48 protein-coding genes and 1 pseudogene (1 of these 49 running past the window's edge) are annotated in these 57,671 nt (G+C 72.3%); 34 read left to right on the top strand and 15 right to left on the bottom strand.

All coding sequences use genetic code 11. From position 1 onward, the window contains the following. The 16 genes in view from asnB to ACJ6WD_RS16960 are tightly spaced (at most 29 nt apart) and all read left to right on the top strand, a layout consistent with a single transcriptional unit that may run on beyond the window. Positions 1-1,907: the 3' portion of an asparagine synthase (glutamine-hydrolyzing) gene (gene asnB / locus ACJ6WD_RS17035; RefSeq protein ID WP_407616075.1), read on the top strand. It extends 28 nt beyond the left edge of the window; 1,907 of the gene's 1,935 nt are visible here — the last part of the coding sequence; the start codon falls outside the window, past its left edge; its stop codon occupies positions 1,905-1,907. A gap of 29 nt (positions 1,908-1,936) precedes the next feature. Beyond that, positions 1,937-4,114: a bi-domain-containing oxidoreductase gene (locus ACJ6WD_RS17030; RefSeq protein ID WP_331249293.1), complete on the top strand. Its 2,178-nt coding sequence runs from the start codon at positions 1,937-1,939 to the stop codon at positions 4,112-4,114. Continuing rightward, positions 4,111-6,066: an alginate lyase family protein gene (locus ACJ6WD_RS17025; protein ID WP_407616074.1), complete on the top strand. Its 1,956-nt coding sequence runs from the start codon at positions 4,111-4,113 to the stop codon at positions 6,064-6,066. The genes ACJ6WD_RS17030 and ACJ6WD_RS17025 overlap by 4 nt, the downstream gene beginning before the upstream one ends. Positions 6,067-6,074: 8 nt before the next feature. After that, complete coding sequence (locus ACJ6WD_RS17020) at positions 6,075-7,613, top strand: right-handed parallel beta-helix repeat-containing protein (RefSeq protein ID WP_407616073.1); 1,539 nt, start codon at positions 6,075-6,077, stop codon at positions 7,611-7,613. Between the two features lies 1 nt (position 7,614). Next, positions 7,615-8,919, top strand: coding sequence for an O-antigen ligase domain-containing protein (locus tag ACJ6WD_RS17015; protein WP_407616072.1), 1,305 nt, complete (start codon positions 7,615-7,617; stop codon positions 8,917-8,919). 2 nt (positions 8,920-8,921) lie between these two features. Beyond that, complete coding sequence (locus ACJ6WD_RS17010) at positions 8,922-10,163, top strand: glycosyltransferase (protein WP_407616071.1); 1,242 nt, start codon at positions 8,922-8,924, stop codon at positions 10,161-10,163. Beyond that, positions 10,160-11,395, top strand: coding sequence for a class I SAM-dependent methyltransferase (locus ACJ6WD_RS17005; RefSeq protein WP_331249298.1), 1,236 nt, complete (start codon positions 10,160-10,162; stop codon positions 11,393-11,395). The genes ACJ6WD_RS17010 and ACJ6WD_RS17005 overlap by 4 nt, the downstream gene beginning before the upstream one ends. A gap of 13 nt (positions 11,396-11,408) precedes the next feature. Then, a complete protein-coding gene (locus tag ACJ6WD_RS17000) occupies positions 11,409-12,236 on the top strand; it encodes a glucose-1-phosphate cytidylyltransferase (RefSeq protein WP_233659978.1) in 828 nt (275 codons plus the stop codon). Then, complete coding sequence (locus ACJ6WD_RS16995; protein WP_233659979.1) at positions 12,233-12,880, top strand: PIG-L deacetylase family protein; 648 nt, start codon at positions 12,233-12,235, stop codon at positions 12,878-12,880. Before ACJ6WD_RS17000 ends, ACJ6WD_RS16995 begins: the two co-directional genes overlap by 4 nt. Before the next feature lie 3 nt (positions 12,881-12,883). Next, positions 12,884-13,909: an NAD-dependent epimerase/dehydratase family protein gene (locus tag ACJ6WD_RS16990; RefSeq protein WP_407616070.1), complete on the top strand. Its 1,026-nt coding sequence runs from the start codon at positions 12,884-12,886 to the stop codon at positions 13,907-13,909. Continuing rightward, on the top strand, positions 13,906-15,180 hold the full coding sequence (locus ACJ6WD_RS16985; protein ID WP_407616069.1) for a DUF4910 domain-containing protein: 1,275 nt from the start codon (positions 13,906-13,908) through the stop codon (positions 15,178-15,180). The genes ACJ6WD_RS16990 and ACJ6WD_RS16985 overlap by 4 nt, the downstream gene beginning before the upstream one ends. 5 nt (positions 15,181-15,185) lie before the next feature. Continuing rightward, positions 15,186-16,496, top strand: a complete 1,311-nt coding sequence (locus ACJ6WD_RS16980) for a hypothetical protein (RefSeq protein WP_407616156.1) — start codon at positions 15,186-15,188, stop codon at positions 16,494-16,496. Beyond that, on the top strand, positions 16,493-17,440 hold the full coding sequence (locus ACJ6WD_RS16975; RefSeq protein ID WP_407616068.1) for a glycosyltransferase family 2 protein: 948 nt from the start codon (positions 16,493-16,495) through the stop codon (positions 17,438-17,440). Before ACJ6WD_RS16980 ends, ACJ6WD_RS16975 begins: the two co-directional genes overlap by 4 nt. After that, complete coding sequence (locus ACJ6WD_RS16970) at positions 17,437-18,669, top strand: polysaccharide pyruvyl transferase family protein (protein ID WP_331249300.1); 1,233 nt, start codon at positions 17,437-17,439, stop codon at positions 18,667-18,669. The genes ACJ6WD_RS16975 and ACJ6WD_RS16970 overlap by 4 nt, the downstream gene beginning before the upstream one ends. 11 nt (positions 18,670-18,680) lie before the next feature. After that, positions 18,681-19,232 carry a dTDP-4-dehydrorhamnose 3,5-epimerase family protein gene (locus tag ACJ6WD_RS16965; protein WP_331249301.1) on the top strand — a complete coding sequence of 184 codons (552 nt, stop codon included), beginning with the start codon at positions 18,681-18,683 and terminating at the stop codon, positions 19,230-19,232. Positions 19,233-19,239: 7 nt separating this feature from the next. After that, positions 19,240-20,613, top strand: a complete 1,374-nt coding sequence (locus ACJ6WD_RS16960) for a glutamate-1-semialdehyde 2,1-aminomutase (protein ID WP_407616067.1) — start codon at positions 19,240-19,242, stop codon at positions 20,611-20,613. 37 nt (positions 20,614-20,650) lie between these two features. Here ACJ6WD_RS16960 and ACJ6WD_RS16955 read toward each other — a convergent pair whose 3' ends face one another. After that, on the bottom strand, positions 20,651-21,331 hold the full coding sequence (locus tag ACJ6WD_RS16955; RefSeq protein WP_407616066.1) for a phosphatase PAP2 family protein: 681 nt from the start codon (positions 21,329-21,331) through the stop codon (positions 20,651-20,653). Between the two features lie 690 nt (positions 21,332-22,021). Here ACJ6WD_RS16955 and ACJ6WD_RS16950 point away from each other — a divergent pair. From ACJ6WD_RS16950 to ACJ6WD_RS16935, 4 genes are all read left to right on the top strand, one after another. Continuing rightward, on the top strand, positions 22,022-22,828 hold the full coding sequence (locus ACJ6WD_RS16950; protein ID WP_407616065.1) for a response regulator transcription factor: 807 nt from the start codon (positions 22,022-22,024) through the stop codon (positions 22,826-22,828). 172 nt (positions 22,829-23,000) lie between these two features. Next, on the top strand, positions 23,001-23,210 hold the full coding sequence (locus tag ACJ6WD_RS16945; RefSeq protein WP_233659988.1) for a hypothetical protein: 210 nt from the start codon (positions 23,001-23,003) through the stop codon (positions 23,208-23,210). A 90-nt stretch (positions 23,211-23,300) separates the two neighbouring features. Continuing rightward, positions 23,301-24,077, top strand: a complete 777-nt coding sequence (locus ACJ6WD_RS16940) for a methyltransferase domain-containing protein (protein ID WP_331249306.1) — start codon at positions 23,301-23,303, stop codon at positions 24,075-24,077. 18 nt (positions 24,078-24,095) lie between these two features. After that, entirely contained in the window at positions 24,096-24,800 is a 705-nt protein-coding gene (locus tag ACJ6WD_RS16935) for a M24 family metallopeptidase (RefSeq protein ID WP_407616064.1), read from the top strand. A 196-nt stretch (positions 24,801-24,996) separates the two neighbouring features. Here ACJ6WD_RS16935 and ACJ6WD_RS16930 read toward each other — a convergent pair whose 3' ends face one another. After that, positions 24,997-25,845, bottom strand: coding sequence for an FAD-dependent monooxygenase (locus ACJ6WD_RS16930; RefSeq protein WP_407616063.1), 849 nt, complete (start codon positions 25,843-25,845; stop codon positions 24,997-24,999). Between the two features lie 63 nt (positions 25,846-25,908). Between ACJ6WD_RS16930 and ACJ6WD_RS16925 the strand changes: the two are divergent. Next, positions 25,909-26,070, top strand: a pseudogene (locus tag ACJ6WD_RS16925) (IS5/IS1182 family transposase); the annotation flags it as partial. A 307-nt stretch (positions 26,071-26,377) separates the two neighbouring features. Here the strand turns inward: ACJ6WD_RS16925 and ACJ6WD_RS16920 are convergent. From ACJ6WD_RS16920 to ACJ6WD_RS16905, 4 genes are all read right to left on the bottom strand, one after another. Next, positions 26,378-26,626 (bottom strand): metal-sensitive transcriptional regulator, encoded by a 249-nt coding sequence (locus ACJ6WD_RS16920; protein ID WP_267953150.1) that lies wholly within the window; start codon positions 26,624-26,626, stop codon positions 26,378-26,380. Positions 26,627-26,707: 81 nt separating this feature from the next. Beyond that, entirely contained in the window at positions 26,708-27,571 is an 864-nt protein-coding gene (locus tag ACJ6WD_RS16915) for a sulfite exporter TauE/SafE family protein (RefSeq protein WP_407616062.1), read from the bottom strand. After that, on the bottom strand, positions 27,568-28,152 hold the full coding sequence (locus ACJ6WD_RS16910; RefSeq protein WP_376445778.1) for a rhodanese-like domain-containing protein: 585 nt from the start codon (positions 28,150-28,152) through the stop codon (positions 27,568-27,570). The genes ACJ6WD_RS16915 and ACJ6WD_RS16910 overlap by 4 nt, the downstream gene beginning before the upstream one ends. 135 nt (positions 28,153-28,287) lie before the next feature. Continuing rightward, positions 28,288-29,670 (bottom strand): rhodanese-like domain-containing protein, encoded by a 1,383-nt coding sequence (locus tag ACJ6WD_RS16905; RefSeq protein ID WP_407616061.1) that lies wholly within the window; start codon positions 29,668-29,670, stop codon positions 28,288-28,290. 378 nt (positions 29,671-30,048) lie between these two features. On the opposite strand from ACJ6WD_RS16905, the gene ACJ6WD_RS16900 reads away from it, so the two are divergent. Then, positions 30,049-30,342 carry a GyrI-like domain-containing protein gene (locus ACJ6WD_RS16900; RefSeq protein ID WP_376553521.1) on the top strand — a complete coding sequence of 98 codons (294 nt, stop codon included), beginning with the start codon at positions 30,049-30,051 and terminating at the stop codon, positions 30,340-30,342. A gap of 69 nt (positions 30,343-30,411) precedes the next feature. Here the strand turns inward: ACJ6WD_RS16900 and ACJ6WD_RS16895 are convergent, their stop codons facing one another. The 8 genes from ACJ6WD_RS16895 to ACJ6WD_RS16860 all read right to left on the bottom strand — a co-directional run bounded on the left by ACJ6WD_RS16895 (position 30,412) and on the right by ACJ6WD_RS16860 (position 39,899). After that, positions 30,412-31,287, bottom strand: a complete 876-nt coding sequence (locus ACJ6WD_RS16895; protein ID WP_331249313.1) for a class I SAM-dependent methyltransferase — start codon at positions 31,285-31,287, stop codon at positions 30,412-30,414. 236 nt (positions 31,288-31,523) lie between these two features. After that, the gene (locus tag ACJ6WD_RS16890; RefSeq protein WP_376553515.1) at positions 31,524-32,531 is read right to left on the bottom strand and encodes a lysylphosphatidylglycerol synthase transmembrane domain-containing protein; all 1,008 of its coding nucleotides are present in this window, start codon (positions 32,529-32,531) and stop codon (positions 31,524-31,526) included. Continuing rightward, on the bottom strand, positions 32,528-33,136 hold the full coding sequence (locus tag ACJ6WD_RS16885) for a hypothetical protein (protein ID WP_233659999.1): 609 nt from the start codon (positions 33,134-33,136) through the stop codon (positions 32,528-32,530). Before ACJ6WD_RS16885 ends, ACJ6WD_RS16890 begins: the two co-directional genes overlap by 4 nt. Before the next feature lie 13 nt (positions 33,137-33,149). Beyond that, the gene (locus tag ACJ6WD_RS16880) at positions 33,150-35,768 is read right to left on the bottom strand and encodes a PEP/pyruvate-binding domain-containing protein (protein ID WP_407616060.1); all 2,619 of its coding nucleotides are present in this window, start codon (positions 35,766-35,768) and stop codon (positions 33,150-33,152) included. Continuing rightward, positions 35,761-36,789: a Rieske 2Fe-2S domain-containing protein gene (locus ACJ6WD_RS16875; RefSeq protein ID WP_407616059.1), complete on the bottom strand. Its 1,029-nt coding sequence runs from the start codon at positions 36,787-36,789 to the stop codon at positions 35,761-35,763. The genes ACJ6WD_RS16880 and ACJ6WD_RS16875 overlap by 8 nt, the downstream gene beginning before the upstream one ends. Positions 36,790-36,806: 17 nt before the next feature. After that, positions 36,807-37,868: a Rieske 2Fe-2S domain-containing protein gene (locus tag ACJ6WD_RS16870; RefSeq protein ID WP_407616058.1), complete on the bottom strand. Its 1,062-nt coding sequence runs from the start codon at positions 37,866-37,868 to the stop codon at positions 36,807-36,809. Beyond that, on the bottom strand, positions 37,865-38,959 hold the full coding sequence (locus ACJ6WD_RS16865; RefSeq protein ID WP_331247338.1) for a Rieske 2Fe-2S domain-containing protein: 1,095 nt from the start codon (positions 38,957-38,959) through the stop codon (positions 37,865-37,867). Before ACJ6WD_RS16865 ends, ACJ6WD_RS16870 begins: the two co-directional genes overlap by 4 nt. 4 nt (positions 38,960-38,963) lie before the next feature. Beyond that, a complete protein-coding gene (locus ACJ6WD_RS16860) occupies positions 38,964-39,899 on the bottom strand; it encodes a polyprenyl synthetase family protein (protein WP_267953127.1) in 936 nt (311 codons plus the stop codon). Positions 39,900-40,265: 366 nt separating this feature from the next. Here ACJ6WD_RS16860 and ACJ6WD_RS16855 point away from each other — a divergent pair, with 366 nt between their 5' ends. The 12 genes from ACJ6WD_RS16855 (at position 40,266) to ACJ6WD_RS16800 (ending at position 54,406) form a co-directional block, all read left to right on the top strand. After that, positions 40,266-41,117, top strand: a complete 852-nt coding sequence (locus ACJ6WD_RS16855; RefSeq protein WP_407616057.1) for a hypothetical protein — start codon at positions 40,266-40,268, stop codon at positions 41,115-41,117. Further along, positions 41,114-41,842 (top strand): hypothetical protein, encoded by a 729-nt coding sequence (locus tag ACJ6WD_RS16850; protein WP_331247337.1) that lies wholly within the window; start codon positions 41,114-41,116, stop codon positions 41,840-41,842. Before ACJ6WD_RS16855 ends, ACJ6WD_RS16850 begins: the two co-directional genes overlap by 4 nt. A gap of 35 nt (positions 41,843-41,877) precedes the next feature. Then, positions 41,878-43,107: a cytochrome P450 gene (locus ACJ6WD_RS16845; protein ID WP_407616056.1), complete on the top strand. Its 1,230-nt coding sequence runs from the start codon at positions 41,878-41,880 to the stop codon at positions 43,105-43,107. Positions 43,108-43,272: 165 nt separating this feature from the next. Continuing rightward, a complete protein-coding gene (locus ACJ6WD_RS16840; RefSeq protein ID WP_233660008.1) occupies positions 43,273-43,698 on the top strand; it encodes a protein-tyrosine phosphatase family protein in 426 nt (141 codons plus the stop codon). Between the two features lie 393 nt (positions 43,699-44,091). Further along, complete coding sequence (locus ACJ6WD_RS16835; RefSeq protein WP_376553497.1) at positions 44,092-44,940, top strand: oxidoreductase; 849 nt, start codon at positions 44,092-44,094, stop codon at positions 44,938-44,940. Next, positions 44,940-45,554, top strand: a complete 615-nt coding sequence (locus ACJ6WD_RS16830) for a TetR/AcrR family transcriptional regulator (protein ID WP_407616055.1) — start codon at positions 44,940-44,942, stop codon at positions 45,552-45,554. The genes ACJ6WD_RS16835 and ACJ6WD_RS16830 overlap by 1 nt, the downstream gene beginning before the upstream one ends. Positions 45,555-45,720: 166 nt before the next feature. Beyond that, positions 45,721-46,410 (top strand): ATP-binding protein, encoded by a 690-nt coding sequence (locus ACJ6WD_RS16825; RefSeq protein WP_233660011.1) that lies wholly within the window; start codon positions 45,721-45,723, stop codon positions 46,408-46,410. Between the two features lie 287 nt (positions 46,411-46,697). Next, positions 46,698-47,852, top strand: coding sequence for an ABC transporter substrate-binding protein (locus ACJ6WD_RS16820; RefSeq protein ID WP_376553494.1), 1,155 nt, complete (start codon positions 46,698-46,700; stop codon positions 47,850-47,852). Between the two features lie 243 nt (positions 47,853-48,095). Further along, positions 48,096-49,640 carry an FMN-binding glutamate synthase family protein gene (locus ACJ6WD_RS16815; protein WP_376553491.1) on the top strand — a complete coding sequence of 515 codons (1,545 nt, stop codon included), beginning with the start codon at positions 48,096-48,098 and terminating at the stop codon, positions 49,638-49,640. 130 nt (positions 49,641-49,770) lie between these two features. Next, positions 49,771-50,544 carry a S9 family peptidase gene (locus ACJ6WD_RS16810; protein ID WP_233660014.1) on the top strand — a complete coding sequence of 258 codons (774 nt, stop codon included), beginning with the start codon at positions 49,771-49,773 and terminating at the stop codon, positions 50,542-50,544. 119 nt (positions 50,545-50,663) lie between these two features. Next, positions 50,664-51,230, top strand: a complete 567-nt coding sequence (locus ACJ6WD_RS16805; RefSeq protein WP_407616054.1) for a flavoprotein — start codon at positions 50,664-50,666, stop codon at positions 51,228-51,230. A gap of 167 nt (positions 51,231-51,397) precedes the next feature. Beyond that, entirely contained in the window at positions 51,398-54,406 is a 3,009-nt protein-coding gene (locus ACJ6WD_RS16800; protein WP_407616053.1) for a BTAD domain-containing putative transcriptional regulator, read from the top strand. Between the two features lie 86 nt (positions 54,407-54,492). On the opposite strand, the gene ACJ6WD_RS16795 is transcribed toward ACJ6WD_RS16800, so the two are convergent. Continuing rightward, positions 54,493-57,671 (bottom strand): non-ribosomal peptide synthetase (locus ACJ6WD_RS16795; protein ID WP_407616052.1); only part of this gene is annotated, 3,179 nt, incomplete at its 5' end.

The raw sequence follows: 57,671 nt of genomic DNA, 5'->3' as shown, positions 1-57,671 counted from the left end.
GGCCGGACGGGAAGGTCGTCACCGACCGGCTCACCGACACCCTCGCCCACCGCGGTCCGGACGGGGCGGGCCGGTATGACCACCCGGTCGGTGACGGCGAAGTGTCCCTCGGACACCGCCGGTTGGCGATCATCGACCTGTCCGGGACCGGCGCCCAGCCGATGGTCTCGGGCGGCCTCGCCCTGACGTACAACGGCGAGTTGTACAACGCGCCCGAGCTGCGTGCCGAGCTGGCGTCCGCCGGGGTGCGCTTCCGCGGCACCTCCGACACCGAGGTGCTGTTGGAAGCCTGGCGGCGCTGGGGCACCGACTGTCTGCCCCGGCTGCGCGGCATGTTCGCGTTCGGGATCTTCGACGAGTGGACCGGTGAACTGGTGCTCGCCCGGGACCAGTTGGGCATCAAGCCGCTGTTCCTGCTGCGGCGCGGTGCGGGCCTGGCGTTCGCCTCCGAGCTCAAGGCGCTCGCCGCGGCGACCGGCGGCTCGCTGGAGGTGGACCACGCGGCGCTGGTGGCGTCGCTCCTCTACTACTGGGTGCCGGATTCGCGGTGCGCGTTCCGCGAGGCGGAGAAGCTGCCGCCGGGGAGTTGGCTGAGGTGCCGGCCCGACGGCCGGGTGGAGCGCGGCCGGTTCTGGCACCTGCGGGACGTCGCCGCCGAGGGCCGGGAACGGGCCCGGGCCGGCGAACTGCCGGACGTCGCGGCCGTCGTCGAGGAGTCGACCCGGCGTCACCTGCGCTCCGACGTGCCCGTGGCGACCTTCCTCTCCGGTGGCCTCGACTCCAGTTACCTGACCGCGCTGGCGGCCCGCGACCGGCCCGGGATCTCCGCCTACACGATCGGGTTCCGCGCCGAGGACGCCAGGTTCGAGGCGATGCCGGACGACCTGCGCCACGCCCGGCAGGTGGCCGAGCGGTTCGGCGTCGACCTGCACGAGATCGAGATCGCTCCGAACGTGCTCGACCTGCTGCCGCAGATGACGTACCACCTGGACGAGCCGATCGGCGACCCCGCCGCGATCAACACGTTCCTGATCTGCTCGGCCGCCCGGGAGGCCGGGGTCAAGGTGATGCTCTCGGGGATGGGTGCCGACGAGCTGTTCGCCGGGTACCGCAAGCACCTGGCCAACCTGCTCGCACTGCGCTACCAGCGCGTCCCGCGCCCGCTGCGGCGCGGCCTGTCCCGGGCCGTGGACCGGCTGCCGGTCGCCACGGCCCGCCGGGGGTACCGGTCCGTGCGCTTCGCCAAGCGGTTCCTCTCCTTCGCCGAACTGCCGGAGGAGACCGCGTTCCGGCGCAGCTACACGATGTACGACCGGGACGAGTTGCTCGCCCTGCTCGATCCGGACCTGGCCGGGACGGTCCAGGACGTGCTCGCCGAACACGCGGACGTCTATCAGGACAACGACCTCGACGACTTCGTCAACCGCATGTGCCTGGGCGACGCCCGGATGTTCCTGCCGGGCCTGAACCTCGCGTACACCGACCGGTCGAGCATGGCCGCGTCGACGGAGGTGCGGGTGCCGTACGTGGACGTCGAGGTGGTCAGGGCGGCGTTCGCGGTGCCCGGCGACCGCAAGATCGTCGGGCGGCAGGGCAAGGCCGTCCTCAAGGAGGCGGCCACCTCGATCCTGCCGCGGGAGATCGTCTACCGGCCCAAGGGCCTGTTCAGCGCCCCGCTGCGCGCCTGGATGAGCCGGGACCTGGCGCCGCTGGTGCGCGAGGTGGTGCACGACGGCGTGCTCGTCACCTCCGGGCTGCTGCGCCGCGACGCCCTGGCGCGCATGGTCGCCGAGGACGCCGCCGGACAGCGGGACTACTCCAAGCATCTGTGGCACGTGCTGACCCTCGAACACTGGTATCGCGGCGCGACCTCCGGGTCCGGCCCGAGCGCGCGCACAACGGCGTAGAAGACGGCTGAGGAACAAGGGGACTTCGGGTGAAACAGGTTGTGCAGAACTACAAGAGCGGCGAGCTGGCGGTGCTCGACGTGCCGGTACCGGGGTGCAAGCCGGGCGGCGTGCTGGTCCGCAGCGCCTACTCGCTGATCTCCACCGGGACCGAGCTGATGAAGGTGTCCGAGGCCGGCATGTCGATGCTGGGCAAGGCCCGCTCGCGGCCGGACCAGGTGGCGAAGGTCATGCAGAGCGTGGCGACCAACGGGGTGCCCGCCACCTACCGCAAGGTGATGGGCAAGCTGGACTCCTACACACCGCTGGGCTACTCGCTGTGCGGGGTGGTCGAGCAGGTCGGCACCGGCATCGACGACGTGAAGGTCGGCGACTTCGTGGCCTGCGCCGGCAACGAGCACGCGTTGCACGCCGAGCTGAACTGGGTGCCGAGGAACCTCTACGCCCCGGTGCCGGACGGCCTCGCGCCGCGGCACGCCGCCTTCGGCACCGTCGGGTCGATCGCGATGCAGGGCGTGCGCCGCGGCGAGCCGCAGCTCGGCGACGTGGCGCTGGTCATCGGCCTCGGCCTGATCGGCCAGTTGGTGGTGCAACTCCTCGGCGCCTCGGGAGTCCGCGTCGTCGGCGTCGACCCCGACCCGGCGCGCTGCGAGCTGGCCGAGCGCCTGGGCGCCGCGGCCTGCGGCGATCCCGCGTCCGCGGCCATGGAGGCCGCCGTCGCCGAACTCACCGACGGCCACGGCGTGGACCAGGTGTACCTGGCCGCCGGCGGCGGCAGCAACCAACCCGTCGAGCTGGCCGCCCGGCTGTGCCGGGACCGCGGCCGGGTCGTCGACATCGGCAAGTGCCGCCTGGACCTGCCGTGGAACGCGTACTACGAGAAGGAACTCGACGTCCGGTTCTCCCGCAGTTACGGCCCCGGGCGCTACGACCCGGAGTACGAGCTCCAGGGGCGGGACTACCCGATCGGCTACGTGCGCTGGACCGAGCGCCGCAACCTGGCCTGCTTCCTCGACCTCGTCGCCCGCGGCCGCGTCGACGTGGAGCCGCTGGTCTCGCACGTCGCCGCCTTCGACGACGCCGTCGAGACGTACCGGCGCCTGGAGGACGGCGCTCTGAAGGCCGTGGCCGTACTGTTCCGGTACCCCGAACACCCGGGCGCCGGCGAAGTGGAGGCCCCGGCGGTGGCCGTGCCGGCGGTGCAGGTGCGGCGGAGTCCGGCCCGGAGCGCCACGACGCCGGTGCGCCTGGCGTTCGTCGGCGCGGGGAACTACGCGACGTCGATGCTGCTGCCGCACCTGGCCGGGCGCGACGGCGTCGAGCTGTCGGCCGTCGTCACCACGACGGCGCTGTCCGCGGCCAACGCGCAGCGCACGTTCGGCTTCGCCGAGGCGACCACCGACCTCGACGCGGTGCTCGGCGACGAGGCCATCGACGCGGTGTTCGTCGTCACCCGGCACAGCTCGCACGCCGAACTGACCCGGCAGGCGCTGCTGGCCGGCAAGACGGTGTTCGTCGAGAAGCCCCTGGCCCTCACCGAGGACGAGCTGGCCGGCGTGCTCGCGGCGGTGGCGGAGTCCGGCAACGACCGGTTGCAGGTGGGGTTCAACCGGCGGTTCGCGCCGCTGCTGACCGAGGCCAAGCGGCGGTTCGGCACCCGGACCGGCCCGGCGAGCCTGCGCTACCTGGTCAACGCGGGCCGCCTCCAGCACGGCAGCTGGTACCTCCAACAGGGCACCGAGGGCTCGCGGTTCGAGGGCGAGGGCGGGCACTTCATCGACACGGCGAGCTGGCTGCTCGGGGCCGACCCGGTCTCGGTGTACGCCGTCGCCCCGTCCGGCAACGAGGACCTCCAGGTCGTGCTGCGCTACCCGGACGGGTCCCTCGCCACCCTCAGCTACGTCACCACCGGCGCGCCCGGCTTCCCCAAGGAGACGCTGGACCTGGTCGCGGACGGCAAGGTGCTGCGGCTCGACGACTTCGTCCGGGCCTCGGTGCACGGCCCCGAGAAGTGGGTCAGTTCCCGGCTGCCCAAGGCCCGGGACAAGGGCCAGAACGCCGAACTGGCCGCGTTCGTCAAGGCCGTGCGGACCGGCGGGCCGATGCCGGTGCCGCTGGAGTCGCTGGTCGCCACCACGACGGCCACCCTCGCCGTGCGGGCCGGCCTGGTCGGCGGCGCGCCGGTGACGTTGGCGAGGGCGCGATGACCGTGATCTCGGGGAGTCCGGGCTGGTACCTGCGGCGGCTGTCCCGGATGGCGCCGGCCGAAATCGGCGGCCGGGTGGGCGACGCGGTGCGCAGGCGGCGGTGGCGGTCGGCGCGGCCGCACTGCCCGCGCGTGACCGGCACCCGGTTCACCGCGGTGCTGCCCGCCGGGGCGCTCTCCGCGGTACCTCCGGACGCCGCGAAACGGCTCGTCGCCGAAGCGGACCGGCTGATGGACGGGCACGTGACGTACTTCGGGGTGGTCCGCGAGGACCTGGCCGACCCGGACTGGTGGGCCGATCCGAAGACCGGGCGCCGGGCCCCGTCGGGCTACGCCTTCGACGTGCCGTACCGGAGCGAGGACGCGGTCGGCGACATCAAGCAGATCTGGGAGCTGTCCCGGCACCAGTACCTCACCGTGCTCGCCGCCGCCCACGCGGTCACCGGGGACGAGCGGTACGCGGAGCGCGTGGCCGCGCACCTGCGGTCGTGGTGGGCGGCCAACCCGCCGCTGCGCGGCGTGCACTGGATCAGCGGCATCGAACTGGGCATCCGGCTGCTGTCCTGGGTGTGGATCCGCCGGCTGCTCGACGGCTGGCCGGGCGCGGCCGGGCTGTTCGAGGACAACCCGGTGGCGGTGAACCAGATCTGGCACCACCAGCGTTGGCTGGCCGCCTTCCCCAGCCGGGGGTCCTCGGCGAACAACCACGTCATCGCCGAGGCCGCCGGGCAGTTCGCCGCGGCCTGCGCGTTCGGGTGGTTCCCCGCCTCGGCGCGCTGGCGTGCGGACGCGCTGCGGTCGCTGGAGCGGCACCTGCGGAACAACACCTTCGGTTCCGGCCTCAACCGCGAACTGGCCACCGAGTACCACGGACTCGTGCTGGAACTCGGCCTGGCCGCGCTCGCCGAGGCGGACGCCGCCGGCGTGCCGGTGCCCGCGACCGTCCGGCTGGTGCTGCTGCGGATGACCGACGCGCTCGCGGCCGTCGTCGACGACCGGCTGCGGCCGCCGCGCCAGGGCGACGCGGACGACGGGCACGGTCTGGTCGTCGACGGCGCGGGCACCGACCGCTGGGCCTCGCTGCTGGCGACCGGCGACGCCGTGTTCGGCCGGCTCGCCTGGTGGCCGACGGTGACGGGCACCGATGTGCGCACCCCGTTGCTGGCCGCGCTGATCGCACCCGACGTGCGGGACGTGGCCCGCCCGGCGAGCCGGCCGGCGCACTTCGCCGACGCCGGGATGACCGTCCTGCGCGGCCCGACGGGGATCTGGTGCCGCTGCGACGGCGGTCCGCACGGTTTCCTGTCGATCGCCGCGCACGCCCACGCGGACGCGCTGTCCGTGGAGGTGCGGCACGACGGGGTCGATGTGCTCGCCGACCCGGGGACGTTCTGCTACCACGGGCAGCCCGAGTGGCGGCGGTACTTCCGCTCGACCCTCGGCCACAACACCCTGCAACTGGACGGTGGTGACCAGTCCGGGTCCGGCGGCCCGTTCCTGTGGACCCGGCATGCCCGCAGCCGCGTCCTGGGCGCGGACCCGTCCGACGAGGGCGTGGCCCGCTGGTGTGCCGAGCACGACGGATACGAGGGCCGGGTGCACCGCCGAAGCGTGGAACTGACTTCTGCGCGGCGGGAGTTGAGGATCGTCGACGAGGTGCGCGGCCGGCGCCGGGCCGCGGTGCGCCTCGCGTTCCACCTCGGTCCGGCGATCGTCGCGGACCTGGTGGACGACCGGGCGGTGCTCACCTGGACCCGGGACGGCGAGGACCGCTCCGCGGTGCTCGACCTGCCCGGGCAGCTGCGCTGGCGGGCACACCGCGGCGAGACCGCTCCGCCGCTGGGCTGGTACTCCGCCGGCTTCGGGCGCAAGGAACCCGCCACCACCCTGGTCGGCACCGGCTTCGCCGACGGCGCGGAGGGCTTCACCACCGTGCTCAGGTTCCGCGGCTAGGGGGGCGCGTGGGGAGCGAGAGGCGGCACTGGGCGTGGGCGGCGGCACCACTGGCGCTGGCCCTGCTGGCGGCGACCGGCTGCGAGGGCGCGCAAGGCGCCCGGCCGAAGGCGACCGCTGCGCCCGTCGCGTCCGGGGCCTCGTCCACGTCCGTGGCCCGGGTGTGCGCCGCGCCCGCGGCCGGGCCGACGAAGGCGCCGGCGGGCGCGGTGACGGTCGATCCCGCGGTGGTCGGCGACCTGGCGGCGAAGACCAAGGACAATCCCCCGCACACCACGTTCTGGCTCCGCCCCGGCACGCACCGGCTCGCCCCGGACCGCTACGCCCAGGTCATCCCCAAGGAAGGGGACCGCTACCTGGGTGCGCCGGGCGCGGTGCTCGACGGCCGGGAGGAGAACCAGTACGCGTTCGGCGGCGGCGCCCGCGACGTCACCCTCCGCTTTTTGACCGTGCAGCGTTTCGTCGCGCCGCAGAACGAGGGCGTGGTCAACCACGACTCGGCCGACGGATGGGTGATCGAGCACGCCACGCTCCGGAACAACTCGGGGGCCGGGCTGATGGCCGGCGACCACCAGCGGGTCCGCGCCAGCTGCCTGCGCGACAACGGGCAGTACGGCCTGAACGCGTACACGGCCCGCGGCCGGGTCACCGACCTGGTGGTCGAGGGCAACGAGATCGCGGGCAACAACACCGGTGACTGGGAACGGCGCCGGCCGGGGTGCGGCTGCACCGGAGGGGTGAAGTTCTGGGCCGTCAACGGCGCCGAGGTACGCGGCAACTGGGTGCACGACAACCGCGGAACGGGGGTGTGGGCGGACACCAACAACAACGACTTCCGCATCGAGGACAACGTGATCGAGGCCAACGACGGCGCCGCCCTGATCTACGAGACCAGCTACAACGCGGTCATCCGGAACAACACGATCCGGCGGAACAACTGGGTCGAGGGCCGTCGGGCCGCCGACCGCGGCGACGACTTCCCGTTCGCGACCGTCTACCTGTCCGAATCCGGTGGCGAACCACGGATCCGGGCGCGCATCGACAAGATCGAGATCTACCGGAACGTGCTGGAGAACAACTGGAACGGCATCACCCTGTGGGAGAACGCCGACCGGTTCTGCAACAGCCCGGCCAACACCTCGTCCAGTGCCTGCACCTTGCTGGTGCGGGACACCGCCCGCTGCGCGGAGCCGGCGATCGCCAGCGCACCGCTCTACGCCGACTGCCGGTGGAAGACCCAGCGGGTGGACATCCACGCCAACCGCTTCGTGCTGGACCCGTCCGTCGTCACGTGCACGGCGAAGTGCGACCGCATGGCGGTGCTGGCCAACTACGGGACCTACCCGGACTGGTCGCCGTACCAGGGCGACGGGGTGGCCGAGGCGATCACCAGCCGGCAGCACAACCGCTGGCACGACAACGTCTACGTCGGACCGTGGAAGTTCGTCGCCCACGATCCCAGCCGGGTCCTCGACGCCGGGCAGTGGCAGGGCACGCCGTACCAGCAGGACGCCGGCAGCATCCTCGCCCCGCAGGCCGGTGGTTGAGATGGGCGGGGACCTGACGCCCGGTGGGCCGCCGGGCGGACCGGACACGGCGGGCACCCGGCCCGGCGCGGCAACGCGCCCCGCCGGCACGCCGAAGGCCGTCGGGATCGTCTGGGCGTTGCTGGTCCTCAACACGCTCGGCTCCGCCGGGGCGAAGACCGTCATCCCGCTGCCCCGCTCCCTGATCCAGGTGGTCACCATGGGCGCGCTGGTCGCCGCGTTCGTGCTGGCGCTCGTCCTCAACCGCCGACTGCGGGTGCGCCCCAGCGCCTTCCTGTCCCTGCTCACGCTGCTGCTGGTGACGAGTGTGATCTCCAGCGCCCGCCTGGAGTCCGGGTTCGGCGCGCTGTTCCGCTGCACCAGGCTGGCCCTCTTCGTCGGCACGCTGTGGCTGCTCAGTCGCTGGTGGGACGACGGCCCGACGTTCGTCCGGCACCACGTCCGGACGTACTTCGCGGTGCTCGGATCGGTGGCCGCCGGCCTGGTCGTCTCACCGGGCGCGGCCCTCCCCGACCTCTACGGCGGGCGCCTCGTCGGCGCGCTGTGGCCGCTCACCCCGCCGCAGATCGGGCAGTACGCCGCGGTGATCGTCGGGCTCACCGTGCTGCTGGTACTGGGCCGCCGGACCGACCGGGCCGGCGCGGCGGCGGTCATCGTGCCGTCGCTGGTCCTGCTCGCGTTGACCCACACCCGGACGGCCACGCTCGGGATGGTCCTCGGGCTGGCGTTGGCGATCGGCTCGCTCCTGCTGACCAGCGCCGCCGCCCGCCGGTTCTTCACCTGGGCGGTGCTGTGCGCCGCGGTGGCCGCGGTGGCGCTCGGTTCCGTGCTGGAGGCGTGGTTCCTGCGCGGACAGAGCCAGGAGAACTTCTCCAGCCTCACCGGACGCGCCAAGGTCTGGGACGCGCTGCTGGCGGCGCCCCGGTCGACCTCGGAGCAGCTGTTCGGCGTGGGCCTGGGCGACAAGTCGTTCGGCGGGCTGCCGATCGACAACAGCTGGCTGGCCGTCTACAACGAGCAGGGTCTGATCGGCATCGCCCTGGTGGCGGCGCTCCTCCTCGTGCTGGGCGGCGTCGCGCTGCTGCGGCCGCCGTCGCTGCCGAGGGCCTGCGCGATCTTCCTGATCAGCTACTGCGCCATCGCGTCGTACACCGAGGCCGGGCTTGGCGACGCCTCGCCGTACCTGCTGCATCTGGCCCTCGCCGCCGCGCTGCTGGCGACGCCCGCCGCGACCACGCCCGTCCCCGCGCCCGAAGTTCCCCGACGCCGCGTCCCGCGACGGGCCCACAGATCGGAGGTGTCCTGACCATGCACGTCCTCGTGGTGCACAACCGCTACGCCTCGGCGCAGCCGAGCGGGGAGAACAAGGTCGTCGACCAGGAGGCGGCGCTGCTGCGCGCGGCCGGCCACCGGGTCGAGCTGTTCGAGCGGCGCAGCGACGACATCGCCGCCCGGTCCCTGCCCGGCAAGGCCGCGGTGCCGCTGCTGGTGCCGTGGAACCCGGCGGTCCGCGCGGAACTCACCGCCCGGTTGCGCACCGAACGGCCGGACGTGGTGCACGTCCACAACGTCTTCCCGCTCCTGTCGCCGGCGGTGCTGGCCGCCTGCGCCGACGCCGGCGTGCCCGCCGTCGCCACGCTGCACAACTACACGCAGGTCTGCCCGCCCGGCACGTTGCAGCGGGACGGCCGGCAGTGCACCGAGTGCGTCGGGGCGGCGCCGCTGCCCGCCGTCCGGCACGGCTGCTACCGGGGCTCCCGGCTCGCGACGGTGCCGCTCGCGGTCAGCCTGTCGGTCAACCGGCGGCGCTGGCGGTCCGGTGTGGAGCGGTTCTTCTGCATCTCCGCGGCGCAGCGCGACGTCCTGGTGCGGGCCGGCATGCCGGCCGAACGGCTGGCGGTGAAGCACAACTTCGTGCCCGAACCGGACGTCCGCCGAACGGGCGCCGGCGAGCACCTGCTCTATCTCGGGCGGCTCGCGGAGGCCAAGGGCGTGCGGCTGCTCATGGCCGCGTGGGACGAGCTCGCGGCGGGCGGCGGGGTGGGCGTGCCGCTCGTGATCGCCGGCACGGGGCCGCTGGAGCGGGAGGTGACCGCCTGGGCGGCGGCCCGGGACGACGTGCGCTACGTCGGTCTGTACGACACGGCGGAGTGCCAGCGGGCCCTCGCGCGCTCGGTCGCCGTGGTGGCTCCCTCGACGTGGCTGGAGGCGTTCGGCCTGGTGGTCGTCGAGGCGATGGCGGCGGGGGTGCCGACCGTCGCCGCCGGTCACGGCGCCTTCGTCGAACTCGTCGAGGACGGGGTGAGCGGGCTGCTGCACCGGCCGGGCGAGGTCGCCTCGCTCGCGGCGTGCATGCGCCGGATCGCGACCGAGCCGGCCCGCAACCGGGAGCTGGGCCGGGCGGCCCGGCTCCGCTACGAACGGGGCTTCAGCCCGGCCGTCGGGCTGGAGCGCCTGCTGGAGGAGTACCGCACCGCGATCGCGGGGCGGTCGGCACCGACTCGCGGCGGGGAGACCCGCGCGAGCAGGGGGGATGGGGACAGTAGATGACACGATGCCGACTCTGCGGCTCGGAAGCGCTGGCGAGCGTCGTCGACCTTGGGGCGACGCCACCGTGCGAGAGCTTCCTCGCCGCGGACCAACTGGACACGGTGGAGCCGACGTACCCGCTGCACCTGCGGGTCTGCGCCGACTGCTGGCTGGCGCAGATCCCGCCGCTGATCACGCCGGAGGAGACGTTCACCCAGTACGCGTACTTCTCCTCCTACTCGTCCTCCTGGGTGGAGCACGCGCGCACGTTCGTCGCCGATGCCGTGCGGCGGCTGGCTCTCGGCCCCGACTCCTTCGTGGTCGAGGTCGCGAGCAACGACGGGTACCTGCTGCGGCACATCGTGGACCGGGGGATCCGCTGCCTGGGCATCGAGCCGTCGGTGAACGTCGGTGCCGCGGCCCGGGACGCGGGGGTGCCCACGCGCACGGAGTTCCTGTCCCCGGACACCGGCTCGGCCGTCCGCGCCGAGCACGGCCCGGCGGACCTGGTCGTGGCCAACAACGTGTACGCGCACATCCCCGACGTCGTGGGGTTCACCCGGGGACTGCGCGCCCTGGTCGCCGACGACGGGTGGGTCTCGATAGAGGTGCAGCACCTGCTGACCCTGATCGAGGAGAACCAGTACGACACGATCTACCACGAGCACTTCCAGTACTACACGGTCGGCTCCGCGATCCGGGCGCTGGCGAGCGGCGGACTCGCGCTCGTGGACGTCGAGTTGCTGCCCACGCACGGCGGCTCCATCCGGCTGTGGGCCCGGCCGGCCGAGGTGGCCGGCGAGCCGAGTCGGCAGGTGGCCGACGTGCTGGCCCGGGAGAAGGCCGCCGGGCTGCGGGAGCTGTCCGGCTACACCGAGTTCTCCGGTCGCGTGGCCAAGGTCCGCCGGGACCTCCTGACGTTCCTCATCGGGGCGGCCGAACGCGGCGAGACGGTCGTCGGCTACGGCGCGCCGGGCAAGGGCAACACCCTGCTCAACCACTGCGGCATCCGCCCGGACCTGCTCCCGTACACCGTCGACCGCAACCCGTACAAGCACGGCAGGTTCACCCCGGGCACCCGCATCCCGATCCTGCCGCCCGAGCAGATCGCCGCCGACCGACCGGACTACGTCCTCGTCCTCCCGTGGAACCTGCGGGACGAACTGGTCGAGCAGTTGTCCTTCGTGCACGCCTGGGGCGGCCGGCTGGTCTTCCCCATCCCGGAACTGAGCATCGTCGAGGTCACGTCGTGAAAGAGGTCACAGCATGAAGGTCGTCCTGTTCTGCGGCGGCTACGGGATGCGGATGCGCAGCGGCGCCGCAGACGACGTGCCCAAGCCGATGGCGATGGTCGGCCCCAGGCCGCTGATCTGGCACGTCATGCGCTACTACGCGCACTTCGGGCACCGGGAGTTCATCCTGTGCCTGGGCTACGGGGCGCACCACATCAAGGACTTCTTCCTCCACTACGAGGAGACGACGTCCAACGACTTCGTACTGCGGGGCGGGCGGACCGAGCTGCTGTCCACCGACATCGCCGACTGGACGATCACGTTCGCGCAGACCGGCGTCGAGTCGCCGATCGGGGAGCGGCTGCGCCGGGTGCGGCACCACCTGGACGGCGACGAGATGTTCCTCGCCAACTACGCGGACGTCCTCACCGACGCCCCGCTGCCGGAGATGATCGACAACTTCGCCCGGCGCGACGCCGGTGCGTCGATGATGGTGGTGCCCCCGCAGTCCTCGTTCCACTGCGTCGATCTGGCCGAGGACGGCCTGGTCGGGGGCATCACCGCGGTGAGCGAACTGCCGCTGTGGGAGAACGGCGGCTACTTCGTGCTCCGCCAGGAGGTCTTCGACCACATACCCGAGAACGGGGATCTGGTCGCCGACGGGTGCGCCCAACTCGCCAAGCGGGGGCGGTTGGTGGCGCACCGGCACCGCGGCTTCTGGAAGCCGACCGACACCGTGAAGGAGCGGGCCGCGCTCGACGCCGCCCACGCCCGGGGCGACCGCCCGTGGGCCGTGTGGGAACGGGGCGGCGCGGGGGCCGACGCGGCCGGCAGCAGGGCCTGCGCCGGAGCGCGGGCGTGATCCGGCTCGGGGCGGAGCGCCTGGACCGGATCGTCGCGGTGGGCGCGCACTGCGACGACATCGCCATCGGCGCCGGCGGCACGCTGCTCGCGCTGTGCCGCGCGCGGCCGGGCCTCCGCATCGACGCACTGGTGCTCTCCGGCGGCGGCAGCGAACGGGAGCAGGAGGAACAGGCCGCGCTCACCGCCTTCTGCCCGGGCGCCGAACTGCACCTGACCGTCGACAAGTTGCCGGACGGCCGACTGCCCGTGCACTGGGACGAGGCCAAGGCCGCGGTCGAGGAGCTGCGCGCGCGGACCGAGCCGGACCTCGTGCTGGCCCCGCGCACCGACGACGCGCACCAGGACCACCGCGGCCTGGCGCAGCTGGTGCCCACCGCGTTCCGCGACCACCTCGTACTCGGCTACGAGATCGTCAAGTGGGACGGCGACCTCGGCCGGATGGCGGCGTACCAACCGCTGTCGCCGGAGACCGCCGAGGAGAAGGTGCGGCTGCTGCAGGAGCACTACCCCTCGCAGCGGCACCGGCCCTGGTACGACCGGGAGTCCTTCCTCGGGCTCGCCCGGATCCGCGGCGTCGAATGCCACGCGCGCTACGCCGAGGCGTTCGCCGTCACCAAACTCACTCTCGACCTGGGGGAATGAACCTTGCGCGTACTGCTCACCGGACACCAGGGCTACCTGGGCACCGTGATGGCCCCGGTCCTCACGGCCGCCGGACACGACGTCGTCGGCCTGGACGCCGGCCTGTTCGCCGACTGCGTCCTCGGCCCGCCGCCCGCGGACCCCGCGGGACACCGGGTGGACCTGCGTGACGTCACGGCCGCACACGTGGCCGGGGTGGACGCGGTGATCCACCTGGCCGCGCTCTCCAACGACCCGTTGGGCTCGCTGGCGCCGGAGCTCACCTACGACATCAACCACCACGCGTCCGTGCGCCTGGCGCGACTGGCCCGCGACGCCGGGGTGCGGCGGTTCCTGTACGCGTCGACGTGCTCGGTCTACGGCGCCGCCGGCGGGGACGAGTTGGTCGCCGAGGACGCCCCGCTGCGCCCGGTGACGCCGTACGCGGAGTCCAAGGTGAAGGTGGAGGACGACCTGCACGCGCTGGCCGACGGCGACTTCAGCCCGGTGTACCTGCGCAACGCCACCGCGTTCGGCTACTCGCCCCGGCTGCGCGCCGACATCGTGCTGAACAACCTGGTGGGCCACGCGCTGCTGTCCGGCGAGGTGCGGGTGCTCTCCGACGGCACCCCCTGGCGCCCGCTGGTGCACGCCGCCGACATCGCCGGGGCCTTCGCGGCCGCGCTGGCCGCGCCCCAAGAAGCGGTGCACGACCGGGCGTTCAACATCGGCAGCGAGGCCAACAACGTCACGGTCGCCGAGATCGCCGCGCAGGTCGCCGAGGCGGTGCCCGGCTCGCAGGTGAGGATCACCGGCGAGAACGGCGCCGATCCGCGGTCGTACCGGGTGGACTTCTCCCGGTTCCGCGCCGCGATCCCCGGCTTCGACTGCGCGTGGACGGTCAAGCGGGGCGCGCTCGAACTCGCCGACGCCTACCGCAAGCACGGCCTCACCGAGGAGGACTTCGCGCGACGCTTCACCCGGCTCGCCGTGCTGCGCGCGGCGTCCGAGGCCGGCGCGGTCGACGACACCCTGCGGCGGCGCCGATGACCGGGCTCGGCGCACAGATGCACGCGCTGGTGGAGCGGCTGTACCCGCTGTGCCGGAGCATCACCGGGGACGGTGTGCGCGACACCCTGGACATCGTCGGCGAGTATCTCCCGCTCACGGTCCACGAGGTGCCGACCGGGACGCGGGTGCTCGACTGGACGGTGCCGCAGGAGTGGAACATCCGGGACGCGTACATCGCCGACGCCACCGGCAAGCGGGTCGTCGACTTCGCCGCGTCCAGCCTCCACGTGCTCGGCTACAGCGTGCCGGTGTCGGCGACCATGCCGCTGTCCGAGCTGCGCGGACACCTGCACACCCTGCCGGAACACCCGAGTTGGGTGCCGTACCGCACCAGCTACTACACACCGGACTGGGGGTTCTGCCTGGCCCAGGAGACCCTGGACGCGCTGCCGGACGGCGCGTACGAGGTGTGCGTCGACTCCACCCTCGCGGACGGCCACCTCACCTACGCCGAGCACGTGGTCCGCGGCCGGGTCCCCGACGAGGTGATCGTCTCCTGCCATGTCTGCCACCCGTCGTTGGCCAACGACAACCTGGCCGGCATCGCGGTGGCCACGTTCCTGGCCAGGGCACTGGCCGAGCAGACGCCTTACCACACCTACCGGTTCGTCTACGCGCCCGGCACCATCGGGGCGATCACCTGGCTGGCCCGCAACGCACAGCGGATCGACCAGGTCAAGCACGGCCTGGTGCTGGCCTGCGCCGGCGACCCGGGCCACCTGACGTACAAGCAGAGCAGGCAGGGCGACGCGGAGATCGACCGGGTGCTGCGGCACGTGCTCGCCGCCTCCGAACGCCCGCACCGCGTGGTCGAGTTCACGCCGTACGGCTACGACGAGCGGCAGTACTGCTCACCCGGATTCGACCTCGGCGTGGGCTCGCTCACCCGCACCCCGTACGCCGCCTACCCCGAGTACCACACCTCCGCGGACAACCCGGACTTCGTCTCCCCGGCGGCGATGGCGGACACCCTCGCCGTCTGCCGGGAGGCGTGCGCCGTGCTGGACCGCAACCGGCGGTACCGCAACCTCAGCCCCTACGGCGAACCGCAGCTGGGCCGGCGCGGGTTGTACGACGCGCTCGGCGGCCGCAGCGACACCAAGCAGGCCCAGCTGGCCATGCTCTGGGTGCTCAACCTCTCCGACGGCGAGCACAGTCTGCTGGACGTCGCCGAGCGGTCCGGGCTGCCCTTCGACACCGTCGCCGCCGCCGCGGACGCCCTGCTCGGCGCCGGGCTGATCAAGGCATGACGCCGATGCCCACCGAGGGCGAGCAGAAGACGGCACCGGTGTCCCCGGCCGGACGGGCCCGGCGGACCGCCAAACGGGCCATGGTCGGCCGACTGTCCTGGGGACTGGCCGACCAGGCGGCCTCCAGCATCTCCAACTTCGTGGTGGGGGTCTACGTGGCCCGCTCGCTGGGGGTGGCCGCGTTCGGCGTGTTCAGCCTGGCCTGGGTGACCTACGGCGTGGTGCTCAACGTCTCCCGCGGGCTGGCCACCGACCCGCTCGTGGTGCGCTTCAGCAGTGTGCCGGCGGCGTCCTGGCGCGCGGCGGTGGCCCGGTCCTCGGGTACCGCGCTCGGCCTCGGCACCGCCCTCGGCGCGGCGTGCCTGGTGGTCGGGCTCGCCCTCGGCGGCCGCGTGGGGCCCGCGTTCGCCTGCCTCGGCGTCGTGCTGCCGGCGCTGCTGCTACAGGACGCCTGGCGGTTCGCGTTCTTCGCCGCCGGCACCGGGCGCAAGGCGTTCGTCAACGACGTCGTGTGCGGCGTCGCGCTCGTCCCGGCCATGGTGGTGGCGACCCACGTGGGCAGCGTGGCCGCCTTCGTGCTCGCCTGGGGCGCGTCCGCCGCGGTGGCGGCGGGGTACGGCTGCCTCCAGTCCGGTATCCGGCCCCGGACGTCCCTGGCGGGCGGGTGGCTGCGCGAGCAGCGCGACTTGGGCTATCGGTACCTGGTCGAGAACGTCGCCCTGAGCGGTGCGAGCCAGCTCCGGGCCTACGGGCTCGGCGCGATCGTCGGGGTCGGCGCGGTGGGTGCGGTCCGGGGCGCCGAGCTGCTCCTCGGCCCGTTCCTCGCGGTGCTGATGGGACTTTCGCTGGTCACCGTCCCGGAGGCGGCACGGGTGCTGCGGCAGGCTCCGCACCGACTGGGCCCGTTCTGCCTCCTGCTGGGCGGCGGGCAGGCCGCAGCGGCGCTGTGCTGGGGCGGGGCGCTGCTGCTGGTACCGGGCCGGCTCGGCGTCCTGGTGCTCGGCGGCGTGTGGCCCTCCGCCGCGCAGCTCATCGTGCCGATCACGCTCGGTGTCGCGGGCGCCGGTCTCGGCACCGGCGCGGCGGCCGGGTTGCGCGCGCTCGCCGCGGCCCGACGCAGCCTGCGCTGCCAGCTGTTCGCCTCCGCCTGTTACGTCGGTGGCGGGCTCGGCGGGGCGGTGGCCGCCGGCACCGTCGGCTCGGCCTGGGGCGTCGCCGCCGCGACCGTCAGCGGCTCGGCCGTGTGGTGGCTGCAACTGCGGTCCGCCCTGCGCGAGCGCCACCACTCCCCCACCCCCGAAGTGAGGACCCCATGACCGCCCGACCGAGGCTGAGCATCGGCCTGCCCGTGTACAACGGCGAGGAGTACCTGGCCGAGTCGTTCGAGGCCCTGCTGGGCCAGACCTACGAGGACTTCGAACTGGTCGTCTCCGACAACGCCTCGACCGACGGCACGCAGGACATCTGCCGCGCGTACGCGGCGCGGGACGCACGCATCCGCTACCTCCGGCTGTCCCGGAACATCGGCGCGACACCGAACCACAACCGGGTGTTCGTCGAGTGCCGCGGCGAGCTGTTCAAGTGGGCCTCGCACGACGACCTGTACGGCCGTGACCTGCTGCGGCGCTGCGTGGAGGCGCTGGACGAGCGGCCGGACGTGATCCTCGCGCACACCGGCCAGGCCGTCATCGACGGCGACGGCCAGGTGAAGGTCCCGTACGAGTACGGGCTCGCCACCGACTCCCCGCACCCGCCGGAGCGCTTCCGCAGCCTGCTGTTCGAGCCGGGCGGCGACGACTTCTACGGGGTGCTGCGGGCCGACGTGCTGCGCCGGGTGAAGCCGCTCGACAGCTACCACCACGCGGACCGCACGTTCGTCGCCGAGCTCACCCTGCACGGCCCCTTCCACCAGGTGCCGGAGCTGCTGTACTTCCGCCGCGACCACCCCACCCGCGCCGAGCGGGCGAACCCCTCCAAGCGCGCCCGGTGCGTCAACCTGGACCCGCGCCGGGCGGGCCCGCTGCACCCGACGCCCCGTCTCCTCGCCGAGTACGTCTGGGGCTTCGCCGCGGCGATCCGGCGGGCGCCGCTGTCCCCGGCCGACCGGCGCGCGTGCCACCGCCACCTGGCCGCGTGGATGACCAGCCGGGTCCGGCCGGGCACCGGCGAGCGGGTCGAGGACCGCACCCCGGTCGACCCGGCCCACCTCGGCGTCTCGGTCGACGCCCTCGTGGCCGGCCGTGAGGGGAGGCGGCCATGACGCCCACGCACGCCACTCCGGTCCGCGTCGGGGTGTTCGGTCTGCTCGGCTCCGGCAACCTCGGCAACGACGGGTCGCTGGAGGCCGTGCTCGGCTACCTCCGCGCCGCGCACCCGGACGCGGTCGTGGACGCGCTGTGCGGCGGGCCCGAGGTCGTCACGTCGCGGTACGGGATTCCCGCCACGCGGCTGCACTGGTACCGCGGGGAGTACCGGACCGCGTCCCGTGCCGGTGCGATCGCGGCGAAGGGACTGGGCAAGCTCGTCGACGCCTTCCGCACCGCCGCGTGGGTCCGCCGGCACGACGTGGTGATCGTGCCAGGCATGGGCGTCCTGGAGGCCACGCTGCCGCTGCGGCCGTGGGGCTTCCCGTACGCGCTGTTCCTGCTCTGCGCGTCCGGCCGGCTGCTCCGCACCCCGGTGGCGCTGGTCGGCGTCGGCGCCGCCGCGATCGGCAACCGGTCGACCCGGGCCCTGGTGCGCTGGTCGGCGCGGCTGGCCGCGTACCGCTCGTACCGGGACGCCCAGTCCCGCGACGCGATGCGGGCGATGGGCGTGGACACCAGGGACGACGCGGTCTTCCCGGACCTCGCGTTCTCCCTGCCGACGCCCCGGGCGGGCGGCCCGGCGGGCCCGCCGGGCCTGGTGTGCGTCGGCGTGATGGCCTTCCACGGCAGCGACGACGACCGGGCCCGGGCCGAGGAGATCCACCGCCGCTACCTCGACGGGACGACGCGGTTCGTCCGCGCGCTGGTCGAGGACGGCAGACCGGTCCGGCTGCTCACCGGCGACGCGTGCGACGCGCCGGTGGTCGCCGCGATCCTCGACGCGGTCGACTCCCCCCTGGTCACCGCCGCCACGACGTCCTCGCTCGCCGACCTGATGGCGGAGACGGCGGCCGCCGACAGCGTGGTGGCGATCCGCTACCACAACCTGATCTGCGCGCTGAAGGTCGGCACGCCGACGCTCGCCCTCAGCTACGCGGCCAAGAGCGACGCGCTCATGGCCCGGATGGGCCTCGGCGCGTACCGCCACCCGGCCCGCGAGGTCGACGCCGACCGGCTGCTGGAGCAGTTCCGGGCCCTGGAGAGGGACGCGGCGGGGCTGCGGCGGACCCTCGTCGAGCGGAACCTGGCCGCCGCCCGGCAACTCGACTGCCAGTTCGCCGACTTGACCACGGCCCTGTTCCCTGCGGCCCATCACGCCCACGCCCTGCGGGAGGCTCCATGAACGCGCCCGGCATGAAAGCGACCGAAGTCCCGGCGATCGCCGGCGCCTACCTGTTCGAGCCGACGCCGTACGCCGACGAACGCGGCTTCTTCTGCCGCACCTTCGACGCCGACGTGCTCCGCTCGGTGGGCCTCGACCCGCACGCCTTCGTCCAGGACAGCGTGTCCCGTTCGGCCCGGGGCGTGCTGCGCGGCCTGCACCTGCGCTCGGGCGCCGGCGAGGCCAAACTGGTGCGCTGCTCGTACGGGGGGATCTTCGACGTCGTCGTGGACCTGCGGCCGGACTCGCCGACCTACCTGGGCCTGGCCTGCTTCGAGCTGTCCGGCGAGACGCAGGCGAGCGTGTACGTGCCGGCGGGGTGCGCGCACGGCTTCCAGGCGCTGACCGAGACCGCCGACACCTCGTACCGGATCGACCGTCCGCACGATCCGGCCGAGGACGTGACGATCGCCTTCGACGATCCGGAGCTCGGCATTCCGTGGCCGCTGCCGGTCACGTCGATGTCCCAGCGGGACCGGGAGGCGCCGAGCCTCGCCAAGGCCCTTGAAAGAAAAGAGAGTTGAGGTCGGCGTGACCACCGAAGACATCGAACCCCTCCGCCTGACCCGGTCGCGGCAGGCGAACGAGCGGCTGCACGCCCTGGTCCCCGGGGGCGCGCACACCTACGCCAAGGGCGACGACCAGTACCCCGAGAACCTCGCCCCGGTCATCAGCCACGGCCGCGGTGCCCACGTGTGGGACGTCGACGGCAACCGCTACGTCGAGTACGGCTCCGGACTGCGGTCGGTCAGCCTCGGGCACGCCCACCCCCGCGTGATCGAGGCCGTGCGGCGCGAACTCGACCGCGGCAGCAACTTCGTGCGGCCGTCCATCGTGGAGGTCGAGGCCGCGGAACGCTTCCTGGCCACGGTGCCCACCGCCGAGATGGTGAAGTTCACGAAGAACGGCTCCGACGCCACCACCGCCGCGGTGCGCCTCGCCCGGGCCGTCACCGGGCGCCCGCGGGTGGCCGTCTGCGGCGACCAGCCGTTCTTCTCCGTCGACGACTGGTTCATCGGGACCACGCCGATGTCCGCCGGCATTCCGACGGCGACCACCGAACTCACCGTGACCTTCCCGTACGGGGACCTGGCGGCAGCCGAAGAGGTGCTGACGCGCCATAAGGGCGAGATCGCCTGCCTGATCCTCGAACCCACGGGCCAGACCGAGCCTCCCCCAAGCTCTCCACGACGTTCGAGCGGGCAAGACGCCACTCCGGGCTACCTCGCGGGCCTGCGCCAACTGGCCGACCGGCACGGCTGCGTCCTGGTCTTCGACGAGATGATCACCGGCTTCCGCTGGTCCGAGGCGGGCGCCCAGGGCCTGTACGGCGTCGTCCCCGACCTCTCCACGTTCGGCAAGGCGCTGGGCAACGGGTTCGCCGTCTCCGCGCTGGCCGGACGCCGCGACCTGATGGAACGGGGCGGGCTGCGGCACTCCCACGACCGGGTGTTCCTGCTGTCCACCACGCACGGCGCGGAAACGCACTCCCTGGCAGCCGCGATGGCCGTGCAGAGCACCTACGCCGAGGAGGGCATCACCGACCGGCTGCACGCCCTCGGCGAGCGGTTGGCCGCCGGTGTCCGCGACGTCGCGGCCGGCGCGGGCGTCGGCGACCACGTCGTCGTCCGGGGCCGGGCCAGCAACCTGGTCTTCGCCACCCTCGACGAGCAACGGCAGCCGTCGCAGCAGTACCGCACCCTGTTCCTGCGCCAACTCCTCGCGGGCGGAGTGCTGGCCCCGTCGTTCGTGGTGAGCAGCGCGCTCGACGACGCCGACATCGACCGCACCGTGGACGTGGTGGCCCAGGCATGCGCGGTGTACCGGAAGGCCCTGGACGCCGCCGACCCCACCCCCTGGCTGGCCGGGCGGCCGGTGAAGCCCGCGTTCCGCCGCCTGGCGTGAAGCAACGAGCCGCGAAGTGACGTGACGTGACGTGACGTCAGCGATGCTCCTGCCGGTCGGTGGCCGCCGTCCCATCGACCAGCCGGTCCGCCGCCCGGTCGACCAGCCACGCGGTCGCTGACGTCACCGCCAGGGCGGTGCACCAACCACCGAGGACGTCGGTCGGGTAGTGCGCGCCCAGGGCGACCTGCGCCCACCCCATCGCGCCGCCGGCCACCAGCGCCACGGCGAGCACGAGCAGCGTGCCGGCCGCCCTGCCGAGGCCGAGCCGGCCGGTCACGAGCAGCGCCACCACGAGGGAGATCGCCGTGAGGAAGGCGGTGTGCCCGCTCGGGTAGGACAGGTTGTCGCCGTGGATGGTGCGCCCCACCAGGGACTTGATCAGCGTTGCCGTCCCCACCGTCAGGCCGATCCCGGCGACCACGAACACCGCTGCGCGCGGACGCCTGAGCAGCAGGCAGCCCGTCACCGTGGCCGCGACCAGCGTCGCCGATCCGGCGGGCTCCCCCAGGAAGTCCAACGCCAGGGCGACGTACCGCCACGACGGCCCCGCACCGTCCACCGCCCCCCGGATCCACGCGTCCACGGTGCCGGGCTTGGAGCCGTCGGCATAACGGACCCCGAGCACGACGACCACCAACGCCGCGAGACCCGCAACCGACCCGAGCCACCCGCGCAGTGCCGGGGGCAGCACCCCGGGCGCAGGTCGGCCGGTCACGCGCCCACCGCGTCCGGTCGGCCTGCCCCGGCAACCCTCTCGCCTGCCGTGCGCAGCGTCAGGCGGCGCGCGATGCCGTCGCCGTCCCACTGACGCTCCCGAACGAGTCCGGTTCCCCCCACCCGCTGCCCCCGTCGCGTCCGACCCGCCCGCAGGCGACCGCACCGACCCCCCGGACAGCCGCCCGTGGCCTGCCGGGCGTCCTGGACAAGTCGCCGTAATCACGCATGAGTTGTCACCCTAGCCAACGATCGACGGCCCGCGCGGCGCATCCCGCGCGGCGCATCCCGCGAACCGCGGCACCGTGCTCGCGCTCCTCGCCACCACGATGCCCGCCGCGGCAGCCGCGGCGGAGTCGACTTCGGCCTGATCGGGGACGTGTCATCCGACGATGCGCGCCGCTGAGACCGTCGGGGCGGGCTCAGCGGCGCGGGAACAGAGCGTTGACGGACGCGCCCAAGCCTCCGCCTGCCTCGACCTCCCCCGTGGCCTGGCCGGCTGCTTGCGTGCGGCCGCTCCGTCGACGAAGGGCGGCTCAGCGAAGTGACGTTGGAGTACGTCGTGCAACGGCTGAAAGGTGCGCCGACCGTCGGCGGATGATCTTCTGTCGGGTACCAGCCTCACGCAGGTCTCCCTGGAACGGGTATAGGTAGAAGTGCGTATCGACTACGGGGGGTTGTGGTGTCGGAGATGTCCGCGCGTGAGTACGCACGGATTCTGGACCTGGCCACGGCGGCACTGCACGAGCGGCACCCGGACCGGTTGTGGCCGCTGATCGCGGCGGAGGTGCCGCGGATCTGCGGCGGCGACGACCTCTTCATCCGCAAGTCGGAGGAGTGGAGTGCGGAGGCGGGCACGGTCCGCCTGTGGACACCGGGCAGTCCGGGGGCGGGCTGCGTGGACGACGACGCGGGCCGGGCGCTCCGGCACGGCTATCCCTGGGCCGACTACGCACGCTCGACGACCGACCGCGCACCCGTGACCGCGGGCCAGGCGGCAGGCGGCAGGACGTGGCGCATGAGCCCGACCGCCGCCATGATGCGCACGGCCTTCGGCACGGACCACATCCTCGGCCTTCCCCTGCCCCGAACGTCCGGCCCCTTCAACGGCTATCTGCTCTACCGTTCGGGAAGCGCCTTCACGGAAGCGCACTTGGCCCGCGCCAGGAGACTCCAGCCGGTCCTCGACAGCATCGAGCGGCAGCACGAACTGCTCGTCCAGTGGCGGCGGGCGACACGGTCCGCCGATGCCCACACCGATCCCGACGAACGTGCGGACGACTACGGGCTGACGCCGCGGGAGATCAGCGTCCTGTCGCTGCTCGCCAAGTCCCTGACCGCCACCGCCATCGGACGGCGCCTGGGCATCTCACCGCGTACGGTCCACAAGCACATCGAGAACCTCTACCGCAAGATGGGCACCACGGACCGCATGGCCACCGTCCTGCGCGCCAAGGCATGCCACCTCCTCCCCCGCTCCCCCCAGGCACGACCGTGACGTCGTCTCCGCCGCGCGGCAGGCACCCCTTTTGCGGCTTGTCGCTACCTCCAACATCCGCATCACAAATGCAGGGCATTTTGGGGAAACACCCAAGCAATTGCCAGGTTATTGTCGAATCCTAGCCGCATATGCAGGATGGATCGTGTCACGCTGCAAAGGAGGCGGTCAGGTGGGCGACGGAAATCACGGCAGTGCCGTCCACAGGAGCGCACTCACCTCCCACCGGCCCCCGCACGGCCGGCGGGTGCGCCTGCGCGGGCCCGTGACGCCCGGGTCCGCCCGGGACAACGCGGCCGACCTCCTGGACCGTTCGGCGACCGGCCGACTGCGCCACGAGCGAGCCACCGACGGATGGCAACGCCTCCAGCTCTGGTCGTAGCTCCCGCACGCACTCCGCGGCCCGGCCGGCACAACCGGCGGCCCGCGGGCCCAACCCCCTGACCCTGCTCACGAGGCGAGGCAAGACCACATGACGACACGTACCACGGACGGCAGCGCCGGCGGCGTCGACCACGGGCCCCTCGGCGCCGACCACGCGCCCTACCGTCGGCCCGACGAGCGCATCGCCCGATTCATCGCGGAGGCCCTGGGCGACTCGCGGACCGTCCTCAACGTCGGTGCCGGTGCCGGATCTTACGAGAGCGCGGGACACACGGTGACGGCGGTCGAGCCCTCGGAGTCGATGCGGGCCCAGCGGCACGCGCGACTCACCCGGGCGATCGACGCCGTCGCCGAGCACCTGCCTTTCGCCGACGGCGAGTTCGACGCGGCGATGACGCTGTTCAGCGTCCACCAGTGGTCGGACGTCCGGTCCGGCCTGCGCGAGATGCGACGCGTGACCCGCGGGCCCGTGGTCGTCCTGACCTGCGATCCCACCCTGGTCCGGGACTTCTGGCTGTACCGGTACGCGCCCGAGGTCCTCGACACCGAGTCCCGCCGCTACCCGCCCCTCGCGGAGCTGACCGCGGCCCTGGGCGGCACCGGCACCGTCCAGACCGTGCCCATCCCGTTGGACTGCACCGACGGGTTCAACGAGGCGTACTACGGGCGACCCGAGATGCTGCTCGACCCGGCGGCGCGCCAGGCGTGTTCGGCCTGGAGCTTCGTCGACGACCGGGTCCGCGAGCACTTCGACGGATCCCTGCGCCATGACCTGGACAGCGGTGCCTGGGACGAGGAATTCGGCCACCTGCGCGGTCAGCCGACGTACGACGGGTCGCTCGTGATCGTGCGCGCGACCCCGTGAGAGGAAGAGGAACGCACGATGGCAGTACCCGACCGGATGGACGAAAAGCTTCGGGCCCTGGGGTTGGTGGAGGCGCAGCGGACGGCCCAGGACCTGTTCGCGGAGGTCGTGGCCCGCGCCCTGGTGGCACCGGGCCACAGTGAACGCGAGGCGGCCGACCGGATCGGGATGCTGGCGGGAGAGCGGTTCGGTTCGGCCGCGCGCCACCGCGGGTGCCTCGTCCGCTCCGGCCGTCACACCACCCTCCCGTACGGCGAGGCACCGCCGGACCTCGTCATCGGGCTGGACGACGTCGTCGTCATCGACCTCGGTCCGCTGCTCGCCGCGTCCGAGACGGACTTCGCGCGGACCGTGGTCCTCGGCGACGATCCGGTCAGGAAGCGCCTCTGCGAGGACCTGCCGGAGGTGTTCGCCGCCGGTCGCGAGGCGTTCCACGCGGAGGCCGACATCACCGGCAGCCAGCTCCACGCCGAGGTCAAGGCGCATGCCGCCAAAGCGGGCTGGGCGCTGGGCGGTTGGCACGCCGGTCGCCTGGTCGGCGCGCCCTCGGCCGCGAACGCCCCCGGCACGCCGGCCGACGCGTACGTCGGCCCGGGCAATGACCGGCCCCTGCGCCGCACGGTCCGGGGAGGGTGGCGGGCCCACTGGATCCTGGAGATCCATCTGCTCGACGAACACCACGGCTTCGGCGGCTCCTACAAACAGCTGCTGGACCTGGTGTGAGGTAGGCCGCCGTCAGCGGTGTCCTGGACGCACGCCCGTGCGTGGGCGCACAGCGCGGCCCGGCCGTCCCCGGCCCGTACGGTGCGGGGGCGGTGGCGGTTGCCACACCGGGCTCGTCGGACATGGCGGCGCCGACACGGCTGAGAGCTACCGCGGAGCTGCGCACCGACCGGTGACCGGTCGGTGCGGGCCCGGTCTACCGGTTCGCGGCTTCGCGAGAGGCGATCCGGTTCGTGCGACCGACCGCGCGGCCCACCGCGTTGCGCACCGCGAGGCCCGGCCGGGTGCGGGGCACCATGAGCCTGGAGAGCAGACCGACACGTCGCTGCCGCGGACCTACCTCACGGCGGAGCCGCGACTCGTAGGCGGCGAAGGCGCGGGCGTGCTCACCGGGATGGGCGGCGAGCTCTTCTGCGAGGGCGTACGCGCCCGCCATCGCCATGCTGGACCCGTCACCCAGCAGGGCTGTCGCCGCCGCCGCGTCCCCGAGCAGTACGACCCGTCCGCGGGACCACGAGGGCACCCGGACGGTGGTCAGGGGGTCGAAGAACGGAGCCGGGTGGTCGAGGAACGCCGCCACGAGTTCCGGTGCCCGCCACCGCACGTCGGCGTAGGCGTCGGCCACGGTCTGCTTGTGAAGGGCGATGTTCTTGCGGTCGTGGGGCGCTGGCCGTGCGGCCCGGAAGGTGAAGATCGCGAGCGGGGTGGTCCGCGAGGGGTGGAGGACCAGCATCCGGTTCGGCACGGTCAGCATCGTCATCTCGGTCGGGTCCTCGATGGCGTCGGGTTCCAGCGGGACGGTCGCGCCGTACAGGCCCAGGTCGCTCGCGAACTGCCGCTCGGGGCCGAATACCAGGCGCCGTATGGTGGAGTGCATCCCGTCGGCACCGACTACCAAGTCGAAGCGCCGTGGCGCGGACCGCCGGAAGGTGACGTCCACCCCGCCTTCGTCCTGGTCGAGAGCGGTGACCGTGTCGTCGAACAAGAACTCGGCCTCGGTCTGCGCCGACCGGTGGAGCACCTCGGACAGGTCGGCTCGGGTCACCTCGGCCGTCGGCGCCTTGTCCGAGGTGAGCGGGAGTTGCAGGATTCGCCTGCCGCGGGGGTCGAGCGGGCCGTCAACTGCTCACACGCGAGGATCCATGCACTCGTCGAACAGGCCATGGCCACCCTCAAAACCTGGCGGCTCATGCGCAAACTGCGATGCTCTACCAGCCGTATCACCAGCCCCGTCCAGGCCGTCCTCACCCTGCACCTGACATGCACAAACCGAGGCGGGAAAAGGCTCAGTGCAAGTAAGCGGAGACCCCGGCCCCGGCCCCGGCAGAACCGCCTCCGGGCGACCATCAGCAAGTCGTCCCGTCCCGACCAGGGGTCGGGACGGGACGACTTGCTCGGCGTCCGTCCACCGCGGGACCACCCCTACGGCTGCGGCGTTCGTGCACCGCACCACCAAGCGGAGCGTAAACGCGGCCCGGATTGCCACCATTTGACGGCTTCCGGCGCCAGGGGGCCATCCGCAGGGAGGGCTTCACCCGGTCGAGGGCCTTGCGGGTGCGCTCGTCGGCGCCGTTCGGTCAGGCGAGGGCGAGGAAGAGCTTTTCGAGTTCTTCCTCGGTCATCGGGGCGGCGTCGTCCTGTTGCTCGGCGCTCAGGCACTGGCGCATTCCGCTGGCCACGATCTTGAAGCCGGCCCGGTCGAGGGCCCGGGAGACGGCGGCGAGCTGGGTGACGACGTCCTTGCAGTCCCGGCCGGCTTCAATCATGGCGATGACGCCGGTGAGTTGCCCCTGGGCACGGCGCAGCCGGTTGAGGACCGCGCCCATCGCTTCTTCTTCCACCTTCACCGGACTCCTCCTCGCTCGTGCGGACTGCCTTCCAGGATACCCCAGCGGGTATATGTCGGGTCAGTGGCGGCGGGACCCTGAGGCGGCTGCCTCCGCCCTGGGCGGGCTTTCGGTGCCGGGTGCGCGCCTGCGTCGGACCAGCGACATCGCCACCACGACGGGGACCAGGGCCAGGACGACCGGACCGATCTGCTGGCCGAGGACGAAGACTCCCATGGCGACGACGAACCAGCCGAAGCCGGTGCGCAGGGCGCGCTGGGGGATGCGTCCGGCGAGGCGCCCGCCGATGAGGCTGCCGAGGACGGCGGCCGCGGTGACGGCCAGGGTCAGGCTCCAGTCGAGGTGCGCGTCGGAGAGGTGTCCGGCCAGTCCCGCGAACGAGTTCATGGCGATGACCAGCAGCGAGGTGCCGACCGCGCTGGCCATCGGCAGGCCGGCCAGCAGTGCCAGCGCGGGCACGATGAGGAAACCGCCGCCGGCGCCGAGCAGGCCGGTGACCACGCCCACGAGCGACCCTTGCAACAGCAGGCGGCGGAGCGGGAGTTCGCCGCGCGCCTGCTTCGAGGTCGTGCGCGGGCCGCGGAGCATCGCCGCCGCCGTGGCGAGCATCATCAGCGCGAACGCGACCAGCAGCACGGTGTCCGGGATGTACCCGGCCACCCGGCCGCCCGCGTAGGCGCCGGCCATGCCCGCCAGGCCGAAGAGCGTCCCGGTGCGCCAGCGCACCCGGCCCGCGCGGGCGTGGGAGGTCAAGCCCGCGAGACTCGTGACGCCGACGACGAACAGGGAGGCGGCGATCGCCTGCTGGGTGTGCTGGCCGGCGAGGTAGACCAGGATCGGGACGGTGAGCATGGATCCGCCGCCGCCCAGGACGCCGAGGAAGACCCCGATCAGGAGCGACGCGGCGAGGGTGAGGACGCTCACGGCCGGCTCCTGAGGGCGGCGATCACGGAGCCGATGTCGGTGCGCGGGCCGCGGTTGTAGGGGAGCTTGGCGAGCAGCAGGCCCATCGCGCAGGTGTTGGTGACCGCGGCGAAGGTGAGTCCGGCGCCGACGGCCGTGCCGATCAGGCCCACGCCGGGCACCGCGAGGCCGACCAGCCCGGAGACGAGCACGAGCGAACCCGCGACCAGCCGGACCTGGCGCTCCAGTTCCCAGCGCGCCGGTCCGCGGGTCACCGGTCCGCCGGCCGCCTCCCACGCGGTCACGCCGCCCAGAAGGACGCGCAGGTGGGGCAGCCCGGCCTCGGAGAGCGCCTGCGCCGCCTGGGCGGCGCGGGCGCCGGAGCGGCATATCAGGACGGTGTCCTCGTCGAGGTGGTGGAGCAGTTCGGCGCGGTGCTCGCGCAGTACGTCCAGCGGCACGTTGTGGGCGCCGGGGAGGTGAACGGCGTGGAACTCGCCGGGCGTGCGCACGTCCAGCAGGCGCGGGCCGCTGCCGTCCTCGGCGAGTGCTCTCAGCGCGGCGGCGTCGAGTCCGGCGGGGGTGCGGGGTGCGGTGGTCATCTGGCCTCCGGTGTCGGTACGGCCGGGCCGGGGAGAAATACCCGCCCGGGTATATGTGGGGGTGCGGCGGGGCAAGGGAGCCCGACGGGGAACGGCGGGGCGGCCCCCTGTCGGGCACCGGCGCCTTGGGGGTGGTCAGGCGGCGGATTCGGTGAGCAGCGCCCAGGCGCCGTAGCCGCCGAGTACGTCGGAGACGTCCTGGAAGCCGTGGTGACGCAGCAGGCTGGCGGCGATGGACGAGCGGTGCCCGCCGGCGCAGTGCAGCACCAGGGGGCGGTCGGTGGGGATCTCGTCCAGGCGGCGGGGCAGTTCGCCCAGCGCGATGTGCAGCGAACCGTCGATGAAGCCGCCCGCGCGCTCGGAGCAGCTGCGGACGTCCACGACCACCGGGGGCCGGCCGCCGACCAGGGCGGTGCGCAACTGGTCGGCAGTCAGACGGCTGGCCGGGGTGACCTCGTCGGGCATCGCCGCGAGGGCGTCCTCGGGGCTGCGCAGGTAGCCTGCCACCCGGTCGAAGCCGATGCGGGCGAGGCGGGTGGTGATCTCCTCCTCGCGGTTCTGCGGCGCGACCACCAGGATGCGGCGCTCGGGGGCCAGCACGGTGCCGGCCTGCTCGGCGAAGCGGCCGTCGGCGGGGACGTTGAGCGCGCCGCGCACGTGACCGGTGCCGAACTCCTGCGGGCTGCGGGCGTCCACCACCACCGCTCCCGCCGCGCGCTCGGCGCGGAACTCCTCCACGGACAGCGGCCGGGGTGCGGCGGCCGGGTCGAACAGGTCGCGTTCCTGGCGGTTGAGGGTGGCGTCGTAGCCGAAGTAGCCGGGTGCGGCGGCCTGTCCGGCCGTGACGAGGGCGACGAACTCGTCCTCGCTCATCGGCTGGCAGGCGTAGTTGGTGGCGCGCTGGGCACCGATGGTGGACTGCTTCTCGGTGGAGAGGTTCTTGCCGCAGGCCGAGCCCGCGCCGTGGGCGGGGAAGACCCGCACCTCGTCGGGGAGACCCATCAGCTTGTGCTGCACGCTGCGGTGGAGCATCCGGCCGAGTTCCTCGGCCGTGACGCCCACCGAGGCGAGCAGGTCGGGGCGGCCGACGTCACCGATGAACAGTGCGTCTCCGGTCAGCACTCCGTAGGGGACCTCGTCGGCGGCGTGCTCGCGGACCAGGACGCTGATCGACTCGGGGGTGTGGCCGGGCGTCTCCATGATCTGGAGGGTGACGTCGCCGAGGCTGATCCGCTCGCCGTCGGCGAGCTTGCGGATCGGGTACGCGGTTTCGGCGCGCCGCCCGTAGCCGATCCACGCGCCGGTGCGGGCGGCCATCTCCAGGTGGCCCGCGACGAAGTCGGCGTGGAAGTGGGTGTTGATGACGGCCTCGACGGTGAAGCCGTGGGCTTCGGCGTCGGCCAGGTACTCGGAGATGTCCCGGCGCGGGTCGACGACCACCGCCCTGCCGGTGGACTCGTCGGCGATCATGTACGACGCCTGGGAGAGGCAGTCGAGGTAGTACTGGGCGAAGAACACGGTGAGCAGCCTTCCGATTCCGATCTGGGAGTCAATCCAGGACGTGATATACCCAGGGGGGTATCAAAACGGGCACAGTGGAGCCATGGCCCGTTAGCGGCAGGTCGCGGCTGCGGACGCCGGGGCAAAGGCACTGGCGAACCGTCCAGGGGTGGATCGGCACGCCCTTCCCGCACATACCCCCGTGGGTATATCGCTTGCGAACGTAACGCCGTCTCGGCACCGCTGTCAAATACCCCCCTGGGTATCCGTCCGGGCAAGCACGTGCCCGGCAGTGTGCGCGGTCGGCGCCGCGTCGGCGCCGGCGCATGATCGGATCGCCGCGATCGGGTGCGGCCGGGTTGGCGTGCGGCAGGGTTGGCGCCGAAAGGAGGACCCGTGACCTCTGCACTCAACCGACTTGTCGATCTCGCCGAGGAGTCCGACGTCCACGCATGGGCCCCCGACGACCTCGACGCCATCGAGGTACCGGCCGGCAAGTGGGCGGTCTTCCGCACCACCGGACCACATCCGCAGGCTTTGCGGACGACCTGGGCCGCGACCGCGACCGCGTGGTTCCCCTCCAACCCATGGCGCCTGCGGCCGGGACCCTCGATCGTCGCGATCCTCGAACGGGCGGCCGACTTCAGCACCGCGACCTGCGAGCTGTGGCTGCCCGTCGAACCGTCGTGACGGACTGCGATGACGGAATCGACCCGGGCGGCAGCGGGTGTTCCCCGTCGCCCCGGGTCCCCCTCCCGGTCAGTGCTGTCGGTCCCACGCCCCGGCGGCCCGCGAGGACGTGGCGGTGGGTGGCGTCCGTCCCAGGAAGAGGCTCGTGATCACCTGCACCCGGGCACGTCCGCCGTGTTCGGCCACGATGTCGGCCATCTCGGTCATGACCCGGTCCCGGGGGCCGGCCGGGAGCGCGCGGTAGCCCCCGTAGGAGGTGAAGAGGCCGATGAGGGCGGACGTGGACCGCTCGTGTGCCGAGGCGTACAGGCGGTGGTCCGGTTCGACGAAGCCGGCCGCCGTCATGTCGCGCCACTGGCGGGCCTCGGGGCCCCGCCGCGCGGGACGGGGCCGGGGATCGAGGAGGGTGTCCGGCGGCACCTCGACGCCGTGCCGGGCGTGGGCGGCGGTCAGCCGGTCCGCCAGTTCGCCGCACTGGAGGAACCAGTGGTTCCAAAAGAGGGCTATCGCACCGCCCGGAACCAGGGCGCACCGCGCTCTGGCCCAGCGCACGGCCGGGTCGATCCAGTGCCACGCCTGTGCGCAGTACAGCAACCCGTAGCGTCGCCGGGGATGCCAGGCTTCGAAGTCGGCGACCTCGATCGTGACGTCGCCGTCGGGTAGGTGCGCGCAGCGCCGGCGCAGCACCCGGGCCATGCGGACGTCGGGTTCGACGCAGGTCAGCGGTACACCGGAGCGGGCGAAGTCGAGCGTGGCCTTGCCCGTGCCGGCACCCACCTCCAGCGCCGGCTCGTGAGCGGTCAGCGCGGAGAAGTCCAGGACGTCCTGGACGAGTTGGCGGGGGTAGCCGGGTCTGGCCGTGTCGTACTGGTCGGCGTCGTCGCCGAAGATGTGGCGGCGCGACCCCGCCGACGTCGGCTCGTTGCCAGGGATCCCGTTCGGCATGGAGACCACGGTAGGCGTCCTGCGCCGGACCGGGGAGGGCGCCTTCGCCCGCACGCCACCCGCTGCCGGCCGCTGGGGAAGGCGCGGCGAGGGCCGTCGCGTGAGGGGGCCACCTGCTCGGCCAGCTCGACGGTCGTCCAGACATTCCACGAGCGGGCGATCACGGGCCCAAGTACGCCTGGACCCACGGCACATGGTCTGCGGCCCGGGGCTCCGTGCCACCGGTTCCTACTGCTTCAGCGGTCGGGCGGGCTGTGTTCGACGGGTTCGGGTCCGGGCTCCGCCGGGGTGTCGGCGACGTCGCGAAGGCGTCGGCGGCCGACGAGCAGCGGCAGTTCGAGGGGGAGGCCGACGACGACCTGCGGAAGGTTCTGCTGCACGTGGAAGAGGAGCGCGAACGCCAGCGCCGAGCTGGGCAGTACGTGCAGGAGGTCGAGTGCGTAGAGGGCGCCGACCTCGAAGGTGCCGAAGTGGCCGGGGGCGACCGGCAGCATGTTGGCGAAGTCGATCAGGAACAGGGTGAGGATCGCGGCGGTGACCGGCAGGCGGATCCCGAGGGCGTGGAGCACGACCACCGCGCCCGCGACGTCGGCCGCCTCCCCCACCAGCATCACCCCGAGCATCGCGAGGACCCTGCGCGGTTCCCGCAAGGGGTACATGCCGCCGACGACGCCGCTGAGGAACTTCGGCAGCCGCTCGGTCCTGCCGCGACGCGCGATGACGATCAGCACGCCCAGTTGCACGACCATGAAGACCGCGAACACGGCGATGCAGCCGCTCACCACGCCGGGGACGCCGTCGAGGAGCCACGGCACCGGGATCACCAGGATCGCCAGCCCGATGGCGCCGAACAGCTTCTCCAGCCAGATCAGGGCGCCCGTGGTGGTGACGGGGACGGCGTCCCGCTTCAGGAACCACAGGCGGATCAACTCGCCCGCCCGTCCCGGGCTGATGGCAGAGGCGGCCTGTGCGGAGAACTCGTAGCGCAGCAGTCGCCCCCGGGGAACCGGGTGCCGGGAGCCCAACATGATGCGCCAGCCCTCGGCGCTGACGTACTGGCTGAACACGTTGAGCAGGAGCGCCACCACGAGCAGCCACGGCGTGGCCCGTTCGAGGGCCCGGCCCAGGGCCGTCACGTCGATGCCGCGCAGGAACCACCACAGCGCCCCGATGATCGCCGCGATGTTCAGGACGCGGAACGCGATGCCGGCCACCCGCTTCGCCCGGCTCCGGCGTTCGTTCACCGGTCGTGCCCGCGGGAGGCGTCCGGATCGCCTGCGGTGACGGGCGCCGGGCCGCGCGGGAGCCGACGGGCAGCCGCGCAGCCCGGCCAGCGGGCGCGCTCTCGCTCGTAGGCGGCGACGAGGGCGCGTGGGTCGATCCCCACCGACGCGCGGAGCGGGCCGAGGCGCCGGTGCATGAGGTCCCGCCACGGCAGCGTGTGCAGGGGCCTGATGCCGGTGTCCCGGGCGAAGGCGACGGCGGTGCGGAACACCTCCAGGTCGGTGTGGGAGAAGCGGAATCCGCCGCGGTAGAGGTGGCGGGCGCCCAGCGTGAACAGCTTCTCCTGCCAGGCGCCCAGTTCTCCGCTGGCGCCCATGGTGACGCCGATCACGAACGCCTCGTCCGGGGGGAGCGTGCCGCGACCGAGGAGGATGTGGACGCAGTCGTGCCCCAACAGGTCGATGGCGCCCGGCAGCGCGACCGGGCTGGCCGGGTTCTCCAGGAGCCGGACGTACCACGGGATCGCCGCGGAGTCGTCGCCCGGCATCGCGTCGTAGGCGGTGCGCAGCGTCACGGTGTCGTCGAGCCCCGGATTCCATGCGGCGAGCGGTCCTCGCGTCGGCACCGTCGTCCTCCCGTCAGTAGACCCGGCCGAGGTCGCCGTCGACGGTGACGAGCTGGCCGTCCTGGATCAGCTTGGTGGCGTTGTTCGTGCCCATGACGGCGGGGATTCCGTACTCGCGCGCCACGATGGAGCCGTGCGACAGCGCGCCGCCGGTGTCGGTGACGACCCCGCCGGCGATGGCCAGCAGGGGTGACCAGGCCGGGGTGATGTAGGGCGCGACGAGCACGTCGCCGGCCTGGAACGTCGGGAAGTCCCGCACCGAGAAGACGCGTCGTGCGGGGGCCGTCACGCGGCCCGGGCTGACCGGTGAGCCGTGCAGTCCCGCCCCCTCCTCGGCCTTGGTGTGGTGCCCCACGAGGGCGACCGAGGTGACATCCACCTTGCCCATGAAGATCCGGGCTTCCGCCGGAACCTGCGGGGGCGGGCTGAGGAGCTTCTGCTCGTCGCGCCGTGCGCGGCGCCGGTGCACCACGTCGTCCCAGGTCTTCGGGGGCTGCCCGCGGCCGATGGTCCGGAGTTCACCGTGCAGTTCGTCGCCAGTGAGGAAGAAGACGTCGTCCGGGGAGCGCAGCCCACCGGCCGTGGTGAGCCTGCGCCCCAGTTCCAGGTAGGCGCGCCGCATGATCGGCCAGCCGCGGGTGAAGTGGAAGAGTGCCTGGTCGCGGACCTGTCCGTAGCGGCGGTTCCAGCTCAACAGGGCCGCGAGGGCGCCGCGTCGGAGCGGGAAGGGACGCAGTGCCTCGTCCATCTGGGCTCGTGCGGAGGTGCGGCGTCGGGCCAGGGTGCGCATCCGCTCGCGCGGGTCGGCGGCCCGGCCGTCGCGGTACGCCGCGATGGTGGTGCGGAAGGTCGAGGGGTCCTCGGCGGGCGTGGGTTCGACGAAGTCGAGGTGGTAGACCTGATGCCCGTAGCGTGCGAGGAACGTCTCGAACGCGCGCTCCGCCTCGTCGTCGTCGCCTTCGGTGCGCGCGAGGTCGTGGAGTGCGAAGGTGGTCTCCGAGGTCTTGCTCGGGAATCCCTGCAACAGGGCGCCGTGGCCCGGGACTTCGGTGCCGGTGTCCTTCAGCGGCTTGGCGATGCGGGGGTAGGCGGTGGCCAGCAGCCATTCGCCGATGTTCCAGTACCAGGCTAGGCCGCCGAGGATGGCCCAGTACCTGCCGCTCAGTTCCTGGGCCTCGGCTATGAGGCGGAGGAGGTCGTCGGTGGCCAGTCGGGTCAGGTCCGTGCGGCTCATCGCCTCCAGCCGCGCGACGTGCCGCGGCAGGATCACCGTGCGCCACCGGCGCTCCAGCGGGCCGAGGTGGAACCGGTAGCAGTTGAGCGCCAGTTTCACGGTCCTGAGCGGATACCTGTTCATGGGGTAGTCGAGCCGCAGGTAGGCGAAGCCGTTGATGGTGCCGGACATCGGCTTGGGCAGCAACGGGTTGGTGAGCTGTTCGGCCGCGGGCCCGGCCCAGTTCTGTGACCAGTGCGCGACCAGGCAGGGGAAGAGGGTGGTGGCGAAGAGCGGGGACAGCGGCTCGGGCAGCCAGGAGTCGCAGATGCTGATCCGCGCCCACCACGCCCCGTCGACCGGACTCTGCCAGCGGACGTCCGCCGGCGCGGTCGGCGCCGGTGCCCGGTCCGTCAGGGGCCGGGCCTGAAGGATCGCGATCCGGCCCGCGTGGACCGCCCACTCCACGTCCTGGGGGCGGCCGAAGTGCGCCTCTATCGCGAGGCCGTGGCCGGCGAGTGCGACGGCCTGCTCCGCGGTGAGCGAGGCGGCGTCCTGCCGGTCGGGGGGCACGTCGACGACGGCGGTGCCGGTCCGGGCGTCGGCTCCCGTGCCTTCCCCTTCGCCGGCTGCGACCGCGGGCACGACCATCCGCGCCTTGTGCGCGAGCTGCGTGCGCGCGACCCGTGCGTCGGCGCGGGACACCTCGAAGCGGTCCGGGGTGACGAGGCCGCCGACGACCGCCTCGCCGTATCCCCAGCTCGACTCGATGACGGTCCGTCCGGCGGGCGGCGGATCCCCCGCCCCGTCGGTGGCGGTGGTGGCGCGCGGGTCGACGGTGAACATCACGCCGGCCGACTCCGCGGGCACCAGGGCCTGTACGACGACCGCCATGCCGGCCGCCGCGTGCGGGAGGCGTTGGCGCTCCCGGTACCGGATGGCGTGGACCTGCCACAGGGAGGCCCAGCAGCGTCGGACCGCGGCCACGACGTCCTCGGGCGAATCCACGGCGAGTTCGGTGTGGTACTGCCCGGCGAAGCTCGCGGTCGCGGAGTCCTCGGACGTGCCCGAGGAGCGGACGGCGACCCCGCCACCGTCCGGGCGGACGGCCCGGTACGCCCGCGCCACCTCGTCCAGCAGCGGTGAAGGGAGGTCCACGGCCAGGATCGCCTTGCGCAGCAGACGGGCGCAGTCCGCTATCTCGCCGTCCGCGGCGCCGTCGGTGAGCCGTGCGGTGAGGGCGTCGAGGTGCGGTCCGAGGGCCGCTGCCGTCGTGGACCGGTAGACGGAGATCGGCAGGCAGAAGCCGTCGGGGACGGGGAGGCCCGCGGACATCAGCTCGCCGAGGTTCGCGGCCTTCGCGCCCGCCCGGGTGGCGTCGCCCGCCCGCAGGTCTCGCAGCATCACGACGTCAGGCATGGTCGGCCACCCGGTCCACCCACTGTTGGTAGTGCTTGCGGAACCTCAGCACGCCTCTGTCGCGTTCGAGGTAGATGCCGTGGCGGTCGCCGGGCTCCATCGTGTTGAAGACCGGCAGGTCCTGGTGGGAGGCGAAGGTGATCTCCAGCCGGTTCGCCAGGTAGTGCCTCAGGTCCCGCCAGCGGCGGCCGGTCGTGAGGACGGCTGCGGTGATGTGCTGGATCGTCCGGTTGGGGGCGATCGGCGTGGTGGCCAGCAGCAGCCGGTACTGCGGGACCCCGTCGGCCCAGTAGGAGATCCGCTGGCCCGCGGGCCAGCCGTCGACCCGCAGGACGAACTCCTCGGCGTTGGTGCCCAGCAGCCTGGTGACCGCGCCGAGCTTGCCGGTGTAGCCGGGCCACGTCAGTTCGGCGCCGAGCCACGCCTGTGCGTCGATGGGCGGGCCGTGGTCCTGCGTCTGCTGCTGGTCGGTGAGCATCCGCAGCCGGCACGGCCCGGCGACCTCCAGTCCGTGGAGCGCGACGAGGTGGTCGGGGTCGTAGGTGTTCTCCAGGATGCGGCGGACCGTCGCGCCGGTGCTGTCGGCGAGCCGGAACCTGCGGTGGCCCGGCTGGTCCTCGTCGAGCGACGGCATCTCGGGCAGCGGGAACATCGGTTCCTCGCTGCCGTACCAGGCCCATACGTAGCCGTAGCGTTCCACCGTCGGGTACGGGCGCAGGCGGGCCTTCGACGGGATCCGCGCCGTTCCCGGGACGGCGACGCACGCCCCGGACCGGTCGAAGCGCCAGTGGTGGAAGGGGCATTGCAGGCCACCGTCGACGATCTTGCCGTCCGCCAGGCTGGCTCCCATGTGCGGGCAGTGGCGCGGCATCAGCACCGGTCGGCCCGCACCGTCGCGCCAGGCCACCAGCGGCTCGCCGAACAGCTTGAGCGCCCTGGGCCGCTTCGCCAACTGGCCGGAGGGGAAGGCGACGTACCAGCTCGCGGGGAGGTTGAGGCCGGTGGGTACGCGTGCGTCCATCGCGGTCGTGTGGGGTGTCATGTGCGTGCCGTCCCGTCGTGCTCGGCGCACCGCGCGCGCTCCACCCACGTCTGGTAGAGCTTGCGGAACTTGAGGACGCCGTGGTCGTTCTTGACCGGCACCCCGGAGTGCGTCTCCTGGGCGTGCCGGTAGATCATGAGGTCCTCCCGGGTACCGAGCAGGTGTTGGGCCCGGTACGCGAGGTAGGTCGGTGCGTCCCGCCAGACGCGGCCCGATCGGCGCACGAGCGACCAGCCCTGGAAGACGGTCCTGCCGCGGGAGACCGGTGTGATGCCGAGGAGTTCCTTCGCGACGACCTTGCCGTCGAGGAAGAACGTCAGCCGTTGGCCGCCGGTCCACCCGTCCACGAGGAGGGCGAAGCTCTTCCCCTCCATCCCCAGGGCCGTCAGCACGCGCGGCACTTGTAGTTCCCGCGAGGCGAGCCGCGCGCCCGCCCACACCTCGGCGTCGATGGGCGGGCCGTTCTCGGCCGCGGCCCCGGGGTCGGTGAGCATGGTCAGGCTCAGGGACTGGGGCGATTTCACGCCGTGCAGGGTCATGAAGTGCGAGAAGTCGAAGGCGTTCTCCAGCACCCGCCGGGGGGAGGCCGGGGTCGTGTGGGAGAAGCGGTACGTCGCGTAGCGGTCGCGCTGCGATTCGAGTGCCGGGAAGTCCGGCAGCGGGTACATCGGTTCGTCGCCGCCGTACCACGCCCAGACGAACCCGTACCGCTCGATCACCGGGTACGTCCTGCGGTGCGCGGTCTCCGGGATCCGCCGTGCGCCGGGGACCCTGGTGCAGGTGCCCGCTCCGTCGAAGCGCCAGTGGTGGAACCGGCAGCGCAGGTGGCCGTCGACCACCTTGCCCAGCGCCAGGCTCGCGCTGAGGTGCGGGCAGTAGCGGGGCATCACGACGGCGCGGCCCCCGCCGTCCCGCCAGGCGACGAGTTCGCGGCCGAACAGGTCGAGGTCCCGCGGCTTGGTGAGCGAGGCGGACGGCAGCGCGACGTACCAGCCGGCGGCCAACTCGGCTACGGGGGACGGCTTCGGCCGCGCCTGCGGTGCCGGGTCCCGCCTCATGGCGCCTCCCCGGGGACCGTCGGGGCGAGGGCGGCACGGTCCACCCACGACTGGTAGTACCTGCGGTACTTGACGAGGACGTTGTCGTACCTGACGTAGGTGCTGTCCCGTCCCGTCGCGGTGGTGTTGTAGATGGGGATGTCCTGTGCCGTGCCCCCGCGGTTCTGCGCGTAGAAGAGGAGGGAGTGCAGGAGGGTCTTCCCGTGCTTGTTGGCCTTCCTGACCCCGGCCCAGCCCCGTTGGACGGTCCGGTACTCACCGGTCGGCGTGATGCCCATCAGCACCTTGGAGATCTCTTCTCCCTCGATGTACGTGGTGAAGCGTTGGCCGCCGGGCCACCCGTCGATCAGGAGCCGGAAGTGGGGGCCCGAGCCGAAGGTCGTGACCATCTGATGCACCCAGCGGACCGGGTTCTCCAGCAGGCTCCAGGTCCGCAGGGTCCCGTCGACCCGCACGCCGAACCACGCGTCGTCGGCGATCGCCGGCCCGTTGTCCCGGGCGTGCGCCTGGTCGTGCAGTTGCCGGAACGCCACCGGGTCCAGCGACATGCCGTGCAACGCCATGAAGTGGAAGTAGTCGATGGCGTTCTCCAGCAGTTGGCGGGCCGTGCCGGTGGTCCGGTCCGAGAAGCGGAAGCCCACGTAGTCGCCGCGGTCCTCCTCCATGGCCGGGAAGTCCGGCAGCGCGAACTGCGGGTCCGGGCCGCCGTACCAGACCCAGACGTAGCCGTAGCGTTCGACCGTGGGGTACGGGGTCCGGCGGGCGGTGCGCGGGATCCGGTCGACTCCCGGGATGGCCACGCACGTCCCCGACGCGTCGAAGCGCCAGTGGTGGAACGGGCAGCGCAGGGCGCCGTCGACGACCCGGCCGAGCGCGAGGCTCGCCCCCATGTGCGGGCAGAAGCGGGGCATCACCACCGGCCGGCCGGCACCGTCGCGCCAGGCAACCAGTGGCTCGTCGAACAACTCGACGGCGCGCGGGCGGGAGGTCAGCTCCCGCGACGAGAGGGCGATGTACCAACTCGCCGCGAGATTGAGGCCGTTGGGGTTCGGAGGCAGTCCGGTACTCATGTGGTCCTGCTGAGGGGTCATGTGATCAACTCGTGCGGGTGCAGACGAACTCGGCCATCGCCAGCAGCGGAACCGCCGGCTGGCCGAACGGAGCGATCTCCTTCTTGGCCGAGTCGACGAGTTCCCGGGCGCGTTGCATGGACCCGTCGACGCCGAACAGCCTGGGGTAGGTGGCCTTGCGGGACTTCTCGTCCTTGTTCGGCGTCTTGCCGAGTTCCTGCCGGGTCCCGATCACGTCGAGGACGTCGTCGACGATCTGGAAGGCGACCCCGACCTTGCGCGCGTAACGGGAGAGCCGGGCGATGGTGTCGTCGTCGGCACCGGCGAGCGTGGCTCCGGTCACCATGGCCGCGTCGATCAGCGAGCCGGTCTTGCGGGTGTGGATGAACTCCACGGTCTCCAGGTCGATGTCCTCTCGGCCCTCGCACTCGATGTCCACGGCCTGGCCGCCGACGAGCCCGGAGATCCCGACCCGGTTGATCAGCGTGTGCATCACGCGCAGCAGCCGTTCGGCGGGCACCTGGCGCGTGTTGAGCAGGATGAACTCCAGTGCGTACGCCAGCAGGGCGTCGCCGGCGAGCAGGGCGATGCCCTCCCCGAACACCTTGTGGTTGGCCGGTTTGCCCCGCCGGTAGTCGTCATCGTCCATCGCCGGCAGATCGTCGTGGATCAGAGACGCGACGTGCAGCATCTCCAGGGCGCACGCGGTCGGGATCGCCAGCTCCGGATCGCCGCCGCCCAGGGAGCAGCCCGCCAGGCAGAGGATGGGTCGCAACCGCTTCCCGTCCGAGGACAGGGAATACCACATCGACTCGAAGAGTCTCTCGGGATATCGAGGTTCGAGCGCGCTTTCCAGATGACTTGCGACAATCGCCTGTTGCGAAAGCAGATAAGCCGGGAGGTCGAACTTCGCCACGACATCGGCGCTGACTGCATCGTTCGCTATATCGATGTCCCCCATGGCCGCAACGTACCACCCTCCAATTCTGGAGATCTACGGTGCGAACCAGCCGAACGGGCCGGGCCTTGACGATCTTATGGCGCGCGCCGCACACCATTCCGTCAGCGCAGGCGAGAGCGGATCCCCTGGTGATGCGTCGCCCCGCCCAAGGGCGCCCGGCGGACGCGCTTTTCAGCCACCGCCAGGAAATTGGAATGATCAATTTCGCTTTTCAATCCCGGCAAACTCGGACCAAACGGAAGATTAACTACAGGTGAACATCGCCATGCACCCGACGTTCTGAACCATGTACGCTAACCGCCGGATACAACTCACCGTCACGGGACCGCAATTCAACAAAGCGCACCGCTACGCGAAGGATCCTGGATGGCTACACACGCGATACGCGCGAAGGAATTACCGAGGGAACGCGCCCTCGTCGAGGCCACCGCCCGAACTCTCGGTCGCCACCTGAAGGGGGCGTGGGAGGTTCCGAGCAAGGCGGCACGCATCTTCAAGGACTACGCCGTCGACCTGTACTTCCCGGCGAACCGCCTGTCCGTGCCCCAGCGCCTGCGATGCTCGATACCGCTCCTCCTGGTCGAGTACCTGGTGTACCGGGTCGATTCCGTCGCCGAGCGCGCCAAGGACGTCGACCTCGACGTCGCCAGGAACGACGACTACGACAAACTCCACCGGTACAAGGCCCGGTTCGAGAGCCTGCTGCGCCGCGCCCACGCCTACAACGACGTGGTCGCCCGGGAGATCGAGAACGGCGAGCGCTACGTCCGGCTAGAGAACAAGGTCACGTCCGGCCGCACGGTCGACCACGCGGACGTGCTGCGCCTGGCGGAACTGCGCCCGTCGGACGTGCGCCTGCTGCACGGCATGACCTTCGCCCTCCTCGGCCGGCCCGGCGACCCGGCCCTGCTGAAGCTGCTGTGGCCCGTCGAGGTGCTCGCCGACATCGGCAACGACCTCTCCCACTACCACCAGGACGTCGCCAGCGGCCAGTTCAACACCTACGCCGCGTTCGTCAAGCTCTACGGCGCCGCCGCACCGGAACGGATCCGCGCCGAGATCGCCCGCTACGAGCGGATGTTCCTCGACGAACTCGCGGGGTTCCCCCGCGGCCGGCAAGCCGGGCTCCGGGCCCTCGCCACCCGGCGCTACCGCCCCCTGACCGCGGTCGTCCCCGACGCCCTGCCGGTCGCACGACCGCATGCGGAACGCCCGTGATCAAGGACCCGCCCATCGTCGTCCTCACCGGCGTACTGTGCGTGTTCTTCTGGATGGTCGCCTACGTCGCGATCATCTACCGGGGATTCCGCGACAAGACGTACGGCATGCCGCTCGCCGCGCTCGGCGCCAACCTCTCCTGGGAAGCGATCTACTCGTTCTTCCTGGACCCCATGGGCGACCACATCCACGCCCTGAGCATCCCCTGCTTCTTCATGGACCTGGTCATCGCCTGGCAGGTCTTCAAGTACGGCTCCCGCGACCGCACGGCGACACCGTTCGCCCGCAGGCACTTCAAGGCGCTGTTCTGCGCCGCGGTCGTCATCGCCTTCCCCCTCGTGTACCTGGCCTTCTACGAGTTCCACGACCCGCTCGGCGAGTACACCGGCTTCGGCATCAACTTCATGATGTCGTTCCTCTTCGTCGCCATGCTGACGCGACGCGAGGGCGTCGCCGGCCAGTCCCTGTACATCGCCGTGTCCAAGTGGCTGGGGACGCTCTTCGCCTACATCGCGACCGGACTGACGGTGACCACCAGCAAGAGCCACCCGATGCCCGACAGCCTGTGGTCCTTCGTGACCGGCACCGTCACCAGCGCCTCCTATCCCCTGACACCGCTGATCAGCGTGCTGTACCTGGTCGTCTTCCTCGTCGACGTGCTCTACATCGCTCTGCTGTACGCCCGTCTCAAGGAAGCCGGCATCTCCCCGTGGCGACGCTTCTGACGCCGGCCGGTCCCTCGTGAGAATGGAGCACACCGATGTCCACCCCGTCCTCAGGACCGAACATCATGGACCCGGCGCTCATCGCCGACCCCTACGGGGGCTTCGACCGCCTCCGCGAGGAGGCGCCCCTCGTCCTCGGACGGAGCGCGGACTCCACCCCGACCTGGTACGCGACACGCTACGACGACGTGCGCGCCGTGCTCGCCGACCCCCGCTTCGTCGTCGACCCGGAACTGACGCCGGGCACCGAAGCAGTGGACAACCGCAACAGGATGCTCGACATGCTGGAACTCCCCAAGGAGTTCCACCCCTACCTCAGCGAGTCCATTCTCGACGTCGACGGCGACCGCCACACCCGCCTGCGCGGCCTGGCGACCCGCGCCTTCACCGCACGCCGCGTCCACGCGCTGCGGCCCCGGGTCGAGGCGATCACCGCGTCGCTGCTCGACGGCTTCGGCGAATCCGTCGAACTCATCTCGGAATTCGCCTATCCCCTGCCGATCGCGGTGATCTGCGAACTCGTCGGGGTACCGGAGGAGGACCGCGGCCTGTGGCGTACCGCGGGCTCGGCACTCACCTCGATCGCACCGGGCTCCAAAGGGGCCGCGGCCCACGAACTCATCGCGTACACCCACGCACTGGTCGACCGGCGCCGCGCCGCACCCGCCGACGACCTGATCTCCGACCTCGTCAAGGTGCAGGACGAGGACGGCGACCGGCTCTCCGACGTGGAACTGGTGACGATGCTCCTGGGACTGGCAACGGCCGGCCACGAGACCACCGCGAACCTCGTCGGCAACGGGGCGCTCGCCCTCCTCAGCCACCCCGACCAGCTCGAAGCGCTCCGCCGCACCCCGGAGCTGTGGCCCACGGCGGTGGACGAACTGGTCCGTTCGTGCGGTTCGATCCTCATCACGCAACTGCGCTACGCCACCGAGGACATCGACGTCGGAGGGCAGACCGTCAAGGCGGGCGAGGCCGTCCAGCCGGTCGTGGTGGCGGCCAACCGCGACCCCCGCGAATTCAGCCGGCCGGAATGTCTCGACGTGACGCGCCGGTCCGTCAAGCCCGGTGACGGCCACGTCGGTTTCGGCCTCGGCGCCCACTACTGCCTGGGAGCAGCACTCGCCAGGCAGGAATGCGAGGTCGCCCTGCGCGGCCTCTTCGACCGCTTTCCCCGCGTGGCCCTGACGACGGACGAGCACACCTGGGTGCCCGTACCGGGACTGCGCCAACTGGCCTCGCTCTCGCTCACGTTGCACTAGCCTTCCGCGGCGCCGGGCCGCGCTCGATGCTCCTTGAGGGCCCTGAGACGGGACCAACAGAGCACACTCGTATGCACGTTCAATAATCCCCACCGAATTCAGACAGCGGCGTTTGACTGCGAAGAACATCGCCGCCACAGCAAACTCGAAGGATATGCTTGAGTCGTGAATGCCACATGGGAGCCCACAGAAGGCGTCTTACAACTGCCATCGGGACGACTCATCCGCGGTCGCGGCCTACGGAAGCCGCTTCCCCCCGGACCGCAACCCGACTTCGCCCTCTACTTGCGCGGCCGTCAACCCCCGACGGTCGACTGGGAAAGTCGCTGGGTGCGCTGGCCCGACTTCTGGCTGCCCACCGATCGGACGGCATTCGCCGAATCGCTGCGCGATCTGCTGGAACGGGCCGAAAACCAACGCGTAGAAGTCGCCTGTGGCGGCGGCTTCGGACGCACCGGAACCGCCCTGGCATGCCTTGCCGTACTCGACGGGATCCCCAGCGACAAAGCTGTGGCATACGTGCGCGAGCACTACTCGCACCGCGCCGTCGAAACACCCTGGCAGCGCCGCTTCGTGGCGCGCTTCGGCTGACCCGACGCAATTCCCGAGAGCGCCGTGCGCGGCGGGAAACGGAAAGCAGGAAGCAGGAAGCAGGAAGCAGGAAGCAGGCCGGAATACCGCGGTTGAGGTGATCCGGTCGCCTCGGCACAGGCGGCCGACGCGCCCCAGCGGCGAGCCGGAGCCACCATGGCGCCCACCCGAACACCGCAGGCTGTCAACATCGGCCGCGCAACGAAGCCCGCCGGAATCGTTCCGGCGGGCTTCGTCGTTCCCCGGGCCGAGTGCGGTGCGGGTGAGGGGCCGATCCGCTCCCGCACCGTGCAGCGCGGGCAGAATCAACGCCATGGCGAGAAAAATCGACACTGTGTAGACTTTCTGGTGAGGGAGCGTTTCCGCTCCTCGCGAGACCTTCCTGGAGGAGCAGTGGCGAAGCAGAACTGGCTCATCACCGGTGTCAGCACGGGGCTCGGTCGTGCCTTCGCCGAAGCCGCCCTGGCCGCCGGGCACACCGTCGTCGGCACCCTCCGCGCACAGCGCGACCTGCGGTCCTTCGAAGAGCTCAAGCCCGGGCACGCGCACGGCCGCATCCTGGACGTGACCGACGACGACGCCGTATCCCGCGTGGTCGCCGAAGTGGAGCGAAGCGTGGGCCCGTTGGACGTCGTCGTCGCCAACGCCGGCTACGGCCTGGAGGGCACCTTCGAGGAGACCCCGCTGGCCGAGGTCCGCCGGCAGTTCGAGGTCAACGTGTTCGGGGCGGTGGCCACCCTGCGGGCGGCGCTGCCGCCCATGCGCCGGCGCCGCCGCGGACACCTGATGGCCGTCACGTCCATGGGCGGGCTCATGGCCGTGCCCGGGATGTCGGCCTACTGCGGCAGCAAGTTCGCCCTGGAAGGCATCTTGGAGGCGCTGGGCAAGGAGGTCGCGCAGTTCGGGATCCACGTGACGGCGATCGAGCCCGGCTCCTTCCGCACCGACTGGGCCGGACGGTCCATGACGCGCGCCGCGCGGACCGTCGACGACTACGACGAGCTGTTCGCCCCGATCCGCGCTGCTCGGCAGAAGGCCAGCGGGAACCAGCTGGGCAACCCGGCCAAGGCCGGCGAGGCCGTCGTACGCATCGCCTCGGTCGAGCGGCCGCCGGCGCACCTCCTCCTCGGCTCGGACGCGCTGCGCCTGGTCACCGCCGCGCGCACGGCCGTGGACGAGGACATCCGCGCATGGGAGACGCTCTCCCGTACGACCGACTTCGCCGAGGGCGCCCAGCTCTGATGACCGGCAACCACCCCGCGCGCGGCCGCCGCACCACCGAACGCAAGGGCGACGTCCGGGAACGGGCCATCCTCGACACCTGCGAGTCCCTGCTGGCGCAGAAGGGCTACGACGCCATGACCGTCGGCGACATCGCCCAGGGCGCCGGCATCACCCGCGGCGCCCTGTACTTCTACTTCGGCTCCAAGCAGGAGGTGGTCACGGCGCTCGTGGCCCGGACCGTCGAGCACCTGTGGGAACGGTCCCGGGCCACGGCGCAGAGTGACGAGCCGCGCCAGGCCATCGCCACGGCCATGCAGCGCACGGTCGACCTGTGGAACGAACACGGTCTGGTCATGCGCACCGCGATCGACCTGTCGTTGACCGTGCCGGAGATCGGCGAGCTGTGGAACCACACGGCTGACCTGTTCATCACGGCGATCACCGCCGTCCTGGAACGGGCCGGCGTCCGGGCCGGCAGCGCACCGGACCAAGCGTCGGCGCTGGCGCGCGCCCTGTGCTGGATGATCGAGCGGACCTTCTACCACGTCTCCCAGGAGTCCCGCCGGAAGCTGCGCGAGGCGTCCGCGACCTGCGAACACATCTGGCTGACCAGCGCCGGCCTGACCGCCTGAGGCATCCACCCGACTGCCCGACCACGGAAAGATGACCTCTACAGTGCAGGCAGGAGTGTCAGCTGCGGCCTGAACGAGAAGGCGTCCACCGAATGCGGGCAGGCGTCGGGGAGACCGGTCAACCGCTGCGGCGGTAGGGGCGGTGAGTCGGGTCAGAGGACGGGCAGTGGGCGATTCGGTCGGGGCGGGTGCGGCACAGACACCCGTCGGCGGGCGGGCGGGGTCGGTGATGCGGCCGCGCGGGCTGGTGGACCTGCGGGACTCGGACGACGTGCCGGACGTGTTGTCGTATCCCCCGGGTGCCGTGGTGGTGGTCTCCGGCCTGCCCGGCAGCGGCAAGAGCACGCTGCTGCGGCGCTGGTCGAGAGCCGCGTTGGTGATAGATCCGCGAGTGGTCCACGTCGCCTGTGAAGCGGTGATGCCGACGTGGCTGCCCTACGCCGCGTACCGGCCCTGGGCACGGTGGAAGTACTTCCGTTGGCTGCGTGCCGCGGTGCGCGGTGGTGAGCCGTTGCTGGTGCACGACTGCGGTGGGCGGCCGTGGATGCGCCGCTGGCTGGCCGGCAGCGCGGGGGCGCAGGGACGCGAACTGCACCTGGTCCTCCTGGACGTGGGGGTGGCCGAGGCGTTGGCGGGTCAGGCGGCCCGTGGCAGGTGGGCTCCGCGCAGTGCGTTCAACCGGCATCGCAGGGGGCTCGACCGGCTGCTCGGCACGTTCTCCGGACTCGGGGAGGCGGCGGCCCCGACCCGTGGGCCGGTGCGGGAGGTCAGGTCGGTGGTCCTGCTGGACCGCGGGTCGCGAGAGCGGGTGTCCGTGGTGGAGTTCGGCAGCGGACGGGTCCGCGCTCCTCGATAGCGGCACCGCCGCGCCCTCGTCATGCGGCGCGGGAGGTGATCGTTGGGGGCGGCCCTGGCCGCGGTGTCGGGACGCGCCGCTGCGAACAGTGATTGCAGGACGGACACAGAGTCGTCAGTTTCCCCAATGTTTACCCGGCGGACAGCATAGTTGGGCCTACTGAGGCGCCAGCTTGTTCCGCCTTGACGTCGAACTTGACGTCGAACAGGTGCTCACCCCCCACGTGCATCCCCTGTGTGGCCCCACAGGAAACCCCTCAAACCTCTGTGTGTACCCCTGGAGAGACCGTGACCGTGCTCCGACCGAGGACCGCCGCCCTCACCGGCGTCCTCACCACCGCCGCCGCACTCGCCCTCAGCGCCTGTGGCGCGGCCTCCGACGCGTCGACCACTGCCGACGGGAGGAGCGCGGCCAGCGCGACCTCCGCCGAGGACTTCGGCGGCGTCGACGGCCTGGCCAAGGAAGCCAAGAAGGAGGGCACCCTGCACGCCGTCGCGCTACCCCGCGACTGGGCCAACTACGGCGCCCTGATAGACGGCTTCGAGAAGAAGTACGGCATCAAGGTCGAGGTCGAGAACCCGACCGGCACCAGCCAGGACGAGATCAGCGCGGTCACCGCGCGCAAGGGCCAGGAAAACGCCCCCGACGTCCTCGACCTCGGCAGCTCCTTCGCCCAGAGCGCCGCGCAGCAAGGGCTGCTCGCGCCGTACATGGCCGCCGGCTTCAGCCGGATCCCCGACGACCAGAAGGACTCGATCGGCCGTTGGTCGAACGACTACGGCGGCTACATCTCGTTCGGCTGCGACACCAAGCGCGTGCAGACCTGCCCGACCACCTTCAAGGACCTCCTCAAACCGCAATACAAGGGGCAGATCGCACTCAACGGCAACCCCGGCAAGTCGGGTTCGGCCTTCGGCGCCGTGTACGCGGCCGCCCTCGCGAACGGCGGCTCCTTCGACGACATCCAGCCCGGCATCGACTTCTTCGCCCAGCTGAAGAAGGAGGGCAACTACATCCCCGTCGAGTCCACCCCGGCCACGATCGAGGCGGGCAAGACGCCGATCAGCATCGACTGGGACTACCTCAACGCCGGATACACCGACGCGCTCAAGGCCAAGGGCCGCGGCTGGACGGTCACGGTCCCCTCGGACGGGCAGTTCTCCCAGTACTACTCGCAGGCCATCAACAAGGAGGCGCCGCACCCCGCGGCCGCGCGCCTGTGGCAGGAGTACCTCTACAGCGCCGAGGGGCAGAACCTCAGACTCAGGGGACACGCCCGCCCGGCCCTGATGGCCGCCATGGACAAGGCCGGCACGCTGGATGAGTCCGCGGCGGCGAAGCTGCCGAAGGTCTCCGGCACGCCGAGCTTCCCGACCGAGTCCCAGCAGAGCAGCGCCAAGTTCGTCATCTCCCAGAGCTGGGGCCAGGCCGTCGCCGGATGACCGCGACCCGCATCGCGGCCGTCGTGGTGCCCGCCGTGCCCTCCCCGCGGCCGGCACCACGCGGCCGGCGGGCTCGCCCCGCCCCCCTGCGCCTCCACCGGCCCAGGCGAGCCCCTAATATCATTTCGCGTTCTCCGACGGACGTGGACGCCCACGGGCTCGTGTCCGCCGCCCAACGCCCGGTACGACACGACGACGCCCACCGCACGACGATGGAGTCGAGCATCGAGGAGAGGAACGTTCATGCGCGCCCGGAGCATCGCCACGGCCACCGCAACAGCACTGGCACTGGTGGCCGCTCGTGACCTTGTCCAGAAGAAGCACGCACTGCTCCGGAACTTCCCGGTGGTCGGGCACGCCCGGTACCTGCTGGAGACGATCGGGCCCGAGCTGCGGCAGTACATAGTGACCTCCAACGACGAGGAGCGTCCGTTCAGCCGCGACCAGCGCACCTGGATCTACGCGTCGTCGAAGGGGGAGAACAACTACTTCGGCTTCGGCACCGACAACGACGTCGAGCACATGCAGGGGCACGCCTACCTGAAGCAGCGCACGTTCGCCGGCCCGCTGCCCGACGTGCACGACCCGCAGGCCCCGCTGCCCTCGGCCAAGGTGCTGGGCGGGCCGCGCGGGCGCGCCAAGGCGTTCCGACCGGCGAGCGTGGTGAACATCTCGGCGATGAGCTTCGGCTCGCTCTCCGGCGCCGCGATCACGGCGCTCAACAAGGGAGCGGCGCTGGCGGGCACCATGCAGAACACGGGAGAGGGCGGCCTCTCCCCGTACCACCGCAACGGCGGCGACCTCGTCCTCCAGATCGGCACGGCGTACTTCGGCTGCCGCAACGAGGACGGCACCTTCAACATCGACAAGCTCAAGGACGTCGTCGCCAGCGCCCCGGTCAAGGCGATCGAGATCAAGCTCTCCCAGGGCGCCAAGCCCGGGCTGGGCGGGATGCTGCCGGCCGCGAAGGTGACCGAGGAGATCGCCGGGATCCGCGGCATTCCGCTCGGCAAGGACTGCGCCTCCCCGTCGCGGCACACCGCCTTCAGCGACGTCGACTCGATGCTCGACTTCGTCGAACTGCTCGCCACCGAGACCGGTCTGCCGGTCGGGATCAAGAGCGCGGTGGGCGAGATGGAGTTCTGGCAGGAGCTGGCCACGCTGATGGCGCGCGGTGACCGCGGTGTCGACTTCGTGACCGTCGACGGCGGTGAGGGCGGCACCGGAGCGGCACCGCTGATCTTCAGCGACTCGATGTCGCTGCCCTTCCGGATGGGCTTCTCCCGGGTCTACGGCACCTTCGCCGAGCTGGGGCTGACCGACGACCTGACCTTCATCGCCTCCGGCAAGCTCGGCCTGCCCGAGAACGCCGCGGTCGCCTTCGCACTGGGCGCCGACATGATCAACGTGGCGCGCGAGGCGATGCTGTCGATCGGCTGCATCCAGGCGCAGAAGTGCCACACCGACAAGTGCCCCACCGGCATCGCCACCCAGAACCCGCGGCTGGCCCGCGGCCTCGACCCGGCCTCGAAGGCCACCCGGGCCGCCGTCTACCTGCGCACCCTGCGCAAGGAACTGTTGAAGGTCTCGGCGGCCGTCGGCGTCGCCCACCCGGCGCTCCTCACCCCCAACGACGTCGAGATCATGAACGGCGACTACGAGGCTCGCACCCTGGCCGGTGTCTACGGCTACAAGGACGGTTGGGGCGAGCTCGGCCCGGACCTCGCCGAGGAGATCACCACCCTGCTCACCACCGAGTCGGCGCCCGCACCGAAGCCGATCGTCTGACACCCTGACAGCGGCCGGCACCGCGCCCGCTGCTCCCCCGCTCGGAGCACGCGCGCGGCGCCGGCCGGCGCCGCCCCTCCCCCTGCCCACGCACAGCCCCTGCTTAGGTGATCGCAACATGCCCGAAAAAGTGAGATTCCCGAGCGTCGTCGGCCCCGAACTGGCCGGCGCGATCGACCTGCCCGAAGGCGAGATCCGGGGCTGGGGGATCTTCGTGCACGGATTCACGCTCGGCAAGGACTCGCCGGCCGCCTCCCGCGTCAGCAAGCAGCTGGCGCGCGAGGGGATCGGCATGCTGCGCTACGACAACCTCGGGATCGGGGACTCCGACGGCGACTGGGGGGACGGTTCCTTCACCGTCAAGGTCCAGGACACCATCCGTGCCGCAGCCCTCATGGCGGAGCGGGGAACCCCGGCTGACCTGCTGGTGGGGCACTCGTGGGGCGGCGCCGCCGCGATCGCCGCGGCCACCGAGGCAACGGGCGTCCGCGCACTCGCCACGATCGGGGCGCCCGTCGAGCCCAGCCACGTCGAGCGGCAGTACGACGCGGTCATGGACCGCGTGCTCAGCGAGGGTTCGCACGAGTGGTTCGTCGGCGGGCGGACCCTGGTCCTCAAGCGCGCCTTCGTCGAGGACGTCCGCCGCGCGCACCTGCGCGACCGGATCCGCGAGTTGAACCTCCCGCTGCTCGTCCTGCATTCGCCGACCGACCAGACCGTCGACATCGACAACGCCGGGGAGATCTTCCGCGAGGCACGCCACCCGCGAAGCTTCGTCGCGCTGGAAGAAGCGGACCACCTGCTGACCGCACGCGGACAGGCGCAGCGGGCCGCCCACATCATCAGCGCCTGGGCCGACCAGTACATCCACGGGGCACGGCGGGGAGGCCGGACGTCCCGGTGACGCAACGCTCGCTCGGGTAGGGGTGGGGGCGGGGCCGCCGTCGAGTCGTGGCTCGCCGGCGGCCGCCGTCGTACCCTGCCGGAACTGCACCACGTCAGGCGACAGTTGGGAGTCCCCGCGTGAGCGAACAGCGCACCGACCCGCAGGCCGAGAAGAGGCCCTTCCTCTACGTCGTCGTGTGCGCCGCGGGGATCGCCGGCGACGTCGGGAAGCTGATCACGGCCGCCCAGGAAGCGCACTGGGACGTCGGCGTCGTCGCCACCCCGCAGGGCCTCGGCTTCATCGACGCGACCGCCGTCGAGGCCCAGACCGGCTACCCGATCCGTTCGGCCTGGCGCCGCCCCGGAGAGCCCCGGCCCCTGCCGCCCGCCGACGCCATCGCGGTCGCCCCGGCCACGTTCAACACCATCAACAAATGGGCCGCCGGCATCGCCGACACCCTGGCCGTGGGCATCCTCTGCGAGGCGTACGGCTTCGGCATCCCCACCGCCGTCCTTCCCTACCTCAACTCCGCCCAGGCCGCCCACCCCGCCTACGCCCGGAGCCTGGCACAGCTGCGCGAGATGGGCGTCCTCATCAGCTCATACGAACCGCACCAGCCCGACGCGGCCGGCGGAGCGGCCCTGTTCCGCTGGGAAGAGGCACTGGAACTACTCACCCCGAAACGGGCCGACGGCCGGGGGTGAGCCCTGGGGGCCAGCGCATGAGGCGGACGCGTCTCTAGCCGGTGCGGATATCCGGGAAGTCGGGGGTGCCGGATCTCGCCAAAAAGTGCAGAGGACACGTAAGGTCCCGGCATTCGGGAGATGTCGTGTACGCGAGAAACCCGCCTACAGGAGACATGCAGGTAGATATGGCACAGACTTCCGTGCTGCCGGGGTCGGACCGGATACGACTGCTGGGGCCCGTCCGGTACGTGTCGGGCCGGGGGGACGTGACCCGGCCCGGTGCGCCCGGGCCGCAGACCGTGTTGGCGGCGTTGGCGCTGCACCCCGGCACGCTGGTGACGGTCGACGAGCTGATCGACGGGCTGTACTTCGACGATCCGCCCGCCTCCGCGCGGCGGGTGATCGTCAACTACATCCACCGGTTGCGGACGCATCTGGACCGCGAGGCCCACGGTGCGCCGCCGGGTGACGGCTCGGGGCGGGCCGTGATCGAGACGATGGCCGACGGGTACGTGCTGCGGATCCCGGAGGACCGGGTGGACGCGCTGGACTTCGGTCGGCTGGTCGGGCTGGCCCGGCGGCACGCCGACGGCGGGGACCCGGCCGCGGGGGCCGCCCTTTTGGAGGAGGCGCTCGCGATGTGGCAGGGCCCGGCGCTGGCGGGGCTGCCCGGACCGTTCGCCCTCGACTGGCGCCGCACGTTGGGCGAGCAGTTGGCGTCCGCCCTGGAGTACCGGCTGGAACTGCTGCTGGCGTGCGGACGGCATGCGGAGGCCGTGCCGGACATCGTGCGGGCCCTGAAGACGTACCCCTACCGGGAGCGGCTGCACGGCGCGTTGATGGTGGCGCTGTACCGGTCGGGGCGGGCGGCCGAGGCACTGTCGGCCTACGACCGGGCCCGTCGCGTGCTCGCCGAGGACCTGGGCATCGACACCGGTCCCACGCTGCGCGCCCTGCACGCCGCGATCCTGGCCGGGGACCACGCGCTGCTGCTGCCGCCGGAGCAGGGCGACGAGGACGCCGGGGCGCCTTCGGGGACCACCGGGGCGCATCCGCCCGCGGCGCCGCTGCCGGCCCAACTTCCGCCGGCGCCCTGCGATTTCACCGGGCGCGGGGAGCAGATGTCGGCGCTGGTGGCCGCGTTGACCGCGGGCCAGCCGCACGCCGTGGCCGTCGTGACCGGCATGGGCGGGGTCGGGAAGACCGCGCTGGCCCTGCGGGCGGCGCACGCGGTCGCCGGAACCTACCCGGACGGCCAGTTGTACGCGAACCTGCGGGCCCCCGACGGCGCGCCCGCCGAGCCGGCCGAGGTCCTCGCGGGGTTCCTGACCGGACTGGGGGTGCCCGCCGAGCGGATTCCGGGGTCCCTGGCCGAGCGGGCGGCGTTGTTCCGCACGCTGCTGTCGCCGCGGGCGGTCCTCGTCGTGCTGGACAACGCGACCAGCACGGCGCAGGTGGACCCGCTGCTGCCGGGTGCGGCCCGGTGCGCGGTGCTGGTCACGGGGCGGAGCCTGACCGCGCTGCCCGCCGCGGTCACCGTGCCGTTGCGGGGGCTGGGGGCCGACGAGGCCGTCGAACTGATCGGCCGGGTCGCCGGGATCCACCGCATCCAGGAGGAGCCGGACGCGGTGACGGCGCTGGTGATGGCCTGCGGCCGGCTTCCGCTCGCGCTGCGGGCGGCCGGGGCGCGGCTGGCGGCCCGCGCCGGGTGGAGTGTCGCCGCGCTGGTGGAGCGGGTCTCGGACCAGGCGCGGTTGCTCGCGGAGCTGCGGGTGGGCGAGGTGACGGTGGAGGCGGTGTTCGAGATGTCGTTCGCGCAGCTCCCCGCCCGGCACGCCGGGGCGTTCCTGGCCCTGTCGGTGCCGCACTGCACCGAGTTCGACGTGCGGGCCGCGGCGGCGGCCCTGCGGGTGCCGGAGCGGGCGGCGGAGGACGTCCTGGAGGCGTTGGTGGATGCGGCGCTGCTGGAGACCGGGGCGCCGGGTCGGTACCACTTCCACGATCTGGTCGGGGCGTACGCCCGGCAGAAGGCCCGTGCCGAGTTGCCCGCGTCCGAGCACCGGGCGGTGCTGCGCGGCGCGATCGACTTCCTGTGCGTCGGCGTCGTCGCGGCGGTCCGGGCCACCCAGCCGCTGAGCGGTCCGCTGACCGCGGAGATCCACCCGCGGCGGACCCCGGACCTCCCGATGTCGGGCGGGCCGGAGGCGGTGCAGTGGGTCCGGCGGGTGCTGCCGGTGCTCGCCGCCGTGGTGGAACAGGTCGCGGCGGGCGACGATCCCGACGCGGTCGCGCTGGCCGTGGACGTGTTGACGCTCGTGCCCTGCTTCGAGGAGGTGCTGCCCCTGGGGTCGTTGGGGCGGGCGGCCGCCGCGCTGCTGCCCGCGGCGTTGGCGCACTGCGACGCGGACATGATCGGCACCGCCTACTACGCGGCGGGGACGATCCTCAAGAAGCACCCGGAGGCCGGTTCTCTCCAGTGCGCCCGGGAGTACCTGCGGCGGGTGGTGGCGGTCTTCGGTGACGCGCCCCGTCCCGAAGCGGGGCACCGGCCGTTCCTCGCCGTGCTGTTCACCCTGGCGATGCTGGCCCAACTGGAGCTCCAGTTCGGTGACTTCGAGGCGGCCCGCGGATACGCGCAGCGGTCGGTGGAGCTGGCCGGGAGCACCGGTGACCAGGCGCTGGTGGCCCGGCGGCGCACCCTCCTGTTGCAGATCGAGGTCCTGGACCCCGACCGGCGGACGGACCTGGCCGCGATCGGGGCGGAGTGCCGGGAGCTGGCCGGGGTCCTCACCCGCCACCAGGACGTGAAGTGGCTGATCAGAGTGATGATGACGGAGGCGGACAGCCTGCTGTACGCGGGGCGGCACGCCGCGGCGGCCGAGCTCTACCGGCGGGTGCTGGCACGGGCCCGGGCCACCCACCACTTCCGCAATGCGACGGAGTGTCAGTTCCGGTTGGCCGAGGTGATGTTGCACGTCGGAGACGCCGGGGAGGCGGTGCGGCACGCACGGGAGGCACTGGCCGGCGCCCGGGACTCCTGTGAACAGCACCTGCTGGCCCGCAGCCACCAGGTGCTGGGCGAGGCGCTGCGCGCTGTGGGGCGGAAAGCCGAGGGGGACGGTCACCTGGTGCGGGCCGCGGCGTTGTACCGGGAGTTGCAGCGGGACGGGCCGGCCGGCACCGCGGTGCCGTGACCCGCTCCCGCCCCGGCTGGACACCGGGGCGGGAACGGGTCACCGGGCGGCTGCGGAGCCCGGGTGGGCCGGGGCCGGTGCCGGCGTCACCGGGGCGCGCGCGCCAGCCAGTCGGCCAGCACCGGCCCGATCTGGGCGAGCTGCTCCGGGCGGGTCAACTCGCCGTGGGCACCGCGCACGGGGGTGACGGCGATCCGCCCCGTGACGTGCGGCCGCCAGTCGTCCGGTCGGGGCGCGTCCGCGGACTTGCCCTCGGTGGCCTCGAAGAGCAGTACGTCACCCGTGAACGTGCCGGGCACGAAACCGTCCTGGAGGTCGCCGTGGTGGGCGAAGACCCGCAGCATGGCCGCGGTGCCGCGTTCCCCGAGCAGGGCGAGCGGCCCGGCGGGGTCGTCGGCGTCCGGGTGCCGGCCCAGCGACGCGAAGAGCGCCTGCCGCAGTTCGGCCTCGTCGACCGTCTCCTCCCCGGGCAGCCGGAGACCCGGCGGGAAGCTGTCCATCAGCACCAAGGAGGCGACGTCCTGGCCGGCTTCCTGGAGCTGGACCGCCATCTCGTGGGCGACCAGGCCGCCGAAGGACCAGCCGAGCAGGGCGTAGGGCCCGTCCGGCTGGACCGCCCGGACCTGTTCCAGGTACGCGCGCACCAACTGCGCCATGTCGCCCGGTGCGGCGTCCGGTTCGGTGAGCCCGGGGGCCTGGAGGCCGTACACCGGCTGGTCGGGCGGGAGGTGGCGGAGCAGCCCGGAGTACACCCAGCTGATGCCGGCCGCCGGGTGGACGCAGAAGAGGGGGGCGGGTGCGGCGGCCGTACGGGACGACACGGGGCGGGCCCTGCGCAGCGGGAGGAGCACGGCGAGGGAGTCCTCCCGTCGGTCCGTGCCGAGGCGTTCGCCGAGTTCGGCGACGGTGGGTGCGTCGAACAGGGTCCTGATGTCCAGCTCGGCCCCGAGGACGGACCGGATGCGCCCGATCAACCGGGTGGCGAGCATCGAGTGGCCGCCCAGCGCGAAGAAGTCGTCGTCGATGCCCACTTCGGGCACGTCCAGCACCTGTGCGTACAGTCCGCACAGGAACTCCTCGCGCACGGTGCGCGGGCCGCGCCGGTGCTCCGCCGCAGCACCGCCGGGTGCCGGCAGCGCGCGCCGGTCCAGCTTGCCCCGGGAGGTCAGCGGGAGGGTGTCGAGGAGGACGAAGGCGGACGGCACCATGTGCCGCGGCAGGGTCGTCGCCGCGAAGCGTCGCAGCGCGCCGGCGTCCGGCTGCTTCGGGGCGGGGCCGACGCTGCCGCGTTCGGGGACCACGTAGGCCACCAGTCTGCGGTCGCCGGGCTGGTCCTCCCGGACGACCACGGCGACCTGGCGCACCGCTGCGTGCCCGGCCAGCGCCGTCTCCACCTCGCCCGGCTCGATCCGGAACCCCCGGATCTTGACCTGTTCGTCGGTGCGGCCCACGTACTCCAGGGCGCCGTCGGGGGTCCACCGGGCGAGGTCGCCGGTGCGGTACATCCGCTCGCCGGGTGCGCCGAACGGGCAGGCCACGAACCGCTGCGCGGTCAGCGCCGGTCGGCCGACGTACCCGCGGGCCAGGCCGGCTCCCGCCAGGTACAGTTCGCCGGTCGCGCCGGGCGGCACGGGGCGCAGTCCCGCGTCCAGGACGTAGGCGCGGTTGTTGCCCATCGGGCGCCCGATCGTGGGCCGTTCGTGGTCGGCGGCGCGGGCGTGGGTGACGTAGACGGTGGCCTCGGTGGGGCCGTAACCGTTGACGGTCACGGTGCCGGGCGCCGCCCGCAGCTCGCTCCACAGGGCCTGGTCGCAGCCCTCGCCGCCGAGTTCGATGATGCGCGGCCGGGCGGGACGGTCGTCCGACAGCAGCCCCGCCGCCAGCAGTTGGCGGCAGAACGTCGGTGAGACCTCCAGGTAGTCGATGGCTTCGTGGGCGACGTAGTCGGCGAGGGCCTGCGGGTCACGGCGGGTCTCGTCGTCGACCAGGTGCAGTTCGTGGCCGCCCATCAGCCAGAGCACCGGGCACCAGGACGAGTCGAAGGTCAGCGGCCCGGTCAGCGCGGCCCGCAGGCGTCCGCCGTCCGCCGCCTGCGCGGCGTGCACCTCGCCGAGGTGACCGTGGAAGAGGTTGATCAGGCCGCGGTGTTCCACCGCGACGCCCTTGGGCCGGCCGGTCGAGCCGGAGGTGTAGATGACGTAGGCGAGGTGGTCCGGACGCAGCCGTACGGGGCGGTCGGCGCGGGTGGGGTCGGCCGAGGGGTAGCCGGCTCGGGTGGAGCGCACGGTCGGGTCGTCGAGCGGCAGGACCGGCAGCGTCGTCGCGCAGTGCGGTCGGATCCGCAGGTCGCCCGCGGCGTCGGTCAGCAGCAGGACGGGGGCCGCGTCGGCCAGCATGAGGGCCAGCCGCTCCTCCGGGTACTCCGGGTCCAGTGGGACGTAGCAGGCGCCGGCCTTCAGCACGGCCAGCAGGGCCACGACGTGGTCCGCGGTGCGCGGCAGCAGCGTGGCGACGTGCTGGTCGGCCACCACGCCCTGGGCCAGCAGGAGCCAGGCGAGTTGGTTGGCGCGGGAGTTGAGTTCGCGGAAGGTCAGCGGTCCGTGCGCGTCGACCAGGGCGATGGCGTCCGGGGAGCGGCGGGCGTGCTCCTCGAAGACCTCGTGCAGCAGCCGGTCGTCCGGGAGCGTGCGGTCGGTGTCGTTCCACTGCGTCAGGATGCGGGCGGTCTCGCCGGGGCTCAGCAGGTCCACGGCGTCGAGGCGGGTGTCGGGTTCCTCGGTGACCGTGTCGAGTACCCGCAGCAGGCGCCGGGCCAGGGACTCGACGGTGCGGTGGTCGAACAGGTCGGCCGCGTAGTGCAGCAGTCCGCTGATCCCGCCGGGGCCGCCGTCCGCCGCCGTGGCTTCGACGAAGGTGAAGTCGAGGTCGAACTTGGCCGGGACGGTGTCGAAGGTCCGGGGCGTGAGGGTGGTGTCGGCGAGGTGGAAGGCCGCCTCGGTGTTGTTCTGGAGCACCAGCATGGTCTGGAACAGGGGGTGCCGGCCACCGGTCCGGTCGGGGTTGAGTTCCTCCACGATCCGCTCGAACGGCAGGTCCTGGTGGGCCAGCGCGGCGAGGTCGGTCTCCCGCACCCGTTGCAGCAGCTCCGCGAAGGTCGGGTTGCCGGAGGTGTCGGTGCGCAGCACCAACGTGTTCACGAAGAAGCCGACGAGGTCGTCCAGGGCCTGGTCGGTGCGCCCCGCGGTGGGCGTGCCGAGGGGGATGT

The organism is Streptomyces sp. VTCC 41912, assembly GCF_045799175.1.
GTDB classification, from domain to species: Bacteria; Actinomycetota; Actinomycetes; order Streptomycetales; family Streptomycetaceae; genus Streptomyces; species Streptomyces albulus_C.
This window is presented reverse-complemented; position numbering and strand designations above follow the sequence as displayed.

What these genes read in the sequence shown, in the direction of transcription:
- ACJ6WD_RS17025 (WP_407616074.1), top strand. Translation starts at nt 4,111, where the DNA reads ATGACCGTGATCTCGGGGAGTCCGGGCTGGTACCTGCGGCGGCTGTCC.
- ACJ6WD_RS17015 (WP_407616072.1), top strand. Translation starts at nt 7,615, where the DNA reads ATGGGCGGGGACCTGACGCCCGGTGGGCCGCCGGGCGGACCGGACACG.
- ACJ6WD_RS17010 (WP_407616071.1), top strand. Translation starts at nt 8,922, where the DNA reads ATGCACGTCCTCGTGGTGCACAACCGCTACGCCTCGGCGCAGCCGAGC.
- ACJ6WD_RS17005 (WP_331249298.1), top strand. Translation starts at nt 10,160, where the DNA reads ATGACACGATGCCGACTCTGCGGCTCGGAAGCGCTGGCGAGCGTCGTC.
- ACJ6WD_RS17000 (WP_233659978.1), top strand. Translation starts at nt 11,409, where the DNA reads ATGAAGGTCGTCCTGTTCTGCGGCGGCTACGGGATGCGGATGCGCAGC.
- ACJ6WD_RS16985 (WP_407616069.1), top strand. Translation starts at nt 13,906, where the DNA reads ATGACCGGGCTCGGCGCACAGATGCACGCGCTGGTGGAGCGGCTGTAC.
- ACJ6WD_RS16980 (WP_407616156.1), top strand. Translation starts at nt 15,186, where the DNA reads ATGCCCACCGAGGGCGAGCAGAAGACGGCACCGGTGTCCCCGGCCGGA.
- ACJ6WD_RS16975 (WP_407616068.1), top strand. Translation starts at nt 16,493, where the DNA reads ATGACCGCCCGACCGAGGCTGAGCATCGGCCTGCCCGTGTACAACGGC.
- ACJ6WD_RS16970 (WP_331249300.1), top strand. Translation starts at nt 17,437, where the DNA reads ATGACGCCCACGCACGCCACTCCGGTCCGCGTCGGGGTGTTCGGTCTG.
- ACJ6WD_RS16965 (WP_331249301.1), top strand. Translation starts at nt 18,681, where the DNA reads ATGAAAGCGACCGAAGTCCCGGCGATCGCCGGCGCCTACCTGTTCGAG.
- ACJ6WD_RS16950 (WP_407616065.1), top strand. Translation starts at nt 22,022, where the DNA reads ATGTCCGCGCGTGAGTACGCACGGATTCTGGACCTGGCCACGGCGGCA.
- ACJ6WD_RS16940 (WP_331249306.1), top strand. Translation starts at nt 23,301, where the DNA reads ATGACGACACGTACCACGGACGGCAGCGCCGGCGGCGTCGACCACGGG.
- ACJ6WD_RS16935 (WP_407616064.1), top strand. Translation starts at nt 24,096, where the DNA reads ATGGCAGTACCCGACCGGATGGACGAAAAGCTTCGGGCCCTGGGGTTG.
- ACJ6WD_RS16920 (WP_267953150.1), bottom strand. Translation starts at nt 26,626, where the DNA reads ATGGGCGCGGTCCTCAACCGGCTGCGCCGTGCCCAGGGGCAACTCACC.
- ACJ6WD_RS16910 (WP_376445778.1), bottom strand. Translation starts at nt 28,152, where the DNA reads ATGACCACCGCACCCCGCACCCCCGCCGGACTCGACGCCGCCGCGCTG.
- ACJ6WD_RS16895 (WP_331249313.1), bottom strand. Translation starts at nt 31,287, where the DNA reads ATGCCGAACGGGATCCCTGGCAACGAGCCGACGTCGGCGGGGTCGCGC.
- ACJ6WD_RS16880 (WP_407616060.1), bottom strand. Translation starts at nt 35,768, where the DNA reads ATGCCTGACGTCGTGATGCTGCGAGACCTGCGGGCGGGCGACGCCACC.
- ACJ6WD_RS16875 (WP_407616059.1), bottom strand. Translation starts at nt 36,789, where the DNA reads ATGGACGCACGCGTACCCACCGGCCTCAACCTCCCCGCGAGCTGGTAC.
- ACJ6WD_RS16870 (WP_407616058.1), bottom strand. Translation starts at nt 37,868, where the DNA reads ATGAGGCGGGACCCGGCACCGCAGGCGCGGCCGAAGCCGTCCCCCGTA.
- ACJ6WD_RS16865 (WP_331247338.1), bottom strand. Translation starts at nt 38,959, where the DNA reads ATGACCCCTCAGCAGGACCACATGAGTACCGGACTGCCTCCGAACCCC.
- ACJ6WD_RS16860 (WP_267953127.1), bottom strand. Translation starts at nt 39,899, where the DNA reads ATGGGGGACATCGATATAGCGAACGATGCAGTCAGCGCCGATGTCGTG.
- ACJ6WD_RS16855 (WP_407616057.1), top strand. Translation starts at nt 40,266, where the DNA reads ATGGCTACACACGCGATACGCGCGAAGGAATTACCGAGGGAACGCGCC.
- ACJ6WD_RS16845 (WP_407616056.1), top strand. Translation starts at nt 41,878, where the DNA reads ATGTCCACCCCGTCCTCAGGACCGAACATCATGGACCCGGCGCTCATC.
- ACJ6WD_RS16830 (WP_407616055.1), top strand. Translation starts at nt 44,940, where the DNA reads ATGACCGGCAACCACCCCGCGCGCGGCCGCCGCACCACCGAACGCAAG.
- ACJ6WD_RS16815 (WP_376553491.1), top strand. Translation starts at nt 48,096, where the DNA reads ATGCGCGCCCGGAGCATCGCCACGGCCACCGCAACAGCACTGGCACTG.
- ACJ6WD_RS16800 (WP_407616053.1), top strand. Translation starts at nt 51,398, where the DNA reads ATGGCACAGACTTCCGTGCTGCCGGGGTCGGACCGGATACGACTGCTG.